The 52,753-nt window shown below is 41.2% G+C and carries 47 protein-coding genes and 1 pseudogene (1 of these 48 running past the window's edge); 43 read left to right on the top strand and 5 right to left on the bottom strand.

Annotated elements, in window-relative coordinates:
• The first annotated feature begins 107 nt into the window (after positions 1–107).
• The 12 genes from CTER_RS03620 to CTER_RS03580 all read left to right on the top strand — a co-directional run bounded on the left by CTER_RS03620 (position 108) and on the right by CTER_RS03580 (position 10,366).
• Complete coding sequence (locus tag CTER_RS03620; RefSeq protein WP_004623744.1) at positions 108–998, top strand: radical SAM protein; 891 nt, start codon at positions 108–110, stop codon at positions 996–998.
• A gap of 317 nt (positions 999–1,315) precedes the next feature.
• Complete coding sequence (locus CTER_RS26760) at positions 1,316–2,941, top strand: serine/threonine-protein kinase (RefSeq protein WP_004623719.1); 1,626 nt, start codon at positions 1,316–1,318, stop codon at positions 2,939–2,941.
• A 297-nt stretch (positions 2,942–3,238) separates the two neighbouring features.
• Positions 3,239–3,877 (top strand): SAF domain-containing protein, encoded by a 639-nt coding sequence (locus CTER_RS03610; protein ID WP_004623691.1) that lies wholly within the window; start codon positions 3,239–3,241, stop codon positions 3,875–3,877.
• A gap of 262 nt (positions 3,878–4,139) precedes the next feature.
• Positions 4,140–5,024, top strand: a complete 885-nt coding sequence (locus CTER_RS03605) for a P-loop NTPase family protein (RefSeq protein WP_004623736.1) — start codon at positions 4,140–4,142, stop codon at positions 5,022–5,024.
• Entirely contained in the window at positions 5,021–6,535 is a 1,515-nt protein-coding gene (locus CTER_RS03600) for an ATPase, T2SS/T4P/T4SS family (protein ID WP_004623708.1), read from the top strand. Before CTER_RS03605 ends, CTER_RS03600 begins: the two co-directional genes overlap by 4 nt.
• A 1-nt stretch (position 6,536) precedes the next feature.
• On the top strand, positions 6,537–7,475 hold the full coding sequence (locus CTER_RS03595; protein WP_004623738.1) for a hypothetical protein: 939 nt from the start codon (positions 6,537–6,539) through the stop codon (positions 7,473–7,475).
• 10 nt (positions 7,476–7,485) lie between these two features.
• Positions 7,486–8,625, top strand: coding sequence for a hypothetical protein (locus tag CTER_RS03590; RefSeq protein ID WP_004623705.1), 1,140 nt, complete (start codon positions 7,486–7,488; stop codon positions 8,623–8,625).
• 10 nt (positions 8,626–8,635) lie between these two features.
• On the top strand, positions 8,636–8,800 hold the full coding sequence (locus tag CTER_RS28195; protein ID WP_165585945.1) for a hypothetical protein: 165 nt from the start codon (positions 8,636–8,638) through the stop codon (positions 8,798–8,800).
• Positions 8,801–8,892: 92 nt separating this feature from the next.
• Positions 8,893–9,063 (top strand): hypothetical protein, encoded by a 171-nt coding sequence (locus tag CTER_RS28190; RefSeq protein ID WP_004623715.1) that lies wholly within the window; start codon positions 8,893–8,895, stop codon positions 9,061–9,063.
• 3 nt (positions 9,064–9,066) lie between these two features.
• Positions 9,067–9,213 (top strand): hypothetical protein, encoded by a 147-nt coding sequence (locus CTER_RS28185; protein ID WP_004623726.1) that lies wholly within the window; start codon positions 9,067–9,069, stop codon positions 9,211–9,213.
• A gap of 33 nt (positions 9,214–9,246) precedes the next feature.
• The gene (locus CTER_RS03585) at positions 9,247–9,693 is read left to right on the top strand and encodes a hypothetical protein (protein ID WP_004623689.1); all 447 of its coding nucleotides are present in this window, start codon (positions 9,247–9,249) and stop codon (positions 9,691–9,693) included.
• Positions 9,686–10,366, top strand: a complete 681-nt coding sequence (locus CTER_RS03580; protein ID WP_004623699.1) for a hypothetical protein — start codon at positions 9,686–9,688, stop codon at positions 10,364–10,366. Before CTER_RS03585 ends, CTER_RS03580 begins: the two co-directional genes overlap by 8 nt.
• Here the strand turns inward: CTER_RS03580 and CTER_RS03575 are convergent.
• The 3 genes from CTER_RS03575 to CTER_RS03565 are packed head-to-tail and all read right to left on the bottom strand — an operon-like array spanning position 10,363 to position 11,635.
• Positions 10,363–10,788 (bottom strand): MarR family winged helix-turn-helix transcriptional regulator, encoded by a 426-nt coding sequence (locus CTER_RS03575; RefSeq protein WP_004623757.1) that lies wholly within the window; start codon positions 10,786–10,788, stop codon positions 10,363–10,365. The two genes, CTER_RS03580 and CTER_RS03575, sit on opposite strands and share 4 nt — an antisense overlap.
• Positions 10,789–10,833: 45 nt before the next feature.
• Positions 10,834–11,088, bottom strand: coding sequence for a TIGR03905 family TSCPD domain-containing protein (locus CTER_RS03570; RefSeq protein WP_004623688.1), 255 nt, complete (start codon positions 11,086–11,088; stop codon positions 10,834–10,836).
• The gene (locus CTER_RS03565; protein WP_004623700.1) at positions 11,078–11,635 is read right to left on the bottom strand and encodes a glutathione peroxidase; all 558 of its coding nucleotides are present in this window, start codon (positions 11,633–11,635) and stop codon (positions 11,078–11,080) included. The genes CTER_RS03570 and CTER_RS03565 overlap by 11 nt, the downstream gene beginning before the upstream one ends.
• 454 nt (positions 11,636–12,089) lie before the next feature.
• Between CTER_RS03565 and CTER_RS03560 the strand changes: the two genes are divergently transcribed.
• The 9 genes and pseudogenes from CTER_RS03560 to CTER_RS03520 all read left to right on the top strand — a co-directional run bounded on the left by CTER_RS03560 (position 12,090) and on the right by CTER_RS03520 (position 23,890).
• Positions 12,090–12,989 carry a radical SAM/SPASM domain-containing protein gene (locus CTER_RS03560; protein ID WP_004623702.1) on the top strand — a complete coding sequence of 300 codons (900 nt, stop codon included), beginning with the start codon at positions 12,090–12,092 and terminating at the stop codon, positions 12,987–12,989.
• A gap of 83 nt (positions 12,990–13,072) precedes the next feature.
• On the top strand, positions 13,073–15,013 hold the full coding sequence (locus CTER_RS03555; protein ID WP_004623698.1) for an ABC-F family ATP-binding cassette domain-containing protein: 1,941 nt from the start codon (positions 13,073–13,075) through the stop codon (positions 15,011–15,013).
• Between the two features lie 47 nt (positions 15,014–15,060).
• Positions 15,061–16,215 (top strand): annotated as a pseudogene (locus CTER_RS29230) (DEAD/DEAH box helicase); the annotation flags it as partial.
• An 813-nt stretch (positions 16,216–17,028) separates the two neighbouring features.
• Complete coding sequence (locus CTER_RS03545) at positions 17,029–17,931, top strand: AraC family transcriptional regulator (RefSeq protein WP_004623762.1); 903 nt, start codon at positions 17,029–17,031, stop codon at positions 17,929–17,931.
• A gap of 225 nt (positions 17,932–18,156) precedes the next feature.
• Complete coding sequence (leuC, locus tag CTER_RS03540; RefSeq protein ID WP_004623697.1) at positions 18,157–19,416, top strand: 3-isopropylmalate dehydratase large subunit; 1,260 nt, start codon at positions 18,157–18,159, stop codon at positions 19,414–19,416.
• Between the two features lie 80 nt (positions 19,417–19,496).
• Entirely contained in the window at positions 19,497–19,991 is a 495-nt protein-coding gene (gene leuD, locus CTER_RS03535; RefSeq protein ID WP_004623693.1) for a 3-isopropylmalate dehydratase small subunit, read from the top strand.
• A gap of 36 nt (positions 19,992–20,027) precedes the next feature.
• Positions 20,028–21,098, top strand: coding sequence for a 3-isopropylmalate dehydrogenase (leuB, locus tag CTER_RS03530; RefSeq protein WP_004623718.1), 1,071 nt, complete (start codon positions 20,028–20,030; stop codon positions 21,096–21,098).
• Between the two features lie 315 nt (positions 21,099–21,413).
• Positions 21,414–21,968: a TetR/AcrR family transcriptional regulator gene (locus tag CTER_RS03525; RefSeq protein WP_004623771.1), complete on the top strand. Its 555-nt coding sequence runs from the start codon at positions 21,414–21,416 to the stop codon at positions 21,966–21,968.
• A gap of 146 nt (positions 21,969–22,114) precedes the next feature.
• Positions 22,115–23,890: an oleate hydratase gene (locus CTER_RS03520; RefSeq protein ID WP_004623750.1), complete on the top strand. Its 1,776-nt coding sequence runs from the start codon at positions 22,115–22,117 to the stop codon at positions 23,888–23,890.
• Between the two features lie 291 nt (positions 23,891–24,181).
• Here CTER_RS03520 and CTER_RS03515 read toward each other — a convergent pair whose 3' ends face one another.
• Entirely contained in the window at positions 24,182–25,270 is a 1,089-nt protein-coding gene (locus CTER_RS03515) for a M15 family metallopeptidase (protein ID WP_004623746.1), read from the bottom strand.
• Positions 25,271–25,448: 178 nt separating this feature from the next.
• Positions 25,449–26,333 carry a DMT family transporter gene (locus CTER_RS03510; RefSeq protein WP_004623742.1) on the bottom strand — a complete coding sequence of 295 codons (885 nt, stop codon included), beginning with the start codon at positions 26,331–26,333 and terminating at the stop codon, positions 25,449–25,451.
• 256 nt (positions 26,334–26,589) lie between these two features.
• On the opposite strand from CTER_RS03510, the gene CTER_RS03505 reads away from it, so the two are divergent.
• The 22 genes from CTER_RS03505 to CTER_RS03400 form a co-directional block, all read left to right on the top strand.
• Positions 26,590–26,895 carry a hypothetical protein gene (locus CTER_RS03505; RefSeq protein ID WP_004623713.1) on the top strand — a complete coding sequence of 102 codons (306 nt, stop codon included), beginning with the start codon at positions 26,590–26,592 and terminating at the stop codon, positions 26,893–26,895.
• 62 nt (positions 26,896–26,957) lie between these two features.
• Positions 26,958–27,770: a cyanophycinase gene (locus CTER_RS03500; protein ID WP_004623752.1), complete on the top strand. Its 813-nt coding sequence runs from the start codon at positions 26,958–26,960 to the stop codon at positions 27,768–27,770.
• 74 nt (positions 27,771–27,844) lie between these two features.
• On the top strand, positions 27,845–30,571 hold the full coding sequence (gene cphA, locus CTER_RS03495) for a cyanophycin synthetase (protein WP_004623773.1): 2,727 nt from the start codon (positions 27,845–27,847) through the stop codon (positions 30,569–30,571).
• Between the two features lie 39 nt (positions 30,572–30,610).
• The gene (locus CTER_RS03490) at positions 30,611–31,291 is read left to right on the top strand and encodes a hypothetical protein (protein WP_040760199.1); all 681 of its coding nucleotides are present in this window, start codon (positions 30,611–30,613) and stop codon (positions 31,289–31,291) included.
• A gap of 31 nt (positions 31,292–31,322) precedes the next feature.
• Complete coding sequence (locus CTER_RS03485; protein WP_040760197.1) at positions 31,323–32,303, top strand: biotin--[acetyl-CoA-carboxylase] ligase; 981 nt, start codon at positions 31,323–31,325, stop codon at positions 32,301–32,303.
• Between the two features lie 222 nt (positions 32,304–32,525).
• Complete coding sequence (locus CTER_RS03480; RefSeq protein WP_004623761.1) at positions 32,526–33,011, top strand: hypothetical protein; 486 nt, start codon at positions 32,526–32,528, stop codon at positions 33,009–33,011.
• A 107-nt stretch (positions 33,012–33,118) separates the two neighbouring features.
• Positions 33,119–33,889 (top strand): type III pantothenate kinase, encoded by a 771-nt coding sequence (locus CTER_RS03475; RefSeq protein WP_004623709.1) that lies wholly within the window; start codon positions 33,119–33,121, stop codon positions 33,887–33,889.
• Positions 33,890–34,308: 419 nt separating this feature from the next.
• Positions 34,309–35,241: an L-lactate dehydrogenase gene (locus CTER_RS03470; protein ID WP_004623704.1), complete on the top strand. Its 933-nt coding sequence runs from the start codon at positions 34,309–34,311 to the stop codon at positions 35,239–35,241.
• Positions 35,242–35,436: 195 nt separating this feature from the next.
• Positions 35,437–36,612 carry an NAD(P)-dependent malic enzyme gene (locus CTER_RS03465; protein WP_004623754.1) on the top strand — a complete coding sequence of 392 codons (1,176 nt, stop codon included), beginning with the start codon at positions 35,437–35,439 and terminating at the stop codon, positions 36,610–36,612.
• Between the two features lie 283 nt (positions 36,613–36,895).
• Positions 36,896–38,488 (top strand): response regulator, encoded by a 1,593-nt coding sequence (locus CTER_RS03460; RefSeq protein WP_004623774.1) that lies wholly within the window; start codon positions 36,896–36,898, stop codon positions 38,486–38,488.
• 8 nt (positions 38,489–38,496) lie between these two features.
• Positions 38,497–40,347: a cache domain-containing sensor histidine kinase gene (locus tag CTER_RS03455; RefSeq protein ID WP_004623703.1), complete on the top strand. Its 1,851-nt coding sequence runs from the start codon at positions 38,497–38,499 to the stop codon at positions 40,345–40,347.
• Between the two features lie 166 nt (positions 40,348–40,513).
• Positions 40,514–41,941, top strand: coding sequence for an ABC transporter substrate-binding protein (locus tag CTER_RS03450; protein ID WP_004623690.1), 1,428 nt, complete (start codon positions 40,514–40,516; stop codon positions 41,939–41,941).
• Positions 41,942–42,010: 69 nt separating this feature from the next.
• Positions 42,011–42,958, top strand: a complete 948-nt coding sequence (locus tag CTER_RS03445; protein WP_004623706.1) for a carbohydrate ABC transporter permease — start codon at positions 42,011–42,013, stop codon at positions 42,956–42,958.
• Complete coding sequence (locus CTER_RS03440; protein WP_004623765.1) at positions 42,955–43,788, top strand: carbohydrate ABC transporter permease; 834 nt, start codon at positions 42,955–42,957, stop codon at positions 43,786–43,788. The genes CTER_RS03445 and CTER_RS03440 overlap by 4 nt, the downstream gene beginning before the upstream one ends.
• A 49-nt stretch (positions 43,789–43,837) precedes the next feature.
• On the top strand, positions 43,838–45,691 hold the full coding sequence (locus tag CTER_RS03435; protein WP_004623733.1) for a glycoside hydrolase family 127 protein: 1,854 nt from the start codon (positions 43,838–43,840) through the stop codon (positions 45,689–45,691).
• A gap of 70 nt (positions 45,692–45,761) precedes the next feature.
• Positions 45,762–46,817 carry a sialidase family protein gene (locus tag CTER_RS26755; RefSeq protein ID WP_004623711.1) on the top strand — a complete coding sequence of 352 codons (1,056 nt, stop codon included), beginning with the start codon at positions 45,762–45,764 and terminating at the stop codon, positions 46,815–46,817.
• 185 nt (positions 46,818–47,002) lie between these two features.
• Entirely contained in the window at positions 47,003–47,764 is a 762-nt protein-coding gene (locus tag CTER_RS03425) for an IclR family transcriptional regulator (RefSeq protein ID WP_004623727.1), read from the top strand.
• 160 nt (positions 47,765–47,924) lie between these two features.
• Entirely contained in the window at positions 47,925–48,845 is a 921-nt protein-coding gene (locus CTER_RS03420; protein WP_004623695.1) for a dihydrodipicolinate synthase family protein, read from the top strand.
• A gap of 38 nt (positions 48,846–48,883) precedes the next feature.
• Entirely contained in the window at positions 48,884–49,771 is an 888-nt protein-coding gene (locus CTER_RS03415; RefSeq protein ID WP_004623724.1) for a carbohydrate ABC transporter permease, read from the top strand.
• Positions 49,772–49,793: 22 nt separating this feature from the next.
• Positions 49,794–50,651: a carbohydrate ABC transporter permease gene (locus CTER_RS03410; RefSeq protein WP_004623723.1), complete on the top strand. Its 858-nt coding sequence runs from the start codon at positions 49,794–49,796 to the stop codon at positions 50,649–50,651.
• A gap of 146 nt (positions 50,652–50,797) precedes the next feature.
• Positions 50,798–52,117 carry an ABC transporter substrate-binding protein gene (locus CTER_RS03405; protein WP_004623755.1) on the top strand — a complete coding sequence of 440 codons (1,320 nt, stop codon included), beginning with the start codon at positions 50,798–50,800 and terminating at the stop codon, positions 52,115–52,117.
• 85 nt (positions 52,118–52,202) lie between these two features.
• Positions 52,203–52,753, top strand: partial view of an FAD-dependent oxidoreductase gene (locus CTER_RS03400; RefSeq protein WP_004623772.1) — the 5' portion only. It continues 961 nt past the right edge of the window; only the first 551 of its 1,512 coding nucleotides appear in the window; its start codon is at positions 52,203–52,205; its stop codon lies off the right edge, out of view.

Raw genomic sequence — 52,753 nt, 5'->3', positions numbered from 1 at the left:
AATGTAAATACAGTATATTTTACGTAAAATTATTGATAATGTCTAAAGACCATGTGTTGCGCCAATATGAATAAATCTGGCAATATATGCTTAATGGAGAAGATCATATGAATCAATTTTGCAGTCAATGCCCGAGAAATTGCAATATGGAAAGAAAAACCTCTGCCGGCTATTGCGGAGTGCCTGAACAGCCAAAAGTGGCAAGGTCATTTTTGCATATGTGGGAAGAGCCTTGTATCAGCGGAACAAGAGGCTCAGGAACTATTTTTTTCTCAGGCTGCAACCTCAAATGTGTATACTGTCAGAATTACCGGATAAGCCAGGACAACTTTGGAAAAGTGATAACTGTCGAGAGACTTCAGGAAATAATTAAAGAGCTCATAAATATAGGTGCGCATAATATCAATTTGGTAAATCCGTCTCATTATACCGGCCCTATAAAGCAGGCCCTGATTTCATTAAAAGAAGCCAACGACCTTACGGTTCCCGTAGTATACAATTCCAATGGCTATGAAACGGTTGAGACACTGCAAACAATGGAAGGTCTGGTTGATGTTTATCTTCCGGATATGAAATATTCCACTGACGCTTCCTCTTTCAAATATTCCAGAGCTAAGGATTACCCTGAGGTCTGTAAAAAAGCTATTCTCGAAATGTTCAGGCAGGTAGAAAGCCCAATTCTGGACACTAACGGAATAATCCGAAAGGGTTTGATTATCAGACATCTCATTCTTCCCGGGCATGCAAAAGAAAGTATTAGCATACTGGATTGGATCAATGAGAACCTTCCCAAAAGTGTGTATGTATCTTTAATGAGCCAGTATACACCGTTTTATGCTGCCGAAAAACATCCTGAAATCAACAGACCCATTACCAGAAGAGAATATGGAAAGGTTGTTGATCACTTATATAAACTGGGGTTGGAGGAAGGCTACGTCCAGGAAAGGCAATCCTCTGACACGCAGTACATTCCTGATTTTAATCTTGAAGGAGTATAATATTTAGACCTTTTTTGAAAAATATTTGAAAAATTACAAAATAAATGTTGCATTATGGATTAAATTGGTTTATAATTTACATTACTGACAGTCATTTACATGAAATCATTTTCCTGTAAATTCAAATCAAGAGTCTTCGAAAATTAATTTCAAAATTTTTTAGAATATGGGGATTTATAATTTTTTAAATTTAGTGTAATTATTAATTAAACTGAGCGGAGTAAATTTCTTGTTTTTCATATCTGTAATATTGCTAATAAGCTTAGTCAATATTTGTTCAAAGATTTCATTTCAGCTATTTTCTATGAGGAGCTATCATGCAGGACAATTTATTTTTTCAAAAATATAAATACATAAAATCCTTGGGTAAGGGTGGGTGTGGTGAGGTATACCTTGCAGAAAACAAAAACCTGAGAAATCACTGGGCTGTCAAAGAGATACCAAAGGACCGGAAAACTTCGGTTAGCGGCTACATTGAGCCCGAGATACTAAAACGTTTGAACCACCCGGCTCTGCCCAGAATATGCGATGTTTATGAAGATGAAGCTAAAATATACATAATCGAAGATTACATTGAAGGTGTATGTTTGCTTCAGGAACTTGAACGCAAAGGAAAGTTCGAAGAACATGAAATAATAGAGTTAGGGATTCAATTGTGCAGTGTCCTGGCTTACCTGCATGGGCAGAAGCCCTATCCAATAATATATGGAGATATGAAACCCCATAATATTATTCTTACGAAGGATGGTTTTGTGAAGCTGATAGACTTTGGGGTATCATCCTTTTTAAAAAATGATGATACCGATGCGGAGGCTGACAAAACACTGCCTGCCGAGACAATCTTTATCGGTACGAAGGGATATGCTGCTCCCGAACAGTATCTTGGAACTTATGTCAGCCCAGGTACAGATATATATTCACTTGGAATAACACTTATACAACTGATCTCAGATATAAACCCTCTGAACTCCATCCAATCTTATTACAATGATGAATATAAAGAATATATGTCACCCGGTCTGTTCCGGATATTGCATAAATGTATTCAGTCCAGTCCGGAGCTCAGATATCAAAGAGCAGACCAGTTGATGAAAGAATTACAGGATTTAAAACTTAATAATATTAATAAGCCGCCTGGTATTGTATATGATAAGCGAAGTACTTATCTTACCAGAATCTTTGCCTTTGCCGGCATGGGAGGTGCGGGAGTATCCACCATAACAGCAGCTGTGGCAGCGTTTATGGCAAAGGGCTCACAACCTGTATGTATTGTTGATTTAAGTGAGAACCATACACTGGAGAAAAGTCTGGCTGTGAGGGGCACCACTGATTCTGCCGAACCTGTAAAGATTACGGCAGACCTGTATTATCTCAATCTTGGAAATCTGAAATCCAAGTTAAAAACGTATCCTGATGATCATACTGATCCTTTAATCCTTTATAAACACTTCTCAAAGCTTCAGACTCAATTTTCCTCCATTTTTGTTGATGCTGAGCTTTCAATTCTCAAGTTTATTGAGCATTTCGTAAATCACATTTTTCTGGTATGCGATATGAATCCGTATAACATATCAGGGCTCGGAGCGCGGCTTGATGTCGAAGTAATGGCTTCAGACCTCATTTCAGGAGCATCTTTTATAATCAACAAATTCTATAAAGGAGAATTAAGTTCGTACGATCTTCTTCAAAGCATTTTTCAAAGCAAGGGTAATGAAGAACATTTACAAAAACTTATTTCTCTTTCAAGAAAATTTGAGGTTCCGTATGATCAGAGGATATACCTCGAATGGATGTACAGCGGCTTTGGAGAACCCTTGAAATTCGGGAGGTTGCTTTCGGACAGGCTGGAAAAAGCTATTTCCTGCATTGTCACAGAAATCATCCAACCTCCCGGGGCAAGGCCGCATATGAAATTAAAGCAATTAATAAAAAGCTGGAGGTAACCTCCTTTATTCGCCTTATAGCTGTAGAGGAGTGAACAAATTTCATTATTATTTTGTGTCCGCTATGCGGCTCAAAGCCATAACATGGCTTTGGAGGTTAGCTTGAAAGACTTCACTTGCGTTCGTCTTCCAAGCAAACCTGTGAATTTATGGCCGTGCGAAATATTCAAAGTATTTACCAATACTTTGAAAGCGCACATGGCCAATTAACCTCCTTTATTCGCCTTACAGCGGATGAGGGAGTAAAGAGATTTCATTGCAGTTTTGTGGCCGCTATTGCGGCTCATGGAGGTTAATATGGGAAAAAGAATTATTATTAAAACAACGCTGATATGTATCGGGGTATTTCTGATACTGAACTCAGTAACTTTGGCCTATATTTTTAAGAAATATCCCCTGGATACCGAGCAGTATGTGCCCGCTGTTATCGCAGCAGCGGACATTGATCCGGGGACGGTCATTGAGAGTAAACATGTAAGAACAAAGCAGATTCAGAAATCCGCTCTTAGTGAAGCAATGGAAACTGATATTGGGAATGTTATCGGTAAAAAGACTGTCGGGAGAATAGCAAAAAGTGACTACTTCAGAGGGTATGACCTGCTTGATAAAAATAATTGGTATGAGCAGGATGAGAGGATAATTATTCTTCCTGCCAGTGTTGAGGAAAGACTTGCAAATTTAATCCGAAAGGGTTCATACATTGATATCCGGTTAAAAAAGGATACAGGTCAGGTAATAGAAACAATTTTGAAAAAAGTTATGGTTACCGACATGCTTGATGAAAATGGGAACTCAATTGATTCTATAACAGGTATCAATTCAAGGACCGCTTACATGGAGCTTGTGCTTGGAGAGGATGAACGCCGTAAGGTGTACGCTGCAATAACAGAAGGTAAGCTGATATATGAATTGTACTGTAATGAGTCACAGCAGTAAAAGAATTCATGATAGTAGTAAAGAGATTTCATTACAGTTTTGTGGCCGCTAAGCGGCTCATGGAGGTTAGCTTGAAAGACTTCACTTGCGTTCGTCTTCCAGGCAAACCTGTGAACTTATGGCCGTGCGAAATATTCAAAGTATTTACCAATACTTTGAAAGCGCACATGGCCAATTAACCTCCTTTATTCGCCACATTGCGATAAAGGATAATTACTTGCATAACATTTTGTGGCCACGAATGTGGCTCATGGAGGTTAATATGGGGAAAATACTTGCAGTTTGGTCGGACTCCAAACAATCAGGCAAATCGGTAGTTACATATATGCTTGCAAATCAAATGTCCGGTAATAAAAAATTAAAGGTATTGGTCTGCTGTTTAAATTTAAGGCACAGTTCGCTGTATAGATTGTTTGGAATTGATTCATCGGACACCGGACTTGAAGACCTGATAAACTATAAATTTTTTGAAAATATGAAGGAAGAAATAATTCAAGGAATTATACCAAGGTACGGAGATATTTGCTTCCTTGGAAGTTATAAAATGACCAACAGCTATGCTGTTAAAAATGCTGAAAAATTTGCAGATTTGTTTGAGATGCTGAAAAATTTATTTGATTTAATAATCGTTGACACTGTTTCGGAAAGTGAGAATATCCTGTCTAAACTTGTGCTTCACCAGGCAGATATGATTTTAAAACTGTATTGTCAGGATATTGAGTGCATAAACGGATTGAAACCGTCAGAAAAGAAAGTTTCTGCAAATAAGGAAACAGTTCATTTGATATCCAAATACCGTAATATTTATCCAAAGGTATCTGATTTGAAGCGTAGATTTGGTATAAATAAAGTTTTTACACATGAGTACTGTGAAACACTTCAGGAAATGAAAAACCGTAATAGCCTCCACCTGTATCTACAGAGAGAAACCGCCTGTAATAAATCCGTTGAAAAAATATCAGGCTATATGCTTCAGGAACTGGGGATTGCAGCAGAAAACGGTGTGACTGGCGACGGTAAAGCCGGTAACATTACGCCCAGTGACGGGCTGACCAATGGCCGCGGTATATTTGGGCGGTTTCTCAGACGGTTTGGCATAGCGGGAGCAAAATCCCTTTATACAAAACAGAAATGGAGTTTAAAATGAGAATACTACAAAGATTATGTTTGGCAGAGCTTATGAATTATATTGAGGAAGAACTCCGTATTAATGGTTTTGCAGGTATAAGCGAGATACACGAGGGAGGCGCCGGTTATCTTGAAGCGATCAGGCAGACTCAGAAGCTCCTGGCTATAGATGGTAGTGTACAGGCGCGGGAATTTATCCAAAACAGCATTTACTTTATTTTAATCGAGAAGTCCGAGCTTATAAACTCCGATAACATTGATCAACTATTGCAAGAGTATCATATAAACTATTATGAAAATATTTATACCGGAGCCAAAGAGGCTGTAAAACCCATAGACAATGAAATAAGCAGCTATCTGAGTAAATATTCCATAAGTGAGCTTGACGAATTTGATACCAAACTTCTAAAGCTGACACAGATTATTTATCAAGAGATATATGGTTATGGAATATTGGACGAGCTTGTATTTGATCCCATGTTAAATGAAATTGCCTGTACCAGAAGAGATTACATATGGCTTCAATACAATGGAATAAAAAGGCATATCCCCAATTCAAACTTCATTTTTAAGAATGAAGAGAGCTACCGTAAAGTCATAGAGAACAGGCTTACATCCACAGCAAAGGAAGAGATAAATTCAGGATATCCGCTGGTAAATGCCATATTGAAAAATGGTTCCAGAGTCACTGCTTTAAGACCGCCGCTGTCCAAGTATTATGTCGTAAATGTGAGACTTTTTGCCTCAAAAGCCCAGTTGATGAAATACCGGAGTAAATTTGTAGAGGACAGGATAGCAAGAATCATTGAGCTGCTGGCGGGAAAAGGCAGAAGAAATGTTGCAATCATAGGAGAACAGGGCTCAGGCAAGACTACTGCCGCAGATGAACTGATTATCAAACAGCTGGATCCCGATATAAGCATCGGATTGGCAGAGAATATACATGAGCTGAATATTTCAACCAACTATCCCGAGAAAAACATTGTGGAACTGCAGTATACAAAAGATTTTAAACCTTCCGACATTACAGAAATCTTCTTCAGGTTAAACAGAGATATAGTTATCTATGGAGAGGTAAGGAACTCCTATGAAGCTTTTGAAATGATAAAAGCCATGTTAAGACAGGCCAGGGGAAGCCTTTTTACCTTCCATTCTTCAAGTACAAGACGAATGATACATGATCTCAGACAGCTTTTAATGCAGACAGGGTATTATACCGACTACAGGGAAGCCCAGTTCGATGTGGCTGACGCAGTCGATCTTGTGGTACATATCAAGCTTGACAGGGAAACCGGACAAAGATACGTGTATAAGGTCTCTGAGGTTATTGCAAATGAAGAAGGCATGTCCTTTCAAATAAATGACCTGTTTGTATTTGACAGGGAAAAAGGACAGTATTGGGTCAATCAGAAGGGCTTGTCCAGGGAACAGATATTGTCATGCATGGAGTATGAAATGTCAAATTCGGATATAGAGGAACTTAAAGGTTTGTTCGGTCCTGAGCCGGAAAGAATATCCGGAGGGGAATAATATGCTGGATTCAGTAATAGGTGTGCTGCATCATTTCAATCCTTTTCTTTCATTTCTTCTGGCGGGGCTGCTGCTGGTTTTAGCCGGAATATACGTATCGGTATACAAAGTTGCTCCATTAAATTATAAAAATATCAAAAACATAAAGAAAGTCAAATATCTTTATTTCGTTGAACTTTTCACAAACAGGTTTCCCTTGAAAATATTATCCCGTAAACTTTCAAATTCCATATCATACTTTTTATTGGACGATTTAGCCGAAAGAAGTATAGCAGCGGCTTTTACCCTGGGCTTACCTATTGTTGGGAGTCTTATGTACCTGGCCTTGAATGGGGTTTTAAATCTCTGGTATACCAAACTTGTAACTTTTCTTCTGTGCATGATGGTTCCGTATTATGTATTTACGTTAATCGTTGATTATATGAGGTATAGCCTTAGAATGAAAATACCCGGCTTAATCGATGGGTTCAGGAGTTCATTCATGCTGCACTGCAGAATTAAACCGGCACTTCTGGAGTGCGGCAGGAACATGGACCGGTCGTTGGGCAGGATCATATCAAGGGCTTCCGATTGCAGTGATTTGAACAACAGTCTTTGCGAAGTGAGGGACAGGATTAATGATACCTGGTTCAATATTTTTGTTTTGCTGCTGGTAAATTACCGTGAGAACGGAGGTGAACTTATAGGCCAGCTTTACAAGCTAAACCGGACTATTACCAGGTACAACAATATTGAGAAAAAGAAAAATAAGAGACTCATATGGTATGAGGTTTTTACAGTGGGCGCGAGTATTTTGAGTCTTCCGGTCATATTGCTTCTAAATAAAACCATATTAGGTACAAATACAGGGCTTTATTATAATGTGACTGCTTCATTTGCTAAAATTGCCGTATTTTCACTGGGTGCACTATTGATGGTAAGAATACTGAGAAGAATATAAGGAGAACAACATGATTAAAGGGCTGATGATTTTTGCCGATTTGCTGGGAGCCCTGCTGATTGCATCCGGGGTTTTATATAAAGCAGTAAGACCTTCGGTATATATTGAGAGGGAAAAGGAGGGCAAGACACCCTTATTATTTTTATTGGAAAGGGTTACAAAACATAAAATCATATCTGCCCCGCTAAATTTTATATCAAAGAACAAAAAAATGTTGGTGAACAGGTATCTGACTAAAATACTTGAACTTAGTGAAGCAGGAATAAGCCTTTCGCAGTTTTATTTTTTAAAATTCCTTTGTTTGCTATTCTTTACGGGTTTATTTCTGGCGATTTTGTACAGCAACACAGCCTATCAAGCCAAAATAATAGTTGAGACGTCAGGTCCTGATCAAATCCTCTTTGGCAGTTCAGAAACGGTAGATCATACTAAATACCAGCTTTACAAGCAAATATTGGAGAATATTGATTCCAGAAAGCTGTCGGGCAGCATTTATTCAGAGAAATACAATATGGTTGAAGAGGTAATGGCAGAACAATTAAATACGTCGGATAGACATCTTCTGGACGAAAAAACAAAATGGTTTCTGGACACCTGGCAAAAAGTAAAGTTAATCGAAACCTTTCACCTTAAACACCTCATAGTAATGATTCCTTCTTCATTTATACCCGATATATTTTTTATTATAGGATGGCTTATAAAAGGCTCTGTATACAAAAGAGAAATAATCAAACTTGAATATGTTTTTGAACTTCTTTCAAAAGTGGAGGGTATTAAAACCCTTGATATTATCAATCAACTGGAGAGGTCTTCAAAAATATATTCAAAATTCTTCCGGGAATTCTCCCATCTTTTTAAATACGATAAGGTCAAGGCCTTTAACTTTTTGAAGAACAGAAACATAAAAAGTCTTACAAAAATAGCCAACATTTTAGAGATATACAGTCGGACAGACAAGGAAATTGCTCTTCAGATCCTTGAGCGGGAAATTATTGAGAGAGATGAGGCTATTATCATGACAGCTGATGAAACTGTGGATTTTATTGATCTGGCAGCATTTTTGAGTATAGTGCCGCTGGTTTATGAATTGGCCAGACTAATGCTGGATCCTATGCTTGACATAGTTTATAAGGCCTTTGATTATATCTAGCAGGAGGTGGTTGGAGATTAAGCAGATAATTATATCTATTGTATTATTGGCCATTGCATTGGCTCTTATTATAGGAGTCATAATACCGTTGTTCGAACACGGGACAGCTGCAGGCCAAAAAGCAGTTTTACAGGGAGAAATAGTCAAATCCAGGCTAACTGAAGTGATCAGGTAGCGAATATAAAAACCCGGTTGAATAAAACAAACTTTAAGCAATCAATTACAGGGAATTAAAAATCATTTAAAAAATAAAAGGAGCCAGGAAATATGAAAAAAATTATATTATCAATAGCTATGTTCGCTATAGCAATGGCACTGCTGATAGCTGTAATATTGCCACTTGCCGAGCATGGCAGAGAAAATGGACAAAAGGTTGAGATACAGATGGATTCCGTGGATACAAAAGTCAGCTCACTATCCACGGCCATCACGAGGTAGCCAATGAAAAATATATTAATTGCAATAATTATGTTTGCATTGTGCATCGCGCTGGTTATAGGCACTGTGCTTCCGGTTACGGAACTTATCTCGGATACCGGCGGAGAAATATACAAAACAGTACAGGATCTAAGTGAAAATATTAAGTAAAAACTTTTCTGTATAAAACGGAGGTTTGAGATTTTGAATAAAATATATGCTTTCCTGATAATTATACCTGTCATTGCACTGCTCTTTTTTAAGGCCCTGGCCTTCTATGAATTTGACACAAAGCAAAGGTATATAAAGAACACCATAGATACTGCAGCCCACAAGGTAATGATAACAGGTGTTTTGACCAAAGGAGACAAAGAAGAATTAATTACAGATCTGAATAAATTAGGTGACTTCACGGAAGAAAGTGTCATACTTGAATCCGGTTCAATAAACTCAAACGGGTCGGTAGCAGGGCTGTTTCCCTATACGACAGGAGGGATTCTTGACAGGGGAGAAGTCTTCAGCATTAAAGTGCAATCAAAAAATGAGAGCTTAACTTCAAGGATAGAAGGAAATTCTGCGGTTGAAAACGGAAAGTTGTATTACAGGGCAAAAGCAATCTGCAGGGTTGAAAAAAAGAAAACCGATGAGTAAAAAAATAAGCCGTATAATAAGTAATCTGCCAATAAATGAGGAAGGCGGCGGACTGGGTACGTTATTTATAGGATTATCAGTGATATTACTAATACTGATGATTTTTATAAATATTGCCGACTATTCTCTTTATACCTACAAGCGCAATGAAGTTTCAAAGGCAATGGATTATGCTGTTACAGCTGCTTCACAACAAATTAAGGCAGAGCATCTTGAAGAAATGTCTAAGGGCTTTTCAGATACCTCCGGAAAAAAGCTGCTGGAAGGTGTTGAAATTAATATGAGTACGGCAAGTGCTGCTTTCAATGAAATATTTTATAGGAATGTAAGCTTATCAAGTATCAGTATAAATAATAACCTGCTATTATGTTCCACAACATTGACAAATGGCAGCCTAAAATACACCATTCATGCCAATGGCAGCACCTTTGAACAGGGAGAAATTAAAGAACCGTCAGAACTGGAAAATATCATAAACACGGCCCTTTCCCGTTTGTGGCCGGATAGTGACAAGACAGGCATTTATATCAACGGAAATCCAAGAACAAATATGGTTGAAAAGGGAACATATTTGTTTGCAGTAATAAGTGATATAGAAATAAAAGGATTGATTTCGAAAAGAAAAATTAGCCTTTCAAGCTTTGCAGGAGCAAAACTTGAAAGAGGCCACTAGATTTGTTTTAAAATTTTGTGCAGCGTTTGGTGTAAAAAAAGCACTTCTTCATTTGATAAAGAAAAGCATCTGCCTATTTGCTCAGGGACAGCTGCGGCTTTATCCTTCAGGAGATTGCCGTCTTCAGTTAATTTGATATAAACATTTCTTTCATCCTCCGAACTTCTTATGCGCTTAATTAATTTTTGACCTTCCATTTTCTTCAACAGAGGAGTAAGGGTTCCGGAATCCAGATAAAGCCTTTCACCCAGAGCTTTTACAGTTAAATTATCTTCTTCCCATAATGCCATCAGAGCTATATATTGAGTATATGTCAATCCCAGAGGATCCAGAAACGGTTTGTATTTCCGGATAATTTCCTTTGAACAGGCATATAACGGAAAGCATAATTGATTTCCCAATTTTAATGAGTCGTAATTCATATAACCTCCATAGCACAATGAAATCTCACAATAAAGCGTTACATTCTACACATCTTCTTCATATGCTGCCCTGACGGCTCTGGCAAGCTGATCGGTACAGGAACTTGTTTTGTGTCCGCATTGTATTCCTTTGAAAAATTCTTCTATTTTATCTACCGACATCCCTTCTACAACTCTGCTAATGGCTTTAAGATTTCCGTCACAGCCACCTTTGAAAACTACGTTTTTTACAATGTCTCCTTCAAGATCAAAAGTTATTTGCAGGGGACATACTCCCTCAGGGTAAAACTCATGTGACATTTTGATATCCTCCCTCAAGTAAGGCAATAATTTGTGATTCAATATCCTCAGGTTTGTGCATGGGTGAATACCTTGCAACAACCTTGCCGTTCCGGTCTACCAGGAACTTTGTGAAATTCCATTTAATATTGGTTCCCAGCAGATTTTGTCCTATGGCAGCAAGACCCTTTACGATAGCAGATTTTTTACTGTTTTGCTGTTCATCAGGGGTTACGGACTTTAAATAATTATACAGGGGTTCGGCATTTTTCCCGTTCACATCTATTTTTGAAAAAGTTTTAAAGGTAACTCCGAATTTTGTCTGGCAGAAGCTGACTATTTCGGAATCTGAACCCGGTGCCTGGTTAAGAAATTGATTACATGGGAAATCCAGAATTTCAAAGCCTTTATCCTTGTATTTATCGTATAGCATTTGCAGACCCTCGTACTGAGGTGTAAAACCGCATCCGGTAGCAGTGTTGACTATCAGAAGGATTTTGCCCTTATACATATCCATTTGTATCTCATTATGCTGTGCGTCCAGGACTTTAAAATCGTAAATGTTCATTAATGCATCCTCCCAATCCTTATTTTATTTATCCATGTATTTTATATAATTGAATTGAATACAATTAAATTATATAAAATACATGGCTCGTATGTCAACAAGAAAAATAAATAAAGATTTAAGTGTTTACCTTGGAAATTATATCATGCTTTCTTGAGAAATCATGATATAATATTTGAAAGGAGCATGATGAAAAATGGCTGATGACACATTTGAATTATTGACCAGAGCTGCCAAATAAATTAAATAACATATCCCGATAAGGCTTTAACTTATCGGGATTAATAATATATTGCAATTTTATGATTCAATTTTTGAAAAATGTAAATTAATATAAACTAGTAGTCTGTAACATCTAAATTCATATATTGCCGGCGGTTAAAGTCCGGACAATACACGTTTTAAATGTTACATACTACTGGAGAAGTTTTTAAAACAACATACGGAGTGAGCAATGAAAAAATATAAAAAGGTTTATATAGAAATAACCAATATCTGCAACCTGGAATGTTCTTTCTGCCCCGGTTCAAAAAGACAATCCAAATACATGTCAAAAGAAGAATTTCTGCATGTTATCAAAGAAATAAAACCCTGCACGGATTATGTCTACTTTCATTTAATGGGAGAGCCACTGCTGAATCCGGGGATTGAAAGCTTTATTTCAATTTGTGCTGCTAATGATATCAAAGTAAATTTGACAACAAACGGAACCCTCTTAAAAAAGAATAGGTCAATCCTTCTAGATACTCCTGGTCTAAGAAAGGTCAGCATATCCCTGCACAGTTTCGAGGCAAACCGTGAAAGGATTGCTTTAGAGGAATACCTTGGAGACACTGTAAATTTTGTAAAGGAAGCAAGTGCCCGGGGAATAATTTGTGAATTCCGGCTCTGGAATGCGGAAGGAGCAGGTACAACGGCTGAAAACAGCTTGAACGGAGACATATTAGAGGCACTGAACCTGGCTTTTACTTCCGGAGGGGTAAACTCTCAAGCCGACCTGGAATCTGCCATGTATGAGGGGTCAGTGCTGCGCCAAAACATAAAACTGGCCGACAGGGTATTTTTGCATTTGGCGCAGAAGTTTGAGTGGCCTGATTTGGAACGTGCTGATCCAACTGAGGCTGTGTTTTGCTATGGCCTGAGGGATCAGTTCGGCATTCTGGCCGACGGCACTGTGGTTCCCTGCTGCCTGGACAGTGAGGGCAATATACCCTTAGGCAATATATTCGAGCAGCCTCTCAAGGATATACTTGCCTCCCCGAGGGCGTGCAGGATGTATGACGGTTTTACCGCCCGCACGGCGGTTGAAGATTTATGCAGAAGATGCGGATATGCGGAGCGCCATAAACGGTAAAACTGGACGTAGCAAATTTTCCTGCATAAATGGTATAATAATATTTTAGAAAATATTTCTTAAGGAATGAAGGAGATCTGTAATTGAACATTTTATCCGCAGAGGGCATATCCAAAAGCTACAGTGAAAAAATCCTTTTTAATGATATATGGTTGGGAATAGGAGAAGAAGACAAAATCGGTCTCATAGGCATAAACGGAACCGGTAAAAGTACGCTGCTGAAAGTGCTGGCCGGCTTGGAGCAGCCTGATACAGGCAGGGTAATCAAAGCAAACAATGTGCGGGTGGGTTATCTTGAGCAGACTCCAAACTTTGAGACAGGTACAACTGTCCTTCAACAGGTATTTACCGGACACTCTCCTGTAATGGAACTGCTGAGGGAATATGAGTATGTAATTAAGAGATGCCAGGCAGCTCCTGAGGATAAGCAGCTGGAAAAAAGGCTGCTGGAGATGATGCAGAAAATGGATAACATGAGTGCCTGGACCATGGAAAGTGAGGCCAAAACAATTCTCACCAGGCTTGGTATAAGCAATTATGATACTGATGTGGCAGAACTTTCGGGCGGACAGAGAAAACGTATTGCCATGGCGGGAGCCCTGATAAATCCAACGGAACTGCTGATAATGGATGAACCTACAAATCATATAGACAATGACTCTGTTGACTGGCTTGAAAAATATTTAAATACGAGAAAAGGCGCACTGTTGATGGTGACCCATGACAGATATTTTCTTGAAAGGGTGGCAAATAGAATTATAGAGCTTGATAATGGGAAACTCTATAGTTATCAGGCAAATTACAGCAAGTTTCTTGAAATGAAAGCCGAACGGGAGGAAATGGAACAGGCCTCGGAGAGGAAACGCCAGAGTCTTCTGCGAAGTGAGCTGGAATGGATCAGAAGAGGTGCGCAGGCCAGATCCACAAAGCAAAAAGCCAGAATAGAGAGATTTGAGAAGCTCCAGGAAACCGAGGCTCCAAAGCAGGAGGATAATGTTGAGATACAGGTTGGTTCCTCAAGGCTGGGAAGAAAAATAATTGAGCTGGAAAATATAGATAAATCATTTGGGGATAAAGTACTCATAAAGGATTTCAGCTATATCCTGCTCCGGGATGACAGGATAGGAATTGTAGGCCCCAATGGTATTGGAAAATCAACACTTCTCCGGATTATAACCGGGGAAATCAAGCCTGACAAAGGAAATGTGGAAATTGGTGAAACTGTTAAGATTGGCTTCTTTACACAGGAAAATACAGGTATGGATCAGAACCTGCGTGTTATAGAATATATCAGGCAGGTTGCAGAGCATATCGAAACTAAAAAAGGCAGCCTCAGTGCTTCACAGATGCTGGAACGCTTCCTGTTCCCGCTGGGTGTTCAGTGGACACCCATAGCAAAACTGTCGGGCGGAGAAAAGAGGAGGCTGTATCTGCTCAGCATTCTAATGAGTGCACCAAACATACTGTTATTGGATGAGCCTACCAATGATCTGGATATCCAGACTCTGACCATACTGGAAAGCTATCTGGACGAGTTCCCGGGGGCGGTGATTACCGTATCCCATGACAGATATTTTCTTGACCGGATTGCCGAGCGTATTTTTTCCTTTGAGGGAGATGGATTTATTAATAAATATGCAGGAAACTATACTGCGTACAGAGAAGCATATTACGAGGAAGCAGCACTTAAGGAACAGGCCGGTCGGAATTCGGGCAAGCCGGAAAATAAAAAACAAGCAAGCCAGTCCGTAGAAAAAAATAATCAGTCAAAGGAACGGCCTCTGAAATTTACCTTCAAGGAACAGAAGGAATTTGAGGAAATTGATAATAAAGTAGCTGATAAGGAAAGTGAAATCGAGAAAAATAAAATTGGGATAGATCAGGCCTCAAGTGATTATACACTGCTCCAGGAACTTCTGGAAAAACAGCAGAGGCTGGAGGAGGAGCTTGAGTATCTCATGGAGCGCTGGACGTATTTATACGAGCTGGCCGAAAAGATTGAAAAGAGCAAAAATAAAGATTAATTAATAAAATTTTTAATTAAATATATGAACTTTATAAAGGAGAACAAATGGAACAAACATTTGAAGGCATGCACCTGAACAGGTCACTTGTCGAGGCACTTAAACTGGTAGATATCACAGTGCCTACCGAAATACAGCAAAAGGTAATACCCGAGGCGCAGAAAAGCAATGACCTGATTTTTCAGTCTGAGACCGGAACAGGTAAAACTCTTGCTTATCTTCTGCCGCTTTTTGAAAAGATAGATACTGAAAAAAAAGAAATGCAGGCGCTCATTCTCGTACCGACTCACGAACTTGCCATACAGGTTATAAGGGTAATAGAAATGTTATCCCTTAATTCTGAGCTGAAGGTATCTTCAACACCGGTAATCGGTGATGTAAATATAACAAGGCAGGTTGACAAGCTCAGAACCAAGCCGCATATTATTGTGGGTACTGCCGGAAGAATACTTGAACTGATTCAAAAAAAGAAGATTTCGGCGCATACAATAAAAACCATAATCATCGACGAAGCAGACCGGCTCCTGGATGATAGCAATATAGAGGGCATAAAGGCCGTTGTCAAGACAACACTTAAGGAAAGGCAGATAATGATGTGCTCCGCCTCCATGTCGGTGCGTACAATTGAAAGAGCAAAGCTGTTGATGAAGGCCCCCGGGGTTATTAAGAGCAAGAATGTCATTGAAGTTCCGGACACAATTGACCATATATATTTTGTGGCAGAGCAGAGAGATAAAATCGATGTGCTCCGCAAGCTGGTCAGAATAATCAATCCGCCAAAGGCTATTGCCTTCTTTGGCAATGCCGAAGATATAGCTGAGGCTGCTGAAAAGCTGAGATACCATAAATTACGGGCCGACGGCCTTCATGGTTCCAATGTAAAAAGCGACAGAAAAAAGACAATGGATGATTTCAAATCGGGCAGGCTGCAGTTGCTGATAGCTTCGGATATTGCTGCCAGGGGACTGGATATAGAAGGTGTTACACATATTTTTAATGTAAACATTCCCGAGAGATCCATGGAGTATTTGCACAGGGCCGGCAGAACAGGCAGGAACGGCAATGAAGGTGTGGCAATTTCCATTGTTACTGAAAACGAGATACCCTTTATAAAGCAATATGAAAATGAATTGAGAATTTCCATAATTCCCAAATCAATGTACAACGGGACAATAGTGGAATACAGGAAGGAAAGGAAGAAATTCGATACCACCAGTGAATATGGTCAGAGGTTAAGCAAGCATAACGGTAGCAAGAGTGAAACCGAGGTCGGCGACGCCGGTGAGAAAACTGCCTCCGGGCATGGACAGGGCGACAGGCCTGTAAAGAAATTTGATAAGGACCGGCCTGAAAGAAAGTACAGGCAACCTGGCAAAGACAAGGCTGGAGCTGATCATAAAAAGGGCGGCAGAGATGGAAGCCGGTCAGACAAAAGTGGTAAAAAGACACCTTTCGGGGGTACGAAGTTTAAGGTCGGTGGTAAGTCCGATAATAAATTTAACAGGGATGAGAGAACGGACTCAGGGTCCAGGCATGAAGGAGACAAGACGGGATCAAAGTTTAACCGTGATGAAAAGTCAACTGCCAGGTTCAAAAAAGACGGCAATAAACCGGCAGCCGGACACAGCCGCGATGACAGAGGGACTGCCAGGTTCAAGAAAGACAGCAGTAAACCGGCATCTGGATATAGCGGCGATGACAGAGGGGAAAAAAGGTTCGGCAAGGACAGTAAGCCGGCTGACCATAAGAAATTTGGCAATGATAAGCCTGGTAAAAAATTCGGGCGGGACGACAAAAGGGGTGGCGGCCCGGGCAAAGATAGAAAGCAGGCCGGGATAAAGTTCGTAGGAAAGCCTCCCAAAAATCTCAAACCATGGGAGCGTAAGCCGCAGAAGGCTCAAGAGAGGGAAAAGAAGCAGTAAAGAGGCAGGCAGAAAAATAGTACAAAGTGAAAACAGTACAAAGCGTAGTAAAAGTTTAAAGTGAAGCAAAAGTCCAAAGGGGGGCGGGGTAATATGAAATCTACGTCAATTCCAAAAGCATGGGAAGGCGTTCTGGGAGCGGCAAGTTTTATACCTGTAACCAGCATAAAGGCCATAGAGCGGTATCGGAATGCCGAATGGTCGAAAGGGCTTAGTATCCACGAAACCTTTGAAATGGTATACATTAAATCGGGTGGAGGTCTGTTTGAAATAGGAGACCAGGCGGTAACTGTAGGATCAAACGATATAGTTATCATAAAGCCGCATCAGCACCACAAGCTGGAGGTTACCTCGGACGGAGGATGTGACTTCATAGTCCTGTATTTTAAGTTTATGAACCAGTCAAATCTGGCTATGTCGGAGGCTTCACTCGAAGATTTTATAAACTTTGTCAGCGGAAGGGAGTCCGGTGCTTTTATAAAACTTAAGGTGAGTCAGAAAAATGACATAATAATACTTCTGAACAGAATACTTAAGGAAAAAGCAAGTGACCAGCTGGGAAGTGAATTGCTGGACTATCTTATGCTGATGGAACTGTTTGTTCTCATATCCAGGGCACTGAAGGCCGAATGGGAAAACAGCATAAAGAATAAAAGCCCGAAAATAAAGGAACTTATGCATTCGGCAATTCAGTTTGTACACAATAATTTTGAAAGAGAGATTTCAATAACCGATATAGCAAAATATGTCTTCCTCAGCCCCAGCTATTTTACGAGGGCATTTAAGGAGGTTACCGGTTTGAGCCCAATGCAGTATCTTTTGAATATCAGAATAAAACGTGCCTGCGAGCTTTTGGAGGAGACCGATATGAAGGTCGGCGAAATTGCTCACAGCGTGGGCTTTTCCAACCAGCAGCGGTTTAATGACATGTTTAAAAAACAGATAAATATGACACCCATGCAGTACCGTAATTCGTCAAAAAACATTCATAATTAGAAAAGATAACGGTAAATATCATGAAGAACACTTTTTAGCCTTATTGTATAATGAATTTAAGCCAAGGTTAAAAAGTGTTCTTGTCTTTTAGCCGTTTGTAAGCATAGAAAGGTATCCGATATAAAAATTAAGATTAATAAAGCTAATTAGTAATTACTAATTTATATTTTACAAAGTCAATATAATTTACCAAAGTCAATTATGGATATGGGGAGGTTCGTTAATATGGGTATGACAATGACACAAAAAATCCTTGCAGCTCATGCCGGCTTGGATTCGGTAGCGGCAGGACAGCTGATAAAGGCTAAACTGGATATGGTATTGGGAAATGATATAACATCACCTGTTGCTATAAAGGAATTTGAAAAGGTTGGCCTGGACAGGGTATTTGACGGGAATAAAATCGCTATAGTTCCTGATCACTTTACTCCTAACAAGGATATCAAATCAGCCGAGCAGGTTAAGGTTTGCAGAGAGTTTTCAAAAAAAATGGGCATAGTGAACTTCTTTGAAGTTGGCCAGATGGGAGTTGAACACGCACTCCTTCCCGAGAAGGGCCTGGTAGTTCCGGGAGACGTGGTGATAGGGGCCGATTCGCATACCTGTACCTACGGTGCACTGGGGGCCTTCTCCACAGGTATCGGAAGCACGGATATGGCAGCGGGTATGGCCACCGGTGAAGCCTGGTTCAAGGTGCCTGAAGCAATAAAATTTGTACTCAGTGGAAAACCTCAGAAGTGGGTTGGAGGTAAGGATGTAATTCTGCACATTATCGGCATGATTGGTGTGGATGGAGCACTGTACAAATCCATGGAATTCACAGGTGACGGAGTCAGTGCACTGTCCATGGACGACAGGTTTTCAATGGCAAACATGGCTATAGAAGCCGGCGGTAAGAATGGTATATTCGAAGTGGATGAAAAGACTGTGGAATATGTCAGGGAACATTCCTTGAGATCATATGAAGTATTTAAAGCAGATGAGGATGCAGTTTATTCAGAGGTATACGAAATTGACCTGGCAGCGATCAAACCCACTGTTGCCTTCCCGCATCTGCCTGAAAATGCACGTACCATCGATAATGTAGGTGACGTCAGGATAGACCAGGTTGTGATCGGTTCCTGCACAAACGGCCGTATAGAGGATATGAGGGTTGCAGCGGCAGTCTTAAAGGGCAGGAAAGTACATGAGGATGTGCGCTGCATTATTATTCCTGCAACTCAGAAGATTTGGAAACAGGCCATGAATGAAGGCTTGTTCGACATATTTATCGAAGCCGGAGCAGCAGTGAGCACACCTACCTGCGGACCTTGCCTGGGAGGACATATGGGAATCCTTGCAAAGGGTGAAAGAGCAGTAGCCACCACAAACAGAAACTTTGTAGGCCGTATGGGCCACCCGGAAAGCGAAGTATATCTTGCCGGACCGGCAATTGCAGCGGCATCGGCGGTAGCAGGCAAAATTGCCGGTCCCGATGAGATTTAACGGCAATTTAAAATATTACGACAAATTCTATTGAAAATTATTATATGCTGCGGGCGGTACGCCGGAAATGGAGTGAAATTATGAACGCTAAAGGTAAAGTCATCAAATATGGAAACAATGTTGATACTGATGTAATCATACCTGCAAGGTATTTGAATACAACAGATCCTGCCGAACTTGCAAGCCACTGCATGGAGGATCTTGATGAAAAATTCACCGCAAGAGTGCAAAAAGGAGATGTAATGGTTGCCGGCAAAAATTTTGGCTGCGGTTCTTCAAGGGAACATGCTCCTATTGCCATCAAGGCATCGGGAATATCCTGTGTCATAGCCGAAACCTTCGCCAGAATATTTTACAGAAACGCCATAAATATCGGGCTTCCTATCCTGGAGTGCCCTGAGGCGGCCCAGAACATCAAAGACGGGGATGAGGTAGAGATAGATTTTGATAAAGGTGTAATCAAAAATCTTACAACAGGGAAGACCTATCAAGGACAGCCTTTCCCTGAGTTCATGCAGGAATTGATTGCTGCAAACGGCCTGGTTGAATATATTAAGAAGTCATTGGCGAAATAGTTTCGGCAGCAGCTTAAGTAAAGAGGAGATGAGATCATGAATTTTAAAATTACTGTGCTTCCGGGAGACGGAATAGGTCCTGATATTATAGGGGAGGCTTTGGAAGTACTTAAGCTGATAGGCGGCAAATTTGGACACAGCTTTCAGCTGACTGAAGCCGATATGGGCGGAGTTGCAATAGATAAGCATGGAGTACCGCTGCCACAGTCCACAATAGACGCCTGCAAAGGCGGCGATGCAGTTTTGCTGGGTGCGGTAGGCGGACCCAAGTGGGACACGCTTCCGGGGCATTTGAGGCCTGAAGCAGGGCTTCTGGGAATCAGGGCAGCACTGGGACTTTATGCAAATCTCAGACCTGCAATTATATACGGTGCTCTTAAAGAGGCATCCCCGCTCAAGTCGGAAATAATAAGCAACGGCATTGATATAATGGTTATACGGGAACTCACGGGCGGAATCTACTTCGGTAAGAGAGGCAGACTTGATACTGAAGGCGGAGAGGCCGCTTATGACACTGAAATGTATAGCAGGGCTGAAATAGTGAGGATTGCAAAAGTGGGTTTTGAAACAGCCATGAAGCGGGGCAGGAAGCTGATGTCTGTGGACAAGGCCAATGTGCTTGAAAGCTCAAGACTGTGGAGGCAGGTGGTGGAAGAAGTTGCAAAGGACTATCCGGAAGTGGCCTTAAGCCATATGTATGTTGACAATGCTGCAATGCAGCTGGTCAGAAATCCCGCACAGTTTGATGTGATACTCACCAGTAATATATTCGGTGATATTTTATCGGATGAAGCCTCAATGATCACAGGGTCAATAGGCATGCTGCCTTCGGCAAGTCTGGGTGCCACCAGGCTTGGCCTATATGAACCGATACACGGTTCTGCACCCGACATTGCGGGACAGGATAAGGCAAATCCTATTGCTACCATACTTTCCCTGGCTATGATGTTCAGATATTCTCTGGACCTGCCTGCTGAAGCCGACGCTATTGAAAGTGCGGTTGTACGGGTGCTGGATAAAGGCTTTAGAACGGGGGATATTGCCTCAGCCGGAACTAATGTGGTGGGAACCAGGGAAATGGGAAGAATCATCAGGGCTGAGCTTTAATAAAGATAGCATTATATATTTTTTATGTCATATTTATAGGAAATTAGCGCGCAACTAAAAGCGTGCTGGAATTCAAAAAACGCAGCATATGCACTGGGAGACCGATCTGTCCCGGTACACAGCTGTGTTTTTGTTTTAGAGGATAGGAATTTATTGGAACGGCGTTGATACACTTGTAATACTGAGTTTGAATGTGTACACCAGAAAATTTCAAACAGTAAATTTCTTGCGACATAAAAGGAGTATGTCTGCCTGAAACTAAAATGATATAATAAACTTAACCTGACGGTACTACTCGGAAATTTAAGGAGAATTATGTCACAAATAACAAAAAAGGCTCTGGCAGCCTCTTTAAAAAAACTTCTTTCACAGAAGCCGCTTGACAAGATCACAGTAATTGATATTGTAGAGGACTGTGAAGTAAACAGGCAGACTTTTTATTATCATTTTCAGGATATTTACGACCTGGTGGAATGGATGTTCCTGACGGGGGCTGCTGCGGCTCTGAACGGGAAAAAGACCTATGATACCTGGCAGCAGGGTTTTTTGCAGGTGTTTGAATATGCACTTGAAAATAAAAATTTAGTTATAAACACATATCATTCCATAAGCCGTGATCAATTGGAGCGTTATCTCTATGATGTTACGTACAATCTGCTCATAGGAGTTGTTGAGGAGCAGGCGGCGGGAATGGCTGTAAGAGATAACGATAAAAAATTCATTGCCGATTTTTACAAATTTGCCTTTGTGGGCTTGATGCTTGACTGGATCAGAAGAGGTATGAAGGACGACCCTGAAAAGATAGTAGAGCATATAAGCACACTCATCCAGGGAGACATAAAGCGGGCACTGGAGAAATACAGGACCTGACAAACATACCGTTATGTATAAATTTTAAACAATATCACCGCTGTGTCAAAGTTTTAGGCACAACGGCTTTTTTGTCTATTCATTTTATTGCCGGCAATAATTATAGTATAAGTATGATTTCAATTGATTATGGGAGGTCGGTAATTATGTATTATTCAAACGGTAACTATGAAGCCTTTGCACGTCCTGAAAAACCGAAGGACGTTGATAAAAAATCTGCTTATCTTGTAGGAAGCGGTCTGGCTGCTTTGGCAGCGGCATGTTTCCTGGTCCGGGACGGACAAATGAAAGGCGAACATATTCATATCTTTGAGGAAATGAAGCTTCCCGGCGGTGCCTGTGACGGTATAAGGGATGACCAAAAGGGTTTTATAATCCGGGGTGGGAGAGAGATGGAAAACCATTTCGAATGCCTCTGGGATCTGTTCCGGTCCATTCCATCCACGGAGACCGAAGGGATATCGGTCCTTGATGAATTTTACAGGCTCAATAAGCATGATCCGAACTATTCACTCATGCGCGCATCGGTAAACCGCGGGCAGGATGCACACACCGACGGAAAATTTACGCTGTCGGAAAAGGCTTCAATGCAGATAATAAAGTTGTTTATGACAAAGGATGAGGATTTGTACGATAAAACAATTAATGATGTTTTTGACAATGAATTTTATTCCTCAAACTTCTGGCTTTACTGGCAAACAATGTTTGCTTTTGAGAAATGGCACAGTGCCCTTGAAATGAAATTGTATTTGCAGCGCTTCATACATCATATCGGAGGACTGCCGGATTTCTCAGCACTGAAATTTACAAAATACAACCAGTACGAATCACTTATCCTGCCTATGATGAAATATTTGGAAGCACATGGAGTACACTTCCAGTATGACACGCAGGTTACCAATGTCATCTTTGACATCAGGGGAAATAAAAAGGTTGCAAAGCAGCTTGTTCTTGTACACGAAGGCAGAAATGAAACCATTGATCTTGTAGAGGACGATTTGGTATTTGTAACCAATGGAAGCTGTACTGAAAATTCTACTCTGGGGGATGATGACCATGCACCCGAAATGAATACCAATCCGGGTGAAGGGGGCTGCTGGCAGCTGTGGAAGAATATCGCGGCGCAGGACCCGGCTTTCGGGCGGCCGGGAAAATTTTGTTCGGACATCGGTGCCACCAACTGGGAATCTGCAACGGTAACAACACTTGATGACAGAATTCCCAAATACATTGAGAAAATGTGCAAGCGGGATCCGTTTTCAGGGAAAGTTGTCACCGGAGGTATTATTACCGTGAAAGATTCCAGCTGGCTTATGAGCTATACTCTTAACCGCCAGCCGCACTTCAGGGAGCAGCCCAAGGGTCAGCTGGTGGTATGGGTTTACGGACTGTATACCGATGTTCCGGGGGACTTTATAAAGAAGCCCATGAGGGAGTGTACCGGTAATGAGATCGTGCAGGAATGGCTCTACCATATGGGTGTGCCCGAACATGAAATCCCTGAAATGGCCAGGACGGGGGCACACTGTATTCCATGCATGATGCCGTATATAACTGCATTCTTTATGCCAAGGACAAAAGGGGACAGGCCAAAGGTAGTTCCTGAGGGCAGCGTAAACTTTGCGTTTATTGGACAGTTTGCAGATACGGTACGTGATACGGTATTTACAACAGAATATTCTGTCAGAACTGCAATGGAAGCAGTATACACGCTTCTGGACGTGGACCGGGGGGTTCCGGAGGTTTTCAACTCCTGCTATGACGTGAGGGTGCTCCTGGACTCAACCTCCAAAATGATGGATGGTAAGAAGCTCACCGATATAAAGCTTCCATTCATTGCCAGCCTTGTGGAGAAGAGGGCACTCAAGAAGGTTTCGGGAACAATCGTGGAAGAATTGCTTCAAAGGTATAAATTAATTTAACCTGCAGTACTAGTTAATTTAATTTATACTTTACTAAGGTAATATTTTTATATCAACTGGGAACTCCCGTACTAACTTCATAAGATAAGGACGCACCCAAAACAATTGCGAAAATTGTATCGACTTATTTAAAGCGGTTTTACCGTCGTCGACAATTTACGCAATTGTTTTTAACCGTGCATCTTATTTCATGAAGTTATACTCGCGTACCAGTTGATACTTATTTAAATCTATCCGTAAAGCAAAAACAAAATTTCAATTACCACAATTTCAAGCTACGAAAAGCACCTGCTACCCCAGCTGTAAAGTCAGCAGTACATTATTCTCATTGATTTTCTCCAGGGAAACTTTAGACATAAGTGCTTCATCGGTAAATACCTGCTGTGCCTTCTTAATTCCCATAAATGCACTTTTACTGTCTCCTAAGACCTCACCTGAAAATATTTTACTGTAAAATTCTTCGAGACAGAGGTTTTTTTCTTTCATATATATGCTTAAGGGAATACCCACATACCTTATATGCCAGGGTTCATAGACAGCATTGGTCTCCTTTGTCTTGTCCTGCGGATACCTGATTATAAAGCCGTATTTCTGGAGATTGGTATTGAGCCAGACTTGTTCCTTTGTGCCTTTAAAATCGTTCCTGTGGCGTCCGTTCACACTGAATATGTCGGCGGCCAGTCCGGTGTGGTGTTCGGAATTACCCGGGAGTGCCACCAGCTGTCTTGTTTTTGCGTAGGCTTCTTCATAAGTTTTGGAGCTTTTCTTAAAACCGCTCAGGTTGGCGTCAAATATTTGCTGCTGAGTTGTGAGGCTCCTGTAAGCACTGTTTATTATAAAACCTTTTACACCAGCCTCTTTTGCAGCTTCTACCATGGAATACAGGGCTTTGAGAGTAACAGGCAGCAGTTTGAGTTCCGGGTACTCCAGCTTTACCTTGCCGGAGTCGATATTGACCAGATTTTGCGGTATAAAATTTTCAGGAAGGGGATTGTCCTGATTGACCAGAAGTTTGCTGCCGGCGGTATTATCTGTTTCTATTTGTTTTAAAGCTTTCAGGTTTATTTCATTAAGCTCATGAGATGTGATATATACGTTATTATTCCGGCCAAATATGTTAACAGGCTTTTGGCCGCCTGTAATTTTATAGAGCGGATTGAAACTTTCAGAGCGCGGTTTTTCAATAACTTCAAACATGTCGGGAGCCTGCGCTGCCCCGGAACTTTTGGCATCGGATACATTATGTGTCCCGGTATTATCGGTAGCATTTTCAGGCAAAGCCATCAGTTCTGTTTTGTCATCTATGACATTTGGCTGGGAGAGGTTTGTGCAGCCGACAAAGAATATACTGAGAACAACTACGCAAGCGGCTTTTTTCAATTTTAGTTTCCTCCATAATAAACTTTAGTAGGACAAAAAGATATTATTAATATATGTAGATTTACCAGATTTTAATTATTAACCTGGAAATTTTACATTTATCCTTATATTGCCCACGAGGGTTCATGATATGGAGTTTAAAAGAGCCGGTAAGTATTTATAGCAACTTCTTCAGCTTTCAATACTTCTGCCTGACGAATATTAAACTGAACATTATCAGCAGCATGCCGCCGATTTGTATAAATGAAACGGTTTCACCAAGCACCAGTACACCTCCTATAATAGACACCACGGGAATCAGATTCAGGAACATCGATGAAACAGTAGCCCCAAGGCCTTTAACTGCAACATTGTACAGATAATATGCCAATGCTGAGCAAAACAGGGCCAAATACAGCAGGTTGGCCAGAGAATAGGCCGACAGGCTTTGCCATTGTTTAAATTCAGGTATGATAAGGGGTATAAAAAGCACAGAGGCTGCTGCCATTTGATAGGCGGTTATTACGATACCGTTATATTTGCCTGTCAGGCTTTTGCAGATAATGGTATATATGACCCAGGTAACCATGGCACCGATCATCAGAAGATTTCCCTTGGTATAGCCCGAGGAAAAATCCAGACCCTTCTCGAAAATAACCAGGAAGACCCCGATTATTGAAATGATGACGCAGACAATTACCCTGGAGGTTATTTTAAACTTGTAAAACAGCGATTCTGTTATTAAAGTAAAAATTGGTACAGCAGCGACAATAATCGAACCGTTTGAGGCAGTTGTATATTTTAAACCCATATTTTCAAATAAAAAATATAAAACTATTCCGAAAAAAGAGGAGGCAAACAGGAGAAAAACATCTTTTGCCGGCATTCTCACAAACAGCTTTTTTATGTATAATATGACAGCGAGTACGACGGCGGCTATTACCTGACGGAAAAATGCAATGGTGACGGGCGGAAGGTCATTGAGTAAAATTTTTGTACTTACGAATGAATAACCCCAAAATATTACTGTAGCAGTAATAGCCATCAAAGCGAATAATTTATTGTTTTTTCTATCTCTATTCATTTTACAAAATCCCCATATTAATGTCTTTAAGGTATAATTTTCTCACATCACGAAAAGTATATCAAGAGAATATATGATTTCTATGATGTTTTCCCGGGTCAGCAAGCATATATTTAATGAAAGTTTTGGCAGCTGCACTTGCAGAATCCTTGATTTCAACTGTTTTTAAAAGTGAATATTAACTGTATAAACTGTAAATAATACGCTATGAAACAGAAATAAAACAGATAGTGCAAGGTTTTATGAGGAGTACATTATGGATAATGTTCAGGGAATTACAAATCATTATGAAAACGTAAAAAGAATACTATTTCTTTTTATCGGTTGGATGTCAGCTATTTTATCACTATTCTTTTATCCCTTTGTATTTGGAATGATTGGTGTTATTTCAGGAATTCTTGCAACCAAAAATAATAAAAGCAGGCTTGGAGTTTTCCTTGTAGTAACTTCCATTGTTCTTATGGGGTTGGGTCTTGCTTTTAGCAGTAAGTTTCTTGGTTTGGCCAAAGATGTATTAAATATATTATCAGTGGCGGGTTTACAGCTTCCGCTTATGATATAGTCCCGGAGGAGCGCACCATCTCAAAAGGGTGGATTTATTTTTATTTAAATTGGAGGAAAATAATGGGTGAGCTAGTTAACGGTAACTTATTGATCATAGGGGGAGCTGAAGATAAGTGGGGACAGAGCAGTGTCCTTAAGCATGCTATAGAAATGTGCGGAGGACCCGAAGCCAAAATAACTGTTTTGACAACAGCAACACAAAAGCCCCAGGAGGTTGGAGAAGAATACAGGAATGTTTTTTCCAGGCTGGGAGTACAGAACATAGATGTTTTAAATATTGACAATAGAAGCGATGCAAATGACGACTCTGTAGCACAAAGGATATCAGGTGCAGCAGGAGTTTTTTTTACAGGAGGAGATCAGTTAAGAATAACAAGCATATTAGGCGGAACGAAAACCTTTGGTGTACTTCTGGACTTATATAGAAAGGGAGTGCCGATTATAGGAACCAGTGCAGGTGCATCTGCCATGAGCAGTGTTATGATTGTCGATGGCAACAGTAATTCGGCTGCAAGGAAATGCACATTGGGAATGTCACCCGGACTCGGACTGATGGAACAGGTTATACTGGATCAGCATTTTGAGCAGAGAGGCAGGCTGGGGAGACTTCTTGTAGGTGTTGCCCAGAATCCGTCTATTCTTGGCATCGGCATTGATGAGGATACCGCAATTAAGGTTCATGCCAATGCTTCCTTTGAAGTTGTGGGCACCAACTGCGTTACGGTTATTGACGGCAGAACCATTCAGAACTCAAATGTTTCGGAATTGAATTCCGAAGATATAATAGCACTGTCAAATGTTACAATTCATGTATTGCCCAATGGCTATGGCTTTGATCTTGGCCGGAGGTGTGTTCAGAAGAAAAATTCATAACTTCAAACTAACAAAAACTAACAAAATGAATCAATATTCATATTGCATAGTAACAATATTAGGAGGGTTTTACGGTGCAAATTCAAAGCATTTATTGCTTTCAAGGCAGAAATATATATAGTCACAAACCTGTAGTAAGAATGATTGTTGATATTGGGATTTTTGAGTCAGGACCAACAAAGGATATACCGGGCTTTAATGAAAAATTGTTAGAAAATTTTCCCGAATTGGCTGAACATACCTGCGGAGTCGGTTATGCGGGAGGCTTTGGCGAACGTCTGGCCGAAGGCACTTACATGGGACATGTTGCAGAACACTTGATCATAGAGCTGCAAAATAAACTCGGGTATAACGTGAATCATGGAAAGACCAGGCAGATCGGTACGACCTCGAAGTACTATATCATATATGAATATATAAATGAAACACTTGCCGTAGAATGCGGCAAAAAGGCTATAGAAATTCTCAAAGGCTTTGCAGCCGGAAAAGATATTGAAATCTGGAAAATAATGAACGCGCTGAAGAAATTGTCCCTGGAAACCGATATGGGACCAAGCACAAAAGCCATTTATACCGCCGCTGTAGACAGGGGGATCCCGGTGGTCAGGCTTGGTAACGGCAGTATGCTGAGGATGGGCTACGGAAAGGGTATAAGGACAATACAGGCATCGCTGACTGATAATGCCAGCTGCATATCGGTAGATATGGTGTCGGACAAGCAGCTTACCAAGAAAATATTAGCCGACTGCAATATTCCCGTGCCTTACGGTGCAGCAGCCAAGAGTATCGAGGAAGTGGAGGAGGCGGCACAAAAAGTAGGTTATCCCCTGGTGCTGAAGCCTCTGGATTCCAATCAGGGAAAAGGTGTCACAGTCAATATAACATCCGGTGACCAGCTGGGGGAGGCATTTGCAGAAGCAAAAAAATATTCAAAAAAAGTTATTGTGGAAAGGTATATAAACGGAAAGGACTACAGGGTGCTTGTGATAGGGGGGCGCGTAAGCGCAGTGGCGGAGAGAAGGCCTCCTGAGGTGACCGGAGACGGCAGAAGTACTGTGGAACAGCTTGTTGAACAGGAAAATCAGAACCCCCTGAGAGGGGAGGATCACGAAAAACCTCTGACGTATATAAAACTTGATGATATTGCAGAAAAATGTCTGAAGTCACAGGGTTTGACCCTGAAAAGTATTCCGGAGATTGGAAGAATTGTAAGACTGAGGCATAATGGAAATATCAGCACAGGCGGTACTGCCAGAAACTGTACCGAAGATATCCACCCCAAGAATGCACAGTATGCAATAGCAGCTGCGCGTGCGGTAGGACTTGATGTTGCAGGGATTGATTTTGCTTCTGAAGATATCTCCATACCGCTGGATATGAATGCCGGTGCAATTATTGAAGTAAACGCGGCTCCGGGGCTTCGGATGCACCTGTATCCCTCTGAGGGAAAGCCTGTGGATGTTGCAAACGATATTATTGATATGATGTATCCCGACAGCAGCTGGAGCATTCCAATAGTGGCAGTCACGGGTACAAACGGCAAGACTACCACCACCAGGCTGATCAGGCACACTCTGGCGCTGACCGGACTGACAGTGGGTATGACCTGCACCAGTGGGATATATGTAGGAAATGAATGTATCCAGAAAGGTGATACTACCGGTCCGGTGAGCGCCAACGTGGTACTGGCCAATAAGAAAGTCGAAGCCGCTGTACTGGAAACAGCCAGAGGCGGGATTATCAGAAAAGGTTTGGGGTATGATCTGGCTGATGTGGCAGTGCTGGTAAATATCAGCGACGATCATCTCGGTATTGACGGAATCAATACCCTGGAGGATCTGGCAAAAACAAAAGCCCTGGTAATAGAAGCGGTCAAGCCAGAGGGCTATGCGGTTCTTAACGCCGATGACAGCATGACACCCTATGTTTTGAACAGGGTGAGGAGCAGGGTAATATTGTTCGGAAGGACTATGTCAAACCCGCTTATAAAGAAGCACAGTAAGAATCCGGAAAATATCGCCGTATTTGTGAGAGATAATTACATCTGGATACTCAGAAACGGAAAAAGGGAGCCTGTTATCAGTCTGGAAGATATCCCCATAACCTACGGAGGTTTGGTGGACTGCAATATAGAAAACTCTCTGGCTGCAATTTCCGCATTGATCGGGCTTGATATATCCTTGGATGTAATAAAAAAAGGTATGAGTACATTCCGGCCTGATATCGAATTGAATCCGGGAAGGTTTAACATCTTTGACATGGGAACCTTTAAGGTAATGATAGATTACAGCCACAACATAGCAGGTTACTCGGCGGTTATAAGATTCATGAGGAAAACAAAGGCAAAGCGGCTGGTGGGAATTGTGGGAATGCCAGGAGACAGGATGGATGCAAATATAAAGGAAGTTGGCGAGCTGTGCGGGAGATCTTTCGATAAAATTTACATCAAGGAAGATAAGGACTTAAGAGGCAGGAAAAAAGGCGAAATTGCGGAATTATTTGAGTCAAGTATATTAGGTGCAGGATTTAAAAAAGAAAATATCGAGATAATATTAAGCGAAACCGGTGCACTCGAAAAGGCCATGCTGGACGGCCAGCCGGGCGATTTGATAGCATTGTTTTATGAGGAATTTGATCCGGCCGTACAGGTGATAACCAAATTCAAGAAAGAACAGGAAGAAGTGAATCAGGTACTTGAGAACAGTCTGAAGGATATGACAAAGGACAAAACGGAGGTTGCTCCAATACTTTTAAACAGTATTTTGACAAAACCCGATATGGTGGAATTCAGAGAATTGTAATATAATGAAAGAAATGAGGCGGATTCATGGGGTGTGTTAATGGTAGAGGTCTATTATTATGTCAAAACGGAAAATGTGTCGAATATATTGGAGTGCGGATTAAAACTGTCTGCTTGCCATAACAGGGAAGTTTTAATAGGCCCGGAGAAGGTAAGGTGCTTCTCGGGTCTGTTAAATCCCAAAGACAATCTGGATTTATACAGATCCTCTGATTTTACATGTCTGAAAATACAGGTGAAAAGCGAGAAATGTTTTGTAGCAGACAGATTTCTATTTGAAAATGCGTCGGATACTGATTATAATATGGATTTGTATTACAAATCGATCATACCTGTAAAAAAATATATTTTCGGGACTTACAGGCTGCCGGAATGTCTGATAACTACCACAATTCTCCCCGGAGAGGCGGCAGTGCTTGATAAAAGAATGGATTCGCCGGTTATTTATTCAAATTCGGAAGAACTATATATAAACAATATTTTGCAGGAATTGAGGGAACAGCTTGCAGAATCTGATGATTTTCTACTGTATTACTTCTTTGATAAACTTGCAGAAGGAAACTATCTGGAAAAACTGGAGAATCCTCAGAATAGAACAGCGGTGTTCAGAACTCCGGCAGGGAAAACATATTGTATAAAAAGACCCCGGCAGGATCAATTCCCTGAGTTGGACCGACTTAATGAACGGTGTGAGGCGGATCAAATAATTAATATAACATGATTTATTGTTATAAGGGATGGTGACCAGCAATTTGAAAAATCTTATTTTACATAGGCTTAAGGAAAAGCGGGAATACGTGTCGGGTGAGGAACTCAGCAACAGTCTGGGGGTTTCGCGTACCGCAGTATGGAAGCATATAAATGAACTGAGAAAAGAAGGCTATAATATAGAGTCTTCTTCAAGAAAAGGATACAGACTTATAGAGTTGCCGGACATACTTGATGAAAGAGAACTCTATGTCCCTGAAGGACAGCATATCGGAAGAGAACTTATACATTTTGATGAAATAGATTCTACCAATAACCATGCAAAAAAAATTGCTAATGACGGCTGTCCTCACGGGACAGTGGTGGTTGCCGAAAGGCAGACCTTGGGAAGAGGCCGCGTCGGGAGACTCTGGCAGTCTGACAACAACCAGGGACTGTGGTTTTCAATTGTCCTCAGACCAGATCTGGAGCCCGAGCAGGTTCAGATAATCACTCTTGCGGCATCTGTTGCCGTTGTTGAGGGAATATTCCGTGATCTGGGAATAAATTGCGGAATCAAATGGCCCAATGATATAATATTGGGGAACAGCAAGCTGTGCGGAATACTTACCGAGCTGAGTGCCGAGCCGGGACATGTAAATTATGTAGTGGTCGGGATCGGCATTAATGTAAATCAGAGTTTCAGCGAATTCGATGCTGATATTCAGGACAAGGCCACCTCTCTGCAGATACACGCAGGCAAAAAAATCTCCAGAGTAAAGCTGCTTGCGGGCATATTGACCTGCTTTGAAGAAATGTATAATAAAGTGCTTGAGAAAAATACAAAAGATATTATTGACAGATGGAATAAATACTCGGTTACCCTAGACAGGGAAGTGAAGATTGTAAGCAGGGATATGGAATACATTGCCACTGCACAATCCGTTGCTCCGGATGGAAAACTTGTTGTAAAATGTAAGGATGGCACTGTAAGGGAGATTTCGGCGGGAGAGGTTCAGGTCAGAGGTCTGCTGGGATATGTATAAAAAATTAAGCCGTCTATCGAGAGTACACTGCACAACGCTTTACTGCACGTCTTTGCCTTGTCGCAAGCCAAGTACGACGACAAAGAAAAGTGGCAAAATAGCCGGCGTGAGGCGTGTTGTACATTGTCAATAGAGGGTATATGTGCTATGATAACAAAGGCTGGATTATATTTTAAAATTGATTATATTTAGCTGAACAGAAAGCTTAGGAGGAATAAAAAAGTGGTTAAAAAGAATGATTACCCAAGAAAAAACTTTTCAAAGGATGGAGTTCAAACAGGTGCGCCTGCCAATCAAAATTCACAGCAGAAATCCTTTCAAAAGGATTCAGATGTATCTCACAAAGACAACCATAATGTAAGAAACAACAGGCCTCCAAGAGACAGAGACAATCAGCAGAGGGAAAATAATAACCAAAGGGATTTTAACCAGCAAAGGGATACACAGAGAAGAGAAAACCGGGACAATCAGGTCAGGGAAAACTCTTCACGGGAAAACGGACAAAACCAGCACAAGGAAAATTATCAGAGAAATTTTCATAGGGACAATCAAAAGGAAAACAGGGAAAATGTTAGACAGCATTTCCAGAGACCTATTAAGCCGCGCGCTGAAGAGACAGTGGCGGATATTTCAGCGGATATAGTCAGAATAGAAAAAGAAATTGACCTGGAATTAAAGGAAATTCGCACTATGAGACTTGGAGTATAATATTTTTATATTTCTCGTAGCCTGCAAAATCTAAAACGTGTATTGTCCGGCAATACATAAATTGAATTTAGCTGTTACGGATTACTGGTTAAGAATGGTGGAGGAATATGATTCTAGTAGTAGATGTTGGAAATACGCATATTGTGCTTGGTGTTTACGGGAACGCGGAGCTTCTGGCCAGTTGGCGGCTGAAAACCGACAAGGAGAGGACCGCGGATGAATTGGGGATGTTTATGCTCAATTTATTTGGACATGCCGGTTTAAAAGCCGGTGAAATCGAAGCGGTTATCATAGCATCAGTTGTTCCGCCCATAATGTATACTTTGGAGCATTCAATCAAAAAGTATTTCAAGCTGGAACCCATGATCATCGGCCCGGGTACCAAAACTGGTATAAACATCAGGTGTCAGAATCCGAAGGAAGTGGGAACAGACAGGATAGTAAACGCTGTTGCAGCCTTTGAAATATATGGCGGACCGCTTATAATAGTAGATATGGGAACCGCTACCACTTTTTGCGCCATATCGGGCAGGGGGGAATATCTGGGCGGTGTTATCTGTCCCGGAGTCAAGATCAGTCTGGAGGCGCTGTTCCAAAAGGCGGCCAAGCTCCCAAGGATAGATCTGGTAAAACCGGAAGGTGTCATTGGCAAAAACACCGTATCCAGTATGCAGTCGGGAATATTTTACGGATATATCGGACAGGTTGAATATATAGTTAAGCGGATGAAACAGGAAATGCAGGAAGATAATATAAAGGTAATAGCTACCGGGGGCCTGGCAAGATTTTTCTCCGAGGAATCCAGGACAATTGACCACGTAAATCCGACACTGACACTGGAAGGGCTCAGAATAGTATACGAAAGAAATCGAAATTGATTAACATATTGTACCATCGCTTCCATATTAACTTCACTAACTTCAATCGATGGATGCACACAGAGGTGCTTACATGAAATAAACAGGTTCAGCAAATATTTTACCTGCAAATTTCAGTAAGCACTTTTATTGTAAGCGCTATTTTTTTAACAAAGTTATAAATATTCACCTTGTTAAATTTTGCTCAATCATCCGCAAATCTGCATTGTATGTATACATCTGGGCCAAAAAGAAAACATTGTATACAAGTTAAATGGAAATGCATAAAAACTTGAGATTAAGCTACAATATGAAATGTAATCTCGGAATTCAGCGATTTTTGCTAAGAAAATAATAGAATATCATGTTATTTATGTTTGTAAGTTAATACAAGTTGTGATACGCTTATAACAATTGCGAAAAAAATGGAGGGAATTTGTATGGGATATAAAGTAGCTATAATTGGCGCAGGATTCGTTGGAGCTTCAGCAGCTTATGCGATGTCTATTAACAATTTGGTATCTGAGTTGGTTTTAATCGATGTAAACAGGGAAAAGGCTTACGGAGAAGCTCTTGACATTAGCCACGGCTTATCATTCGCAGGTCATATGAATGTTTATTCAGGTGATTATGCCGATGTTAAGGATTGTGATGTAATCGTTGTAACTGCGGGTGCTGCAAGAAAACCGGGCGAAACACGTTTGGACCTTGCAAAGAAAAACACTGCAATAATGAAGAGTATTGTCACTGAGCTTATGAAATACTACAACAAGGGTGTAATAGTAAGTGTATCAAACCCTGTTGACGTATTGGCATATATGACACAGAAGTGGTCAGGCTTGCCTGCAAGCAAGGTTATCGGTTCAGGTACTGTTCTTGACAGTGCAAGATTCAGAACACATATCAGCCAGGCGTTGAATGTGGATATTGCCAACGTTCATGGCTATATCATGGGTGAGCACGGAGATTCACAGCTTCCTGTATGGAGCCAGACTCATATTGCAGGAACACAATTTGACGACTATGTAAAGGCTAACGGCTTAAACATAAATAAGGACGAGTTGTTTAGTGAAGTAAAGGCAGCCGGCGCTACAATCATCAAAAACAAGGGAGCAACTTACTACGGTATAGCTCTTTCGATCAACAGAATAGTTGAATCAATACTGAAGGATTTCAACACAATAATGCCTGTTGGTACTGTTCTTGACGGACAATACGGTGTTAAGGATGTATTGTTGAACGTTCCCACAATAGTTGGCGGCAGCGGAGCTGAAAAGGTTCTTGAATTAAACATCACAGATGCTGAATTACAACTTTTGAGAGATTCGGCTGAAAAGGTAAGAGAAGTTATCAATGAAGTAAAAGATATTTAATTTTGTAAAAAATTAGGATAAGCTTAGTTTTTTATGGTTAAATTTAAAAAAGAGGTTGTGAAAGATTTCACAATAGTGTAGAATAGATAAGGGACAAATAACAGTAAAATCCGGCGGCTGCTGGGAATTATTGGTTGTTTGTTCCTTATGGCAATAAGAAAAAATCGATTAAATTAACGTTTGGAGGATTATCAAATGGGAACTATTTATGAAGATTCACTTAAGGCGCACGAAGAATGGGCAGGCAAAATAGAAGTAGTATGCAAAGCTCCCTTAAAGGACAAGAGAGATCTTTCATTAGCTTATTCACCTGGAGTAGCTCAACCATGCCTTGAAATACAGAAGGACGTTGAGAACTCATACAAATACACAAGAAGACACAACATGGTAGCAGTTATCACCGACGGTACGGCTGTTCTTGGTTTGGGTGATATCGGTCCGGAAGCAGGTATGCCTGTAATGGAAGGTAAATGCTGTCTTTTCAAAACTTTCGGAGATGTTGATGCATTCCCGCTTTGTATCAAATCAAAGGATGTTGATACAATAGTTGAAACTGTCAAGTTGCTCTCCGGTAGCTTCGGCGGTGTAAATCTGGAAGATATAGCTGCTCCGAGATGCTTTGAAATAGAAGAAAGATTGAAGAAGGAAACAGATATTCCAATATTCCACGATGACCAGCACGGTACTGCAATAGTTACAGCAGCAGGTCTTATCAATGCATTAAAGGTTGTTGGAAAGAAAATGGAAGACATTTCAATAGTTGTTAACGGTGCAGGCGCGGCTGCCATAGCTATAACAAAGCTTCTCTTCTCAATGGGCCTCAGAAAAGTTGTTCTCTGCGATACCAAGGGTGTTATATATGAAGGCAGAGACAACCTCAATCCAATCAAGGCTGAGATGGCAAAGATCACCAACCTTGAAGGCAAGAGAGGTTTATTAAAGGATGTTATGGTAGGAGCTGATGTATTCATCGGAGTTTCAGCTGCTAACCAGGTTACAAAGGAAATGGTCAAGTCAATGGCAAAGGATCCGATCATATTTGCACAGGCTAACCCGACTCCTGAAATCATGCCTGAGGAAGCTCTTGAAGCTGGTGCTGCTGTTGTTGGAACAGGCCGTTCAGACTATCCCAACCAGGTTAACAACGTTCTTGCATTCCCTGGTATCTTCAGAGGTACTTTTGATGTAGGAGCACGTGAAATAAATGACGAAATGAAGATAGCTGCAGCATACGCAATAGCCAGCCTTGTTAGTGATGCTGAAAGAAATGCTGAGTATGTTATTCCTGCTCCTTTCGATCCGAGAGTATCAAAAACAGTTGCAGAAGCAGTTGCAGAAGCAGCCAGAAAGACCGGAGTTGCAAGAAGGTAATCTTTCTAAGAAGTTATTGATTTTAGAACAATATCGTTTAAACAAGCTGACAATGTTTCCATAACATGGTCAGCTTGTTTTTTTGTAGTTACCTCTAAATATAAAGAAAATGGACCATTCTATAAAAATCATACCCCAAATAAAGAAATAAAATAGGTATAATATATTATGTATATTACCAGCTGCATTAGATATAAAAATGCTTAACCTCCTGTATCCGCCTGAACAGGGGGATACAATTCATATACGTTTAGCAGCCGTTGCATGGCTCGGGGAGGTTAATGTGTACAAACTTTTGGTTGTTGATGATGAACCCAAGCATCGCAGATGCCTGGCTCAGATGATAGAGGATTTAAGACCTGAGTACAAGGTATATGAGGCTAAAAATGGAAAAGAGGCTCTGGAGCTTATTGATTCCGAAAGGATGGACGTGGTCATTACTGATATACGCATGCCCATAATGGATGGAATTTCTTTCATGGAAGCAATTAATCTGAGTATGAAAGGTACAAAGGTAATAATTCTTAGCGGGTTTGCCTACTTTGAATATGCTCAAAAAGCTTTGTCTCTTGGAGCATTCGATTATGTGCTGAAGCCTGTAAATCAGAAAAAGATATTAGAGATACTTATTAAAGTAGAAGATGCCATAGAAAAGGAAATAAAAGAACAGCAGCATAAAATTCAGATTGAAAAACAGCTTAATACGGCTTTCCCGGCATATATTGACCAACTTTTCAACGGATTGGTCAATGGATACCTGAATGCGGATGGCATTAAGGAAATCGAGACAATATTCCCATACAGGGGAAAAGGATTTGTCATTGCTACCGAATTGGTACGGTTAAACGATATACTGAAAGACTATAACAGTGATGAAATATATGAAATGAAGCTGAATGTAAAGCAATGGATCAAAGAAACTCTTAATACTGCGGGGCATACTATTTCTTTTTTTCTGGAAAGCAATAGAAATATTATGATCACAATCCTAAATACCAATACCATTTGTGGGACAGTTACAAGGGAGGATCCATATATGCTCAACTCGTTTGTAAATAATCTAAAGGCCAGTTACCGACTGGACGCCTTTATAGGAATAGGCTCCATATATGAGGATATATTCAACTCCATAAGACAATCTTTTGACGAAGCACTTCTAGCCCTTAATTATAAGTTTTATGAAGATAAAAAGAGAGTTTTACTGTTTGAGCACTACAAGGATTATTCCAAGTGGGACCATGCCAAGGTGAACGAATTAACGGGCAAAGTCAGGGAGGCGCTGCTGATTTCCGATTTCCAGAAAGCATCCGAACTTATATATATATTGTGTGAGAGTGCCAATGGGATCATGCCTCCCCAACAGCTTAAAGAATTGATAGGGGATTTGGTTATTGATTTTATAAAACAATTTCAGAACCAGATATATGCCGAACAGAAAGTAAAACTCATTTCAGATACAAGGAGAAGTTTTGCCCAAGCTGAGAATCCCGGTGAACTCAAGCAGGCGGCAGACCATATCTTTACTTGTTTAAAAGGCTTGAAGGCCAGTAAGAATGATAAGATAATAAAGGCCTGTGAGAAATACGTCCATGAAAATTATATGAAGGATATTTCTCTGGAAACTATTGCAGAAAGGTTTTTCTTCAACCCAAGCTATTTTAGCAGCTACTTTAAAAATAATGCAGGTATGAATTTTTCGGACTATCTCCAGAAAATCCGCATGGAAAAGGCAGGGGAACTGCTTCGGAAGCATAACCTGAGAGTGTATGAAGTAGCTGAAAAAGTCGGCTATCAAAACGTTAAATATTTCAACAAGGTATTCAAAAAAGAATATGGAGTATCACCTGATGAATACAGACGAAGCAATAATATCTAGGAGGGGTTATGCCGGCCTTTAAAAAAATAATTACCCGATTTGCTGATCTTAAACTGAGGACAAAGCTCCTTGTCTCATTTGGACTGATTATTGTTATTCCTGTCTCCGTGCTTGGGGTGCTGTATTTCAACAACAGCTCCGAAGTAATTTCAGAGCTTGCACGTAAGAATGCACTGGAAATCGTAAAAAAAAATAACCGGATTATTGATACCAAGCTTTCAAAAATTGAAGAGACCTCTCTTTCTCTGGTCAATGATTATGATCTGTTTAAAATTTTCAATGAAGTCCAGGATGTAGAAAATATGAATATTATAAACATGGACAGACAGGTTTCAAAAGTGATATCCAAATATTTTGCATCCTCGCCCGATATTAAATCTACGGTGCTGGCAACCAGTTACTATACCTTTGGGAATAATGATGTCTATATCTCAAGTGACAATTATAAAAAATCACAAATATATATGGATGCCATAAAAGCAAAAGGCAGTATGATATGGGAGCCAACCTATGACTTTACCCTGATGTACAACAATCCTGAACTTAGATTAAGCTCTGATATAAAGTATATATTTTCGGCAGTACGGGTTATAAACAGCTATTATCTTGACAGCTTCATATTCAATGTTCTTGATAGCAGCATTGAACGTCCTACATTGATTATTAATTTCAGTGAGACCGTTCTCAGTGATGTTTACAATAACAGTGTACCTATTAAAGGTACAAAATATTTGATTGTTACCCGGGCGGGTCATGTGGTTTCAAGCAGCGACAAGGGTGAACTTACGGAGGTGGTCGAAACTCCCTGGCTTAAGCGGGCAGTCGAGAAAGGCAGCGGATCATATACATTCACTGTTGATAATAAAAAGTACATTGCATGTTTTGATACCTCAGGGACAACCAGGTGGATCTCAGCTGCGGTCATTCCGTATGAAGAACTTATGAGCGGTGTTACGCCTGCCATTAAGACATATACACTATTGATTACCTGCATATGTTTCATTATTTCAATACCCTTCATATATCTCCTGTCAGGCCTGATTTTCAGTCCCATCAAAAAACTGCTGGCAGCAATGAAGAAAATGGGAGAGGGAAACTTTGAGACAAAAATACCTGTTACAAGAAAAGATGAACTTGGGTTTTTCGTTGAAAAATTCAATCAATTAAATGATAAAATACGACTGCTGATAGAAGAAAACTATGAAGTTAAGCTTCGGGAAAAAGAAACCGAAATCATGGCATTAAATCTTCAAATGGACCCCCACTTTTTATATAACACGCTGAACCTGATTAACTGGATGGCAATAGAAGCCAAACAGGAAAAGATAAGCAGCATTATTATGGAATTGTGTAATATGCTTGTTTATACATTAAGGCACAAAGGAGACATCTCAACATTTAAGGATGATTTTGAATGGCTTAAGGGATACCTTCATATTATCTCATGCAGATTTGATGATAAATTCCAGGTCCAAACAGACATTGATCCCGAGCTTGATTTAATTGACGTACCCAAATTATTTTTGCAGCCTTTTGTTGAAAATGCCATTATACATGGTTTTGAATATGTAGAGGAGGACTGCAGAATACGGATTGTGGGGAGAAAGGAAAATAACGAAGCCGTATTTTATATTGAGGATAACGGTACAGGCATGAGTGAAGAAAGGATAGAGGAGGTTATGAATCTGGAGACAAGTTCAATAGGTGTAAAAAATGTTGATAAGAGAATACGTCTTTTATACGGAGGGAAATATGGTGTAAAAATAAAGTCTCAATTGGGAAAGGGCACTATAGTAGAAATCCGTATACCAATTAACAGCCAAAATGAGCAACTCAATAAGGGACATCTTAATAAATGAGCATTCTTAATTATAATTATATGGAATTTTCAAAAAAAATTAGACTCTAAAAAATGAAAATTGTCTACCAATATAAAATATTTATAATTTTGTTTTGTGATTTTTTATTTATACTTAAATTATGGCTGCAGCTGCCGCAACAAACTAAATTTTAGGAGGAAGTAATATGAAAAAGGCTTTCAGATTGATATCGGCAATTTTGATGATTTTCATTGTATTCAATGTTTTATTGACCGGTTGTGGTAATAATGCTTCATCAATGGATGACAAGGCTGCAGCAAGTGAAACGGCACAGGCTGCTGCAAGTTCACCCGAAAAAGCACAGAATTCTGAACCTGTAAAACTTAAATTTACTTACTGGGCTAGTCCCGATGAGAAAAAAATTTATGATGCAGCAGCAAAAAAGTATGCAGACAGCACAAACGGCCGTGTGACAATTGATTCCCAATGCATCCCATCCGATTACGATACCAAGCTTACTGCAATGATTGCCGGAAATAATGCACCAGACGTTGCAATGATGGAGTCGGCAACAATTACTTTTCCGCTTGCAGAACAAGGAAAGCTGATGAATCTTAAACAATTTACAGACAAGGATTCTTCAGTTAATTTTGATACTCTGGTTCCTAATATTACATATTGGTCGGATAAGGATAATCTCATTGGCATAGCACCGGGTCCTGAAATGTTTTTATTATATTACAACAAGGATATGTTCCAGGCAGCAGGTGTAGAACCCCCTCCCTCTAAATACTCTGATGCATGGACATGGGATGAGTTTGTTGAGATAGCAAAGAAGCTTACAATAGATCAGAGTGGTAAAAATGCGACACAGGAAGGGTTCGATCCTAAGAAAATAAAGCAGTACGGAGTCAACGGTTTTACAGGCTGGTGGGGAGCATGGGGTAATTTCATATATGGGAATGGAGGAGATTTTGTAACCAAGGACGGAAAATTTGGATTGAGTCAGCCTGAGGCAACAGAAGCGCTCCAAAAAATAGCCGACCTGGTGAATGTGTATCATGTTCATCCTGGCCCCGTTCAGTTAAAATCCATGCCCGGATCAGATCAGGCACTTCTTACCAAAAAAGTTGCAATGGTATTGGACGGACAATGGAGTAACTTATCAATTGCAATGGCAAAGGTTAACTATGGTGTTGGTGTATTGCCCAAGTTAAAGGAAAATACGACAACTATGGTCGTATGTGGAATGTTCTCTGTATTTAAATCGACAAAGTATCCTGATGAATCATGGGCGTTAATAAAGGCACTTATTGATCCTGAAAGCACAATGGAATTAAATAAGGGCGGTGCATGGATGCCATCTTTGAAGAGTTACTATACTGAGCCCGAACTAATTGACAAATGGGCTACGGGAACGGCACGTCCTGAGGGATACAAGGATGCAGCAATAGACATGATGCTGAATCACAGTATTACAGGGCCGACATTCTACGTGAAAAACTATAACAAGATTATGGATATTGCCAATCCTGCGCTGGATAAGGTATGGCTGGGACAGCAGAGTGCGGCTGATGCCATGAAAGCTATTGAAGAAAAAGCGCAGGCTCAGGTACAGGGCAGAAGAGACTAGTATTGTTCAATAATTAAAAGGGGCGGGACAAAAGTCCTGCCCTTTTATATAATCGAAAGGGGTATGGCTATGAGCGGATTATCCGGAGATGTTATATCAGGTAAACAAACCATACGCAATAAAAAAGTCAAAAGCAATGAGCAGTTTTTCGGGATATTATTTGCTCTTCCGGCAATACTGGGTTTCCTGATTTTTGTTTTGGGTCCCATGATTGCAAGTTTGATTTACAGTTTTACAGATTATTCATTATTTAATAAACCCACATTTATAGGGTTGCAAAATTATAAAGATTTTTTTTCGGGAACTGATCCTTTTTTTTACAAATCATTATTGGTAACATTTTATTATGTATTATTAAATGTTCCGGCAACAATAATATTTTCATTTTTTATAGCTCTTTTGCTTAACAATGAAATAAAAGGAAGACCATTATTCAGGGCTATATTTTATTTGCCCTCAATTGTACCGGCTGTTGCTTCAGCTATGATTTGGATGTGGCTGCTCAATCCGGATTTGGGATTGGTTAATAATATTCTGTCAGCCCTGCACCTGCCCACCAGCCAGTGGCTTTTTGCAGAGAAGTCGGTAATACCCTCTGTAGTATTGACCGGGTTGTGGACCACGGGCGGTACAATGGTAATATTTCTTGCAGGCTTGAGCGGAATTCCTACTGTATATTATGAAGCTGTGGAGATTGATGGAGGAAACAGCTTTCATAAATTCTTCAATGTTACACTCCCAATGGTTTCGCCTACGATATTTTTTAACACCATCATGGCAATTATCAGCTCCTTCCAGGTGTTTACGCAGGCATACATACTGACCCAGGGCGGACCTAACAATGCCAGCTTGTTTTACGTATTTCTGCTCTGGCGCGAAGGGTTTAAGAATACCAGGATGGGTTACGCATCAGCGCTGGCATGGATATTGTTCATAATAATTCTCCTGCTTACAATGCTTACATTCCGATCCTCCAATTCCTTAGTCTATTATGAAGGGGAGAGAAAAAATTCATGAAAAAAACAAATACATTTAAGAAAGCGCTTATCTATATAATCATAGGATTGCTCTCAATCACTTTCATTCTGCCTTTTATTTGGATGCTCAGAAGCTCCCTGATGGAATTGCAGCAGATTTTTATCATGCCGCCCCAGTGGATTCCCAATCCTGTAAAACTGGAAAATTATATACATGCGTTGACCATTGTTCCCTTCGCATTATATTTTAAAAATACAATGATTATTTTAATATTGGGAATGGTGGGTACCTTGATTACCAGTACCCTAAGTGCATACAGCTTTGCGCGCCTGAGGTGGAAGGGAAGAGATTTCTGGTTTAAGGTAATATTGACCAGTATGATGCTTCCGGGGGCTGTGACGCTGATACCCCAGTTTCTTGGCTGGAATGCGCTGGGAATGGTGGGCAGCTTTGTCCCCCTGATTGTTCCGGCATTTTTTGGGGGAGGCGCCTTCAATATATTTCTCCTGCGGCAGTTCTACATGAGTATCCCGCTGGAATTGGATGAAGCGGCTATTGTGGATGGGGCTTCCTTTTTTAGGATTTATACCAGTATCATACTGCCTCTGAGCAGATCGGCAATTATTGTAATAGCCATTTTTTCCTTTATGTTTTACTGGAATGACTTCATGGGGCCGCTTATATATCTTACAGATGAATCAAAATACACATTGGCAATCGGTCTCCAAATGTTCCAGGGCGCCTATAACACCAGATGGGAGGAGCTGATGGCAGCCTCCACCTCAATTATCCTTCCCTGTGTTTTAATTTTCATAATAGGTCAGAAGTACTTTTTGGAAGGTATTACAATGTCGGGGCTGAAAGGATAGGAGGCTTTTGTGCAGCAAGGGCCAATTAAGTCAAGGGGAGGAATAGTAAATGAACGAACAGCCGAATGAACCAATGAATAATAAAATGAATAATAAAAGGAATGAACAGCATGGAAACTTGAAGGTTTTGACAGGAGTATCTTTTAACAGGATTCATATCGAGGACGGTTTTTGGTCACCCAGGCTTCAGATAAGTAAGGATGTAACCATAAAAGCGTGCCTGGATATGTGTGAGAAAACCGGACGCATATCGAACTTTGACAAGGCGGCGGGAAGGATGGACGGTGAGTTCTCAGGAATATATTTCAACGACTCCGATGTTTATAAAGTCCTGGAGGGAGCAGCTTACTCACTTATGCATAATCCCGATCACGAGTTGGAAAGCTATGCCGATGAAATTATAGATAAAATTGCTGCCGCCCAGCAGGACGACGGGTATCTGAACACTTATTTTACACTGGTTGCCCCGGATAAGAGGTGGACGGATATGGAAAGACATGAGGATTATTGCGCCGGACATTTGATTGAAGCGGCTGTTGCATATTATAAGGCCACTGGAAAAAGAAAGTTTTTAGATGTGGCTTGCAGGCTTTCCGACCATATGTATAATGTTTTTATTGAGGGCAAAAGGCATTGGGTGGTAGGGCATCAGGAGCCGGAACTGGCACTGGTTAAACTGTATCATGTGTCCGGTGATGAGCGGTATTTGCAGCTGGCCTGGTGGTTCCTTGAGGAGAGAGGCCGCGGATACGGTGTAGGTGAAGGTATATGGGGCAAGACGGAATGGGGGCCGAAATACTGTCAGGATGACAAACCGGTCGGCGAGATGTCGGATATTGGAGGACATGCTGTAAGGGCTGTCTATATGTATACCGGAATGGCAGATGTTGCGGCGGTCACGGGAGATAGAAGATATATTGAGGCTCTGGACAGACTGTGGTCCAGCACGGTGAATAGAAATATGTATATCACCGGAGGCATTGGTTCATCAAAAGAAAATGAAGGGTTTACAGAAGACTATGATTTGCCTAATGATTCAGCCTATTGTGAAACCTGTGCTTCAGTAGGAATGGTATATTGGAACCACAGGATGAACCTTTTGCACAGGAAGGGCATATATGCCGATGTTCTGGAAAGATCCATGTACAATGGAGCGCTGGCCGGGGTATCGTTGGATGGGAAAAAATTCTTTTATGTCAATCCCCTTATGGTCAAGGGGGAGCATAACCGTCAGGAATGGTATGATTGTTCCTGCTGCCCCACTCAAATTTCGAGATTTATTCCATCCATAGGAAACTATGTCTATGCAGCAGATGATAACAGCATATATACAAATCTTTACATATCGGGAACAGCGGACATTGCCCTTGGAAATGGCCGTGTAAAACTTACCCAGAATACACGGTATCCATGGGAGGGTTCTGTAAATATTACAGTGGAACCGCTGGATATTACCGGTTTTGGCATGAAGCTGCGTTTTCCGGGCTGGTGCAGGAGTTGCTCGGTAAAGATCAATAATACTATTGTACATGATATTAAATTCCGGAATGGCTACATATCCCTGGAAAGGGAATGGGCATCAGGAGATTCGGTCACCCTTGAATTTGATATGCCGGTAGAGATGGTACATGCCGATCCAAGAGTAAAGGCAAATCAAGGGAGAACGGCCATACAGAGAGGGCCCCTGGTATACTGCTTTGAAGAGCTGGATAATTCAAAGGGGCTGGATGACATAGTGCTGGGTTCTGATGTGAAATTTTTTACAGAGTACAGGCCCGGTTTTCTGGGCGGTGTCGTTGTAATACATGTGCAATGCGGAGAAAAGACCTATACGGCGGTTCCCTATTATGCATGGAATAACAGGGGACCGGGAGGAATGCAGGTCTGGATGAAGGAAGCCTGACGCCGGGCCGGAGTGGCCGGGATGTTTTGGGAAAGACTGCGAGAGAGTCAGGTGACGGGAGGAATAATAAATGCTGACATCAGATATTGAAAAAATACTGCCGCGGACCAATTGGCGGGAAAACCTTGTAACTTCGTACTCAAAGCCGTACACCATTTGGGATACCGATACAACCAACCTTGCCAGCAAGCAGGGAGCCGAATACGGCAGGCTTTTGCCTCTGGCTGATGGAAGCTGGCTATCGGTTTATTCCACCTATTCGGAAAATGGAATCCTGCAAATAGCCAGGAGTAATGATAACTGCCGGACCTGGGCGGTTATTTCCACCCTTTCGGAGGAAGGACGCGACCTTGAAAACGGGCAGATGCTCCAGTTACCCAATGGAGATATCCTGCTGGCAGACCGTTCGGTAATATGGTTCCGGTCATACAGGCTGGATGTGTTTAAAAGCACCGATCTGGGACAGAGCTGGACAAAAATCAGTACAATAGACTCGGCAGAAGGAGTGGCAGGTACACTTGGAAATCCCGACAAAGGGTTGTATGAACCGCATATGGGCTTTCTGGATGATGGGAGGATTGCAGTATTCTATGCCAATGAAAAGCATGTTACCGGCAGTCCTGCATACTCACAGATCGTTTCTGAAAGGATTTCCTCCGATGGCGGACATACATGGGGAGAGGAAATCTGGGTTGCCTGGGACGGCAATACTCCTGATTTACGTCCGGGGATGCCGGTTTTTACAAGAATGGGTGACGGAAGGTATATTGTGGTATTTGAGATAGTAGGGCTGGGCAATGCGGATATTCATTACAAAATATCGGACGATGGTGTTTCGTGGAGTGAGGGGAACGGTACATATATACCGGAACAGAGAGGAGCGCCGTATGTACTGAAGCTTGAGGACAATACCCTTGTGGTTTCATCCAGTGAAGGAAAGCTTTCCTTCAGTTATGATAATGGTTCATCCTGGCACATAAACAGCCTGTCTCCCTGGAACCGTAACATAAAGGCCTGGACCAGCCTTTACCAGATCACTGCAGACGAAATTGCCTGTGTGGCCGACGTGGATATGGGGGACGGAGAAAACAGCGTCCAGGTGAAATTTGGCATTATTGCCGGATGATTTCAACCCCTGATATATTAATAGCCGGTATTTGAGGAAGTATTGGGTAAGTTTTTGAGCCGTTCCGGTTTTTTGGAGCGGTTTATTTTTATTTTTTCCTTATTGCATTAGAAAAAGAGGTATGATACAATTAATTCATAGAAATAAAGAACGTCGTTCTATATTATAGAACTAGGGGGCGCGCAATGGTATACGATACTGGTGAAGTTAAGATCAAAAGTTTGAGCAAAGCAATCGAGGTTTTAAACTGCTTTGTCAAGAAGCCTAATCTGGGTGTTACCGAGATCAGTGAAATGCTTGGCCTTTATAAAAGCAATGTTCATAATATATTGGATACATACAAGCAAATGGGATATATAGAGCAGGATGAGGAAACAGGAAAATACAGTCTGGGTATCGGTATTTTTAACCTGAGCAGGGCTCTGGGGGATACTTTTGCGATTACCAAAATAGCCCAGCCCTACATGCAGGAACTGGCCAACATTACAAACGAGAACGTTTACCTCGCAGTTCCCCACCGGGGAGAGGTGCTTTATCTCGAGGCTACCTACCCTGCGCAGGCAACTCATTTGATGCGTTCTCTTTTCGGTGAACGGGCCGGAATGTACTGCACGGGAATCGGCAAGGCAATGCTTGCCAACATGTCAGAGGAATTTATCTCAAGCTATCTGGAACAGGATTTCGTGCCCTTTACCGGGAATACCATAGTGGATAAAAAGATTCTGAAGGAAGAACTGCAGGTCACAAAAGTCAGAGGTTATGCAATAGATAACATGGAACATGAATTTGGTGTCAAGTGTGTGGCATTGCCCATATTCGACTCCAAGCACCAGGTGGTTGCCGCCATGAGTGTAAGCGGAGCTTCCTTGAAATTCACAGAGAGCTTCATACAGGAAGTAGCTGAGCTTACAAAGAGATATATTCAAAAAATAGAAATAAGGATTTGATCAATTAAAAAATAGAATATTTCGCTTTAAATCCAGAAGGGCTAAAACTTAGGTATATTTATCTAAGTTTTCCTTAACAACACAATTGAGAACAGAGTTCTACAATGTGGAACAAAATGAATAATTGGTATATATTATACAGAAATGGAGTGAAGTTATAGTGGAAAATAAATTTCCGGGTGGGGTTTGGCCGGTCATGCTGACTCCTTACAATGAAAAGCAAGAAATTGACTATAATGCGCTGGAGCAACTTGTTGATTGGTACATAAAGGAAGGTGTATCAGGGCTGTTTGCAGTTTGTCAGTCGAGCGAGATGTTTTATTTGAGTCTTGAGGAGAGGATCAAACTGTCTAAAGAAGTTGTAAAAGCTGCGGCAGGCAGGGTCCCGGTTATAGCTTCAGGTCATGTATCCGATTCCTTTGAGGATCAGGTGACAGAAATCAATGAAATAGCGAAAACAGGTGTGGATGCGGTGATTTTAATAACCAACCGCCTGGCAGGGGAAGATGAAAGTGATGAAATATGGCTGGAAAATTGCAAAAGACTTCTGGAAAAAATAGACCCGGACATACCGTTAGGCTTCTACGAATGTCCTTATCCGTATAAAAGACTTATATCTGTTGAAAATATAAAGTGGTGTGCCGATACCGGCAGGTTTTTCTTTCTGAAGGATACTTGCTGTGATACCGGGGAAATCCGGAAAAAGCTGAAGGCAATAGAGGGCAGTAATTTGAAACTGTATAATGCCAACAGCTCCACGCTGCTTGAGTCCTTGAAGGACGGAGCTACCGGATACAGCGGAGTAATGGCCAACTTTCATCCGTCATTGTATGCCTGGCTCTGTAAAAATTATGAAAAAATCAGCGCCGAAGACCTTTCGGATCTGCTTACAATTACATCACTGATTGAGCGTCAGTATTATCCGGTAAATGCAAAATACTATCTTAAAACCTTTGAAAACCTGTCCATGACGACGGTGTGCAGGGTAAAGGAGGAAGATGGACTTACTGAAACCTTTAAAAAGGAAATTTCAGCACTGAATAGGATTTCAAAAAACCTTATTGTCAAGTATGTGGATTAAAAGGCTGCAAAAGGCTATATAGGGGGGAAGGTATAAATATGAGCGGGGCAGTTAAAGCAAATAAAAAACTAAATGAAGAAAAAATATTGGCAGTTGTATTTTTAGCGCCGGCATTGATTTTGATATTATGTATGACTGTAGCACCTATCTTCTACGCAATCAATACCAGCCTGCATGCAACGGAGTATGCGCAGATAAAAGAGTTTATCGGCCTGCAGTACTACAAGGAAATACTGGGGTCGGCAAAAGGATGGTATTCCATATTCAATTCGGTTACGTATGTTTTAATGTCCTTGATCCTGGTTATTCCTTTGGGAACAATCAGTGCAGTATTGCTGAACAAAAAGATTGCAGGGAGGACAATCATCCGGACACTGGTGATCATACCCTGGGTATTGTCGCAGACGGTTACGGCTCTGCTGTGGAAATGGCTGCTCAACAGCAACTATGGTCCTGTAAGCTATATATATTATTCCATCACAGGCCAGAAGGTCGACTTCTTTAATACACCTCTGGCAGCCAAGTTTACTGTTGTATTAGCCAATGTGTGGAATTCCTTCCCCATTGTTTTAATCCTGATACTGGCTGCCCTGCAATCAATATCCTCTGAAATTTATGAGGCGGCCCAGGTGGACGGTTCAACCAAACTGCAGACATTCTTCAAAATAACGCTGCCGCTGCTGAAGCCTACAATACTGACGGCGGTTGTGCTTCAAAGCATGGAGTATTTCAACATGGTTACTCTGATATATACCCTGACATCGGGCGGACCCTTCGATGCCACTCAAACCGTGAGTGTACTGGCATTTAAGGAAGGCTTTGACTACTGGCACCTGGGGTATGGCTCTGCCAGCAGTATCATAATACTTTGTCTCAACATGCTATTCAGCATTTTTTACATGAAAATCCTCAGAAAAAAAGACTAGTGATGAAAGAAGGGAACAGAAGATGGCAAAAGGTTACTCAACCATGGGAAAGGAAAAGTTCAGCATATCAACTATAGTTACATATATAGTTTTGCTGTTGTTTATTTTTGTCATGATAATTCCTATTTTCTGGGGATTAATGACATCCTTGAAAGGGACCGGAGAGATTAACAGATTTCCGCCCACAATTATTCCAAGTGTACTGGATACGACAAATTATTATAAAGTATTGTTTTTATCAAATTTTACAACCTACTTTAAAAACAGCGTACTTGTAACGGTTCTATGTGTTTTTGTCTCAACAGTCATAGCCGGGCATGCAGCATATGCAATTTCCCGTTTCAATATAAGGTTTAAAAACCAGCTGATGTTTGGAATACTGATGACCAGTATGGTTCCTGCTGTGGCACTGCTGATTCCGCTCTATATAATGGGCGTAAAAACCGGAATTTACAACACCAGGTTTATGCTGGTACTGGTATACACTTCCTGGAGAACACCAATGCTGACATGGATACTGAAAGGGTTCTTTGACTCGGTACCGCTGGCAATTGAAGAAGCGGCAATGATCGATGGCTGTTCGCGGCTCAGAACTTTTTATACTATCGTCATTCCGATGTCACAGCCTGGAATTGTGTCAAGCGCATTACTTACAGCGGTTTATGTGTGGAATGATTTTCTTGTATCCTTCAGTTTTGTAACGAATGAAAAGCTTCGAACCGTGTCGGTTGGTCTTTATTCCTATATTACGCAGTATGGGGTCCAATGGGGAGAACTTCTGTCTGCGGTCATGATAACAATCATTCCGATAATTATTCTGTTTGTTTTACTGCAGAAAAAGTTCGTGGATGGAATGGCTGCCGGGGCAGTCAAGGGTTAGAACCTGTTTCATGTCAGCTTGTGTTTGGCATTTTGATTGGATTTCGCACCAAAATGACGAGCGCAATGGGATATTAAACAGACTTTTGAGTGTGAATTAAGGCTGGATGCTTTAATTATAATTTAAAGGGCAAAGGAGAATAAAAAATGAAAAGATTAGTTAGTGTAATACTCGTATTAGTGCTGGTCTTTAGTCTGGCTGCATGCGGAGGAAACTCAAACGGAAACGCTGAAAGCAGCAAGACAGGTTCTGAACAAAGTTCGTCAGGTTCTGCCGTGGCAGAAGGGTCGGATTTAACTCTTTGGATTTTCTTGAATCCCGAATCCCAGGAGGATCCAAGAAATGTTGTTTTAAAAAACATAGTTGACAACTACAATAAGAATAATGCCATGAAGAATACCGTTAAGGTTGAGAGTATTCATTACAGCAAGTTTGAAGCTCAGGCTATCCAGGCGGCGGCAGCAGGCACCGGACCCGACATAATCAACGTGTACACCGATATGCTGAAACAGCATATCGCAGGCGGAACCATCCAGCCAATGACAAAGTACGCCGAGGAATTCATACCCACCCTGGAAGGATATACTTATTCTGCAGACAGTTTGAAAATCAATAATGAAATATATTCGCTGCCATGGGAGAGCAGAACCTTTGTATTCTGGTACAGAAATGACATATTCAAGGAAGTGCCCACATCTCTCTCAGGTCTGTCCAAACTGGCAGGTGCACAATCAACAGCTCTGGCACAGGGTTTTGTCATAGGGCTGTCGGATGGTTCAAAAGGTGCGAGCTTTATGGAATCCTTTGTTCCATTCATTCGCTCGGCCGGAGGTACATTATTTGATGATTCGGGCAAAGCGGTATTCAACAGTGATGCAGGCGTACAGGCTCTGGATTATGTAAAGAGTCTGGTGGACTCCAAGGCAATGGACAAGTCGACATTAAGTCTGGGAGTTGATGAGATAATAGATGCATTCAAGGCAGGAACAATACTCTCCTGCAATGCAGGAACACAAAGAGCGGCTGCTATAAGAGCATCCGAGCTCAACGACAAAATTGTATCGGCACCTATGCTGGGTTTCAAGGATAATGAACCAAGTCCGGCAGTGGTTGCAGGACAGAGTTTGGGTATTGGAAAGTTCTCAAAGAACCCCGAAGCCTCATTTGATTTCATAAAAGCATTCTTCACCAAGGAAAGCCAGGTTGACTGGTTGAAGGCAAAGGTTCTTCCGGCGCTTAAGACGGTATATGACGACCAGGAAGTCAAGGGCATGGCAAACTATGATGAATTGCTTACCTGGAATGAATATGCAAGCAAAGGAAAAGTTGAGTTCTACCCGGCAGATTATTCCGAGTTGTCGGTGAAACTGGTTCAGGCAGCGCAGAATGTCATATTCGGCGGCAAGGATTCAAAGACGGAACTGGACAATGCTGCAAATTGGTATAACAGCAAAAATAATAAATAAGTTGGTCCGGGAATGCACTTATACGGGAAAGTGTAAGTGCATTCCCAGGAAATAAAATATTAATGGAAGCTGGGGAAGTGTGAATATGAATTATAAAGAGAATTATGATGTAATAGTAGTAGGAGGCGGCCCGGCGGGAATCATGGCAGGTCTGGCTTCGGCCAGGGTTGGAGCCAGCACGTTGATAATTGAAAGAAACGGTTTTTTGGGTGGTGCTGCTACTAATTCCGTTTTAGGCCCTATATCTCCGTTTCATTTTGGTGATGAGCAGGTTATAAATGGAATTCCGCAGGAATTCATAGAAGAGCTGGTCAAGGTCCACGGCAGCACCGGACATTTAAAAGCGCTGGACGCATATGGCAGCGGAGCATATCTTGGTTTTTACGACAGGGAAAAATACAAATATGTGGCTGAAGAAATGCTTGTTAAGGCAGGAGTGGATATATTCTTTCATGCTTTCATCAGCGAAGTGCAAAAAGAGGGTGACAGGATTACGGGAGTTACTGCCATAACAAAAGCAGGCACCAAAAAATTCGGCGCCAAAATTATTGTTGATGCAAGCGGGGACGGGGATGTGGCTGTTATGGCCGGAGCCGGCTATGTGTACGGAAATGCCCAAACCGGCAAGGCACAGCC

Source organism: Ruminiclostridium cellobioparum subsp. termitidis CT1112, from assembly GCF_000350485.1.
Taxonomy (GTDB): domain Bacteria; phylum Bacillota; class Clostridia; order Acetivibrionales; family DSM-1351; genus Ruminiclostridium; species Ruminiclostridium termitidis.
The sequence above is the reverse complement of the archived record's forward strand: the minus strand, read 5'-3'. Positions and strand labels throughout refer to the sequence as shown.

What these genes read in the sequence shown, in the direction of transcription:
- CTER_RS03445 (WP_004623706.1), top strand. Translation starts at nt 42,011, where the DNA reads ATGAGCGGATTATCCGGAGATGTTATATCAGGTAAACAAACCATACGC.
- CTER_RS03505 (WP_004623713.1), top strand. Translation starts at nt 26,590, where the DNA reads ATGGATAATGTTCAGGGAATTACAAATCATTATGAAAACGTAAAAAGA.
- CTER_RS26755 (WP_004623711.1), top strand. Translation starts at nt 45,762, where the DNA reads ATGCTGACATCAGATATTGAAAAAATACTGCCGCGGACCAATTGGCGG.
- CTER_RS03470 (WP_004623704.1), top strand. Translation starts at nt 34,309, where the DNA reads ATGGGATATAAAGTAGCTATAATTGGCGCAGGATTCGTTGGAGCTTCA.
- CTER_RS03440 (WP_004623765.1), top strand. Translation starts at nt 42,955, where the DNA reads ATGAAAAAAACAAATACATTTAAGAAAGCGCTTATCTATATAATCATA.
- CTER_RS28185 (WP_004623726.1), top strand. Translation starts at nt 9,067, where the DNA reads ATGAAAAATATATTAATTGCAATAATTATGTTTGCATTGTGCATCGCG.
- leuD (WP_004623693.1), top strand. Translation starts at nt 19,497, where the DNA reads ATGAACGCTAAAGGTAAAGTCATCAAATATGGAAACAATGTTGATACT.
- CTER_RS03590 (WP_004623705.1), top strand. Translation starts at nt 7,486, where the DNA reads ATGATTAAAGGGCTGATGATTTTTGCCGATTTGCTGGGAGCCCTGCTG.
- CTER_RS03570 (WP_004623688.1), bottom strand. Translation starts at nt 11,088, where the DNA reads ATGTCACATGAGTTTTACCCTGAGGGAGTATGTCCCCTGCAAATAACT.
- leuB (WP_004623718.1), top strand. Translation starts at nt 20,028, where the DNA reads ATGAATTTTAAAATTACTGTGCTTCCGGGAGACGGAATAGGTCCTGAT.
- CTER_RS03500 (WP_004623752.1), top strand. Translation starts at nt 26,958, where the DNA reads ATGGGTGAGCTAGTTAACGGTAACTTATTGATCATAGGGGGAGCTGAA.
- CTER_RS03435 (WP_004623733.1), top strand. Translation starts at nt 43,838, where the DNA reads ATGAACGAACAGCCGAATGAACCAATGAATAATAAAATGAATAATAAA.
- CTER_RS03595 (WP_004623738.1), top strand. Translation starts at nt 6,537, where the DNA reads ATGCTGGATTCAGTAATAGGTGTGCTGCATCATTTCAATCCTTTTCTT.
- CTER_RS03605 (WP_004623736.1), top strand. Translation starts at nt 4,140, where the DNA reads ATGGGGAAAATACTTGCAGTTTGGTCGGACTCCAAACAATCAGGCAAA.
- CTER_RS03415 (WP_004623724.1), top strand. Translation starts at nt 48,884, where the DNA reads ATGAGCGGGGCAGTTAAAGCAAATAAAAAACTAAATGAAGAAAAAATA.
- CTER_RS03525 (WP_004623771.1), top strand. Translation starts at nt 21,414, where the DNA reads ATGTCACAAATAACAAAAAAGGCTCTGGCAGCCTCTTTAAAAAAACTT.
- CTER_RS03475 (WP_004623709.1), top strand. Translation starts at nt 33,119, where the DNA reads ATGATTCTAGTAGTAGATGTTGGAAATACGCATATTGTGCTTGGTGTT.
- CTER_RS03450 (WP_004623690.1), top strand. Translation starts at nt 40,514, where the DNA reads ATGAAAAAGGCTTTCAGATTGATATCGGCAATTTTGATGATTTTCATT.
- CTER_RS03455 (WP_004623703.1), top strand. Translation starts at nt 38,497, where the DNA reads ATGCCGGCCTTTAAAAAAATAATTACCCGATTTGCTGATCTTAAACTG.
- CTER_RS03510 (WP_004623742.1), bottom strand. Translation starts at nt 26,333, where the DNA reads ATGAATAGAGATAGAAAAAACAATAAATTATTCGCTTTGATGGCTATT.
- CTER_RS03405 (WP_004623755.1), top strand. Translation starts at nt 50,798, where the DNA reads ATGAAAAGATTAGTTAGTGTAATACTCGTATTAGTGCTGGTCTTTAGT.
- CTER_RS26760 (WP_004623719.1), top strand. Translation starts at nt 1,316, where the DNA reads ATGCAGGACAATTTATTTTTTCAAAAATATAAATACATAAAATCCTTG.
- CTER_RS03580 (WP_004623699.1), top strand. Translation starts at nt 9,686, where the DNA reads ATGAGTAAAAAAATAAGCCGTATAATAAGTAATCTGCCAATAAATGAG.
- CTER_RS03565 (WP_004623700.1), bottom strand. Translation starts at nt 11,635, where the DNA reads ATGAACATTTACGATTTTAAAGTCCTGGACGCACAGCATAATGAGATA.
- CTER_RS28190 (WP_004623715.1), top strand. Translation starts at nt 8,893, where the DNA reads ATGAAAAAAATTATATTATCAATAGCTATGTTCGCTATAGCAATGGCA.
- CTER_RS03560 (WP_004623702.1), top strand. Translation starts at nt 12,090, where the DNA reads ATGAAAAAATATAAAAAGGTTTATATAGAAATAACCAATATCTGCAAC.
- CTER_RS03410 (WP_004623723.1), top strand. Translation starts at nt 49,794, where the DNA reads ATGGCAAAAGGTTACTCAACCATGGGAAAGGAAAAGTTCAGCATATCA.
- CTER_RS03425 (WP_004623727.1), top strand. Translation starts at nt 47,003, where the DNA reads ATGGTATACGATACTGGTGAAGTTAAGATCAAAAGTTTGAGCAAAGCA.
- CTER_RS03610 (WP_004623691.1), top strand. Translation starts at nt 3,239, where the DNA reads ATGGGAAAAAGAATTATTATTAAAACAACGCTGATATGTATCGGGGTA.
- CTER_RS03575 (WP_004623757.1), bottom strand. Translation starts at nt 10,788, where the DNA reads ATGAATTACGACTCATTAAAATTGGGAAATCAATTATGCTTTCCGTTA.
- CTER_RS03465 (WP_004623754.1), top strand. Translation starts at nt 35,437, where the DNA reads ATGGGAACTATTTATGAAGATTCACTTAAGGCGCACGAAGAATGGGCA.
- CTER_RS03545 (WP_004623762.1), top strand. Translation starts at nt 17,029, where the DNA reads ATGAAATCTACGTCAATTCCAAAAGCATGGGAAGGCGTTCTGGGAGCG.
- CTER_RS03620 (WP_004623744.1), top strand. Translation starts at nt 108, where the DNA reads ATGAATCAATTTTGCAGTCAATGCCCGAGAAATTGCAATATGGAAAGA.
- leuC (WP_004623697.1), top strand. Translation starts at nt 18,157, where the DNA reads ATGGGTATGACAATGACACAAAAAATCCTTGCAGCTCATGCCGGCTTG.
- CTER_RS03490 (WP_040760199.1), top strand. Translation starts at nt 30,611, where the DNA reads ATGGTAGAGGTCTATTATTATGTCAAAACGGAAAATGTGTCGAATATA.
- CTER_RS03520 (WP_004623750.1), top strand. Translation starts at nt 22,115, where the DNA reads ATGTATTATTCAAACGGTAACTATGAAGCCTTTGCACGTCCTGAAAAA.
- CTER_RS03600 (WP_004623708.1), top strand. Translation starts at nt 5,021, where the DNA reads ATGAGAATACTACAAAGATTATGTTTGGCAGAGCTTATGAATTATATT.